We start from the raw sequence: 55,063 nt of genomic DNA, 5'->3' as shown, positions 1-55,063 counted from the left end.
TGAACGACACCATCGACATCTGCCGGGTCGAGGGTGACATCCGCATCGACGGCGAAGACATCTATGACCGCAAGGTCGATCCGGTGCAATTGCGCGCCAAGGTCGGCATGGTGTTTCAGAAACCCAACCCATTCCCCAAATCGATCTATGACAACGTCGCCTACGGCCCCCGCATCCACGGCCTCGCCCGCACCAAGGCGGAGCTTGACGAGATCGTCGAGAAATCCCTGCGCCGCGCCGCCCTCTGGACCGAGGTCAAGGACCGGCTCGACGCATCCGGCACCGGCCTGTCGGGTGGCCAGCAGCAGCGCCTCTGCATCGCCCGCGCCGTGGCCACCTCTCCCGAGGTGCTCTTGATGGACGAACCCTGCTCGGCGCTTGATCCCATCGCCACCGCTCAGGTCGAGGAACTGATCGACGAGTTGCGTCAGGAATTCTCGGTGGTGATCGTCACCCATTCGATGCAGCAGGCGGCCCGCGTCAGCCAGCGCACCGCCTTCTTCCACTTGGGCCATCTCGTCGAATTGGGCGACACCGGTCAGATTTTCACCAACCCACGGGATGCGCGCACCGAGAGCTACATCACCGGGCGCATTGGCTAAGGAACAGTCCATGTCCGATCAGCACATCGTTTCCTCCTTCGACCGTGATCTCGAAACCATTCAGGCCCACATCATGAAAATGGGCGGTATGGTCGAGCGCGCGATTTCCGATGCCGCCTGCTCGCTCGAAACCTCTGACGAGGAACTCGCCGAAGCGGTGCGCAACCGCGACAAGGCGATTGACGCCCTCGAAGAGCAGATCAACGAAGAGGCCGCCCGCGTGCTCGCCCTGCGCGCCCCCGCCGCGCGCGACCTGCGCCTGATCCTCACGGTGATCAAGATTTCCGCCAGCTTGGAGCGCATCGGCGACTATGCCAAGAACATGGCCAAACGCACCTCGGTCCTAAGCCAGATGACGACCGTCAGCGGCTCGCTCGCAGGACTCCGCCGCATGGCCCGCGAAGTCGAGACAATGCTCAAGGACGTGCTCGACGCCTATATCCACCGCGACCTGGAACTCGCCCAAGAGGTGATCCGCCGCGATCAGGATGTCGATCAGATGTATAACGCGATTTTCCGCGAATTCCTGACCTTCATGATGGAAGATCCCCGCAACATCACCCCCTGCATGCATCTGCATTTCATCGCCAAAAACACCGAACGCATGGGCGATCTTGTGACCGCCATCGCCGAACAGGTGATCTATCTCGTCTCTGGCGCGCTCCCTGACGATCCCCGCCCCAAGGGGGACGCCACCTCGGTTGACGCCAGCCTCGCGCCCGAGCCCGGCACCTAGGACAGGAGCCAGAAGATGTCCGCAGATCAGCCCATCGTGCTCTTGGTCGAAGACGAACCCGCGCAACGCGAGGTGCTCGCCTATAATCTTCAGGCCGACGGCTTTCACGTCCTCACCGCCACCAATGGCGAAGAGGCCCTCCTGCTCGTGGCCGAGACGCCCCCCGACGTCATCGTGCTCGACTGGATGATGCCAAATGTTTCAGGCATCGAGGTATGCCGCCAGCTCAAGACCCGCTCCGAAACCCGCAACATCCCGATCATCATGCTCTCGGCCCGCTCCGAAGAGGTGGACCGCGTGCGCGGGCTGGAAACCGGGGCCGATGACTATGTCATCAAACCCTATTCTCTGGTCGAACTCATGGCCCGCGTGCGCGCGCAGCTGCGCCGCACCCGTCCCGCCACGGTGGGCGAGAGGCTGGAATATCTCGACATCGTGCTCGATGCCGAAACCCACCGTGTCACGCGCAGGGAAAAGCCGCTGAAACTCGGCCCCACCGAATTTCGCCTGCTTTCCACCTTCATGGAAAAGCCGGGGCGCGTCTGGTCGCGCGAGCAACTCCTTGACCGGGTCTGGGGCCGCGACATCTATGTCGATACCCGCACCGTGGACGTGCATATCGGGCGGCTGCGCAAAGCCCTCTGCCAATATGGCGGCGATGATCCGCTGCGCACCGTGCGCGGCGCAGGCTATGCCCTGGGCTGACAGCGCGACACGGGCCCCCGCTTGCCGCGCCATGGCCAGACCCCTGCCGTTAACGATGCCGCGCTCCGGTTCACGTTTGGGCAGGGGGGATCAGCCACGGTTCCCCAGACGCCCCACAAGACGTAGGATGCGCGCCAAGGCTTACCAAAACGTTAAAACCGTACAGAAAACCCGCACAAACGTACAACTCTGCCGAATTAACCTTTTAGAAATACAGTCGCTCAGCGCGGCAAAAGATCCTCATCCTCAGCCTGACCCACCAGCCAGTCACGGAACTTGCGCAGCGCCGGATCACGTCCGTTCTGAATCGGCCAGACTAGGTAATATGCACCTGAAATCAAGGTTCTATCGCCCCAAACTGATGTAAGGCGGCCCGTCGCCAAATCCTGCTCGGCCAGATAATCTGGCAACAGCGCCACCCCCAACCCATGCAGCGCGGCCTGCGTAATGGTTGAAAATTGATCATAGATCGTGCCGTTGACCTTTGCGCCTGAAACCCCCTGCGCTTCGAACCACGCAGGCCACGCATTTGGCCGGGTTTCAATATGCAAGAGCGGCAGACGCAGCACGTCACGCGCCTCTGAAACCGGCCCATGTTTGGCCAGAAACTCAGGGGTTGCCACGGCCACGACGCGCTCGGTTCGCAGCCGCAGCGCTTCGGTTCCCAGCCAATCTGCTTTTCCAAAATGTATAGCAGCATCAAAGGGTTCAGAGACAAAGTTAAACGGCTTCAGCCGGGTGGACAGGTTGATCGTCACTTCAGGGTGCAGCCGTGCAAATTCGGCCAGACGGGGCACCAGCCAGCGCATGCCAAAGGTGGGCAGAATCGCCAGACTGAGGCTGCCACCCACAGGATTGACCGTCAGCTTGACCGAGGCCTGCGCAATCTGTTGCAACGCGCCCCGGATCTTATCCGCATAATCCGCCGCCTCAGGGGTCAGATGGATGCTCCGACCTTGGCGCACAATCAGTGCCACGCCCAGCTGATCTTCTAATGTTTTCAATTGTCTGCTGACCGCACTTTGGGTCTGCGACAGCTCGGTTGCCGCCGCCGTGGCACTGCCCAGACGGTCCAGCGCCTCCAGCGCGCGCAACGACGAGATTGACGGAAGAAAGCGGCGGGGCAGGGTCATTCTTGCGATTTACTCATATGTCCATGTGAAATTATCGTTATTCATAGGCGTTTTGCCAGTGTAACCTGCCCTCAACTCGTAAAAATACTCATAAGGAGCCCGTCATGAACGCTAAGACGCCGACACTGCGTGCCAAGGATGCACCGGATCTTAACTCTTTTGATTGGGCTGATCCCTTCCGCCTCAATGATCAACTCTCCGAAGAAGAGCGTATGATCGCGACAAGCGCTCGCACCTTTGCGCAGGACGTGCTCCAACCGCGTGTCATCGCGGCCTACCGTGAAGAGCGCGTGGACCCCGAAATCTTCAAGGAAATGGGGCAGATGGGCCTCTTGGGCACCACCATTCCCGAGGAATACGGCGGGCTTGGATCGAGCTATGTCAGCTATGGCCTCGTCGCTCGTGAAATCGAACGGGTTGATTCGGGTTACCGCTCGATGATGAGCGTGCAATCCTCGCTCGTGATGTATCCGATCTATGCTTATGGCTCCGAAGAGCAGCGCCGCAAGTACCTGCCCGGTCTCGCGAGCGGTGACTTGATTGGTTGTTTTGGCCTGACTGAGCCCGACGCCGGCAGCGACCCGGCGGGTATGAAAACCCGCGCACAGCGCACAGATAGTGGCTATCGCATCACCGGCAGCAAGATGTGGATTTCCAACAGCCCGATCGCAGATGTTTTCGTGGTCTGGGCCAAGTCCGAGGCCCATGACGGCAAGATCCGTGGCTTCATCCTCGAAAAAGGCATGAAGGGCCTGAGCGCCCCCAAGGTGGGCGGTAAACTCAGCCTGCGCGCCTCTGTCACCGGCGAGATTGTAATGGATAATGTCGAGGTGCCGGAATCCGCACTTTTGCCGAATGTTCAAGGGCTTAAAGGGCCATTTGGATGTTTGAACCGCGCCCGGTACGGCATCGCTTGGGGGGTTATGGGCGCCGCCGAATTCTGCTGGCACGCGTCCCGGCAATACGGTCTTGACCGCAAACAGTTCAACCGCCCCTTGGCACAAACCCAACTGTTTCAGTTGAAGCTGGCCAACATGCAGACCGAAATCACCCTTGGCCTGCAGGCTGCCCTGCGCGTTGGCCGCCTGATGGACGAAGCCAACGCCGCCCCCGAGATGATCTCGATGATCAAGCGCAACAACTGTGGCAAGGCGCTCGAGATTGCCCGCCATGCCCGCGACATGCACGGTGGAAACGGAATTTCGGAGGAGTTTCAAGTGATTAGGCACATGGTTAACCTTGAGACCGTCAACACCTATGAGGGCACCCATGACGTGCATGCGCTGATTTTGGGCCGCGCACAGACCGGGCTTCAGGCGTTTTTCTGAGCGATGTCCGGTTTGGGCAATCTTTGGCGGGACAGCGCCGCCGAATCCTTCGCTGCGCCCCCCCTGCGCGGCGAACGCAGCGTTGATTTGGCCATTATCGGCGCAGGCTTCACGGGATTGTCAGCGGCGCTGCATGCCGCAGGGCAGGGGGCTGATGTCACCGTTCTCGAGGCCGATACCGTGGGCGAGGGCGGCTCTGGCCGCAACGTCGGTCTGGTCAATGCAGGTCTCTGGTTGCCGCCGGACGATGTCTGTAAAATTATTGGAAATCAACAGGGTGAGCATCTCAATAGGGTGCTTGCAGAGGCCCCGACACAGGTCTTTGACCTGATCGAGCGTCACAAGATCGCCTGCGAACCCACCCGCGCGGGCACGTTGCATCTGGCGCATGCCCCCGCAGCGATCGCACAGTTGCAATCGCGCTTGGCTCAGCTCAGCGCCCGCGGCGCGCCTGTCCGCCTTCTGAATGCCGCGGAAACCGCGCAACGTCTTGGAACAGAACGCTTTCATGGCGCCCTTCACGATGCGCGCGCCGGAACGATCCAGCCGCTTGCCTATGCGCGTGGCCTCGCCCGCGCCGCCCGTGAGGCTGGCGCAATGCTCCACGAACAAACCCCAGTCACGGCCGCCGAGCGCCGCACCGGCCAGTGGATCATCACCACCCCTGGCGGCAAACTGCGGGCGCGCACCCTGCTTATTGCCACCAATGCCTATCACCGCCCGGTCACTCATGTAACACGTCCAGATATACCAATTGTGCAGTATTTTCAGATCGCTACAGCCCCAATCGGTGACAATCTTGGGGGTGATATTCTGGCCGGAGGAGAGGGATGCTGGGATACCGGGCTGGTCATGACTTCTGTGCGCCGCGATCAGGCTGGGCGTGTGATCTTGGGTGGAATGGGCGGTGATGTTGACCTGCACGCCAATTGGGCCCGTCGCAAACTCGCGCGGCTCTTTCCACGCCTTGCCAATGCAGAGATCGCGCATGCCTGGGCTGGACGGATCGCCATGACCCACGACCACCTGCCACGCATTCTACGCATGGGGCAGGGGGCGCTTGCGATTTTTGGCTATTCGGGGCGTGGCATCGGACCGGGTACCGTGTTTGGTCATGCAGCGGCTCACGCCCTTTTGAGCGGTGACGAAACCGATCTGCCGGTTCCGGTGGTCGATCAGCACACAGAGCACTTCGTAACGCTCAAATCAATGTATTATGAGGCCGGTGCGCGTATGGTGCATCTGGCAGCGGCCCGCCTCTGAGCAGATTTGCACACTGAATGTTGATCGGCTTGCAATTGCGTTGCGGTGCCATAGGAATATGTCAGCACCCGTGATGTAACAGGAGCATGACATGGCCCTTACCGAGACCGGCGGCAGTTTTACCCGAGGCAATCTTTTCAGACATATATCTGTGATGTCCTTCACCTCCAGCATCGGGTTGATGGCTATTTTTGCCGTTGATCTCATTGATATCCTGTTCATTTCCATGCTGGGTCGAGAAGAGCTGGCTGCTGCCGCAGGCTATGCCAGCACGGTCATGTTCTTTGCCAGTGCGGTCAATATAGGGCTTTCAATCGCTGCAGGTGCGCTTGTCGCTCAGGCAGAAGGGCGGGTGGATCGCACCGCCGCACGCGATTACGCAAGCTCTACGGCTGTCATCGCCCTTGCGGTGGGCCTTGTTCTGCCGCTTCTGGCCCTGCCATTCATCGGCGATATTCTCGGGCTGATCGGGGCGCAGGGTGCCATGCGTGAGATGGCGGCGACCTACCTGTGGATCATCCTGCCCACGACCTTTGTTTCGGGCCTCTCAATGGTGGCGGTGGCGGTGCTGAGAGCTTATGGTGATGCGCGCGGGGCGATGTATCCGGCGCTTCTGGGCGCGGCCGTCAACCTTGTGCTGGACCCAATCCTGATCTTTTCTTTGAGTATGGGGCTAGAGGGTGCCGCTGTGGCAACCGTACTGGCACGGGTAGCAACCATGGTGCTGGCTCTCAGCTTGGCGATATCGCGCTACAATGCCTTTTCCAAACCGCACTTGGGCTGTGTCCTCCGCGATTGTGGCGGGGCGATCAAGATCGCGGTTCCGGCGGTGCTGGCAACCATTGCAACCCCGGTCGGTGCCGCCATTGTGACGCGGGAAATGGCGAAATACGGCGCGGATGCCGTGGCGGGTATGGCAGTCATCAATCGGCTCGTGCCTGTGGTTTTTTCTGTTGTTCTCGCACTGTCGGGCGCAATTGGTCCGATTTTCGGTCAGAATTTCGGGGCAGGGCGTCTGGACCGGGTGCAAGAGACCTTCTTTGACGGCATAAAGTTTCTGGCTATGTATGTGATTGCCATGTCTGCGCTGCTCTTCGTGTTGCGCGCACCGATTGCCGACCTGTTCAGTGCAACCGGTGAAATGCGCGGCTTGTTATATCTTTACCTCGGGCCTCTGGCGCTGGCGTCTTTTTTCAACGGCACGATTTTTGTGGCCAATGCCTCGTTCAATAACCTTGGCCATCCGGGATATTCCACCTCGGTTAACTGGGCGCGCAATACCTTGGGGATATGGCCCTTTGCCGTGGCTTTCGGCGCGGTCTGGGGCGCACAGGGCGTGCTCGTAGGACAGGCGCTTGGTGGGGTGGTGTTTGCGGCACTTGCCACATGGCTCAGCCTGAGAGTGATCGGGGCGCCTTGTAAAGACCCGCTCTTGGGGCATTTCACCTGTCCTGATCACCGTATGCAGATTGTCATGAACCGCTGCAGCAGGTCCTGATGCGTGTATCACTGTTTCGCATAATCAGTATTATGTAATTAATGCTGATATCATCCTGCCGTCTCCTCATCCTGATTGAGGGGAAATATCTCTTTTTAAATAGTTGTTTATGTAGAACTCTTAATCTTGACATTCCAAGTGTGTTCTGACCTTTCGTTGTCCGCGCAACTTCCTTACAATATCACATGGTTCTTCTTTGCTTTTGATCCGTGCGCTGCGATCATCGAGGTCTCGACATAGCAAAGATTCGCCGTTTAAGAGAGGGCTTTAGGAGCTTTACAATGACAGCAATTCTTTTCTTGAACGGCCCGAACCTCAATCTTTTGGGCACCCGGCAGCCAGAGGTTTACGGGCGCACAACGCTCAAAGACATTGAAGCCATGTGCCGCGACGCCGCCGCACAGCGCAATGTTACGGTAGAGTTTGCACAGAGCAATCACGAAGGCGCTCTGCTCGACGCCATTCATGCGGCGCGTGGGACCTACGATGGGATCATCCTGAACGCCGGAGCCTATACTCATACCTCCGTCGCGCTTATGGATGCGATCAGTTCTGTCGCCATTCCAACGATCGAACTGCATCTGTCCAACGTTCACGCCCGCGAGGCGTTTCGGCACCAATCCTATATCGCGCGGGTGGCTCTGGGTGTCATTTGCGGGTTTGGCGCGCGTGGCTATGTTCTGGCCCTTGATGCGTTGCTCGGTCATTTGGAGACCACCGGATGATAGAAGCCTCCAGGGTCAATTCCCTGTTGAATGCCGGGTCCATGGAGGAACTCTGGGATATTCATACCCGGTTCATGGCAGAGTACGGCTTTGACAGGTTGATCTATGGTTATACACGCTATCTCACCGCAACCTCCTTGGGTGACCCCCATGATTTCCTGCTGCTGACCAATCATGATCAGAGCTATACGGATGTGTTCGTGGGCGAAGGACTTTATTTCCACGCTCCAATGGTCCGTTGGGCACTTGAGAATGACGGGGCCTGCTCTTGGTCCGTCCTTGGCGATATGATCGAAAACGGAGGGCTCACACCAGAGGAACGCAGGGTGTATGAATTCAATTGCTCGCAAGGTGTCAGGGCCGGTTATTCCATCAGCTTTAAATCTCACAGCCCGCGCGCCAAAGGGGCCATAGCCCTCACCGCAAAAGATGGCATGACGCAATCAGAGGTGGATGTGCTCTGGAAACGCTGCGGAGAGCAAATCCTTGCTCTGAACAATGTGGCGCATCTGCAGATCCTCTCCCTGCCCTACACCGCGTCCGGTCGTGCTCTGACCCCAAGACAGCGCGAGGTTCTCGGCTGGGTCGGCGATGGCAAAACGGTTCAGGACATCGCAACCATCATGGGACTGACGCACGCCACAGTGGAAAAGCACCTTCGTCTTGCACGTCAGGCGCTGTCTGTTGAAACCACGGCACAAGCAGTTCTCAAGGCTGCTTTTCAAAATCAGATTTTCATTCTTGAGAGATAAAATACTTTAAAATCAGAAAATTATCGGATGGTAAGGAAACCCTTACTTTCTTAAATTGACGTAACGTTGCATTATATCACTGTTCCGTGAGTGGTGGCTTTTTTGCCTGGGAGCATTACGGGTCGTGTCATCCGAGTTATTCTGCGGATGAGGCGTTCTGTTCCGGCTAATACCGGATGCCGGCCGCTGGTTCTTATTCATCTGGATTAGCGGTCGGCGCTACCTAATTGTCGTTTCATCCCCAATAGACGACATGACCAAGAACGGTGTCATCCAGTTTGGATGACACCGTTTTTAGTTTCACAGCGGGTAAAATGAAAAAGGGCGCCCAAAAAGGACGCCCCTTAAAGCTGTAGTATAGCGGTATCAGCCCTGAGCGACCTTTGCCACTTCGGCTGCGAAATCTTCTTCCCGCTTCTCGATACCTTCACCCACTTCCAGACGGACAAAACCGATGATCTCGGTTCCGGCGTCCTTGGCTGCGGCTTCGACTGTCAGGTCGGGGTTCATTACGAAAGATTGCCCCATCAGTGTAACCTCGGCCATGAACTTTGCCATGCGGCCAACGATCATCTTTTCGATCACCGCATCGGGCTTGCCGGATTCGCGCGCGATGTCGATCTGAACCTGACGTTCTTTTTCGACAATGGCCGGATCCAGAACGGCCTCGTTCAGCGCGGCGGGATTGGTCGCGGCGACATGCATCGCCACCTGACGGGCAAAGCTCTCGTCGCCCTTAAAGGCCACCAGAACACCAATTTTTCCCATGCCGTCGGCAGCGGCGTTGTGGACGTAAGAGACCACGCCATCACCTTCGATCCGTGCCATCCGGCGCAGGGCCAGGTTCTCACCGATCGTGGCGATCTTATCCGTCACAAGGTCGGCCACGGTCTTGCCATTCACGGTCGCGACCTTCAGATCATCGATCGTTTGAACCCCCGTTGCCGTTTCGGCAATCTGTGCAACCATCGCTTGAAAGTCTGCATTCTTGGCGACAAAGTCAGTCTCGGAATTGATCTCGACCGCAATGCCCACGCCGCCTGCAACCTTCACAGCAACAAGACCTTCAGCCGCGGTGCGGCCGGATTTCTTGGCGGCCTTGGCCAGACCTTTGGTGCGCAGCCAATCGACCGCCGCTTCCATGTCACCATCGGTTTCGGTCAACGCTTTCTTTGCGTCCATCATGCCTGCGCCCGTGCTTTCGCGCAGTTCTTTTACCATTGCAGCAGTGATCGCCATGCTGGCTCTCCTCAAAATCAGTCTAGGAATTGGGGGCGGGATACCCCTGCCCCCATATCAGTTTCTTGACGCAGGCTTCAGCCTTCGACGTCAGCGGTCTCGACGAGAACCTCTTCGACCGGCGCCTCTTCCAGTGCGCCAAGGTCAACCCCTGCCGCGCCCAATTGGGCCGACATGCCGTCCAGAGCCGCACGGCTGACCAGATCGCAGTAAAGTGCGATGGCGCGTGCCGCGTCGTCGTTACCCGGGATGATATAGTCGATGCCATCGGGCGAGCAATTGGTGTCAACCACGCCGACCACCGGAATACCCAGCTTGTTGGCTTCAGCCACTGCGAGGGCTTCTTTCTTGACGTCGATCACGAACAGCATGTCCGGCACACCGCCCATCTCGCGGATACCGCCCAGGCTTGCCTGAAGCTTGATCTGATCACGCTCGATCCCAAGACGCTCTTTCTTGGTCAGGCCCTCAGCACCGCCTTCCATCATCTCGTCGATCTGCTTGAGACGCTGGATCGATTTTGACACGGTCTGCCAGTTGGTCAGCGTGCCACCAAGCCAGCGGTGGTTCATGTAATACTGTGCGCATTTCTCAGCGGCTTCGGCCACCGGCTGTGCGGCTTGACGCTTGGTGCCGACAAACAGAACGCGGCCGTTCTTGGCTACGGTCTCGCGGATCGCATGCAACGCTGCATCGAGCAGCGGCACGGTCTGCGTCAGATCCATGATGTGAATGCCGTTGCGCGCGCCGTAGATGAATTCGCCCATGCGGGGATTCCAGCGCTGCGTCTGGTGACCAAAGTGAACGCCAGCTTCCAAAAGCTGACGCATCGTGAACTCGGGAAGAGCCATGTCTCGTTTCCTTTTCCGGTTTTCGCCTCGGCATGGGAAGAGAAGCGGGTGCTTCAACCGGTGGACTGATGGGGATGTCTCCCCCAGTCAGCCCGCCCATACCTGCGGGGTTCAGTGGCGCGCGTATACCCGCCCTCGCGCCTAGGCACAAGCCCCCGGACCGGGTTTTTACTGGCCTCCGCAGGCGTGGCCGCGATGGCCCATTGTGAGCGCTTGGTATTGTGCCTAGATAACGGCATGGTCCGCCCGATGGAATACCTATGAACACGCCCTTTGACGATCTCACCCCTGCCCCTCGCAAACCCCGTCGTTTTGCCGGGCTCAGGGCATCTTTTCTGACCGGGCTTGTGGTGATCGCCCCTGTGGGCCTCACGCTCTGGCTGATGTGGACGCTGATCGGTTGGGTTGACGGCTTCGTGCTGCCGCTCATTCCCGCGAAATACCAGCCCGAGCAATATATCGGTATCAACCTGCGCGGCGTCGGCGCGATCATCTTTCTGATCTTCACCGTATTCGTGGGCTGGGTCGCCAAGGGGCTGATTGGGCGGTCGCTGATCCACTTCGCGGAATCCTTTGTCAATCGCATGCCCGTGGTGCGTTCGATTTATTCCGGCGTGAAACAGATTGCCGAGACGGTTTTTGCCCAATCTGAACGCAGCTTTGAGAAGGCCTGCCTCGTGGAATATCCGCGCAAAGGGATCTGGGCCATCGGCTTCATCTCGACCGAGGCGCGTGGCGAAATCAGTGACAAGGTCCAAACCGAGGACGAGGTGCTCAGCATCTTTGTGCCCACGACGCCCAACCCCACGTCCGGGTTTCTGCTCTATTTCCCGCGCGCTGACGTGATTGAATTGGACATGTCCATCGAAGACGCGGCCAAACTGGTGATTTCCGCCGGTCTGGTCTATCCGGGCCAGAAAAAACTCGAGGAACTGCGCAATAAGACTGGGGGATGAGGCGGGCGATTTTGGCCTGTGACCGACATTACCCCCAATTCCGTTTGCGTGGAGTCGCGCAATCAAGGGGTTGCAGACACCGCCGCGCGGCGCCCGTTCGGGCGGGCACTGCTCAGCTCACTGCATGCTCCGACAACTTCAGAGCGCGGTCCAACCCCCATCGACACTGATCGTCGTGCCGGTGATCTGTGCCGCCGCGTCAGAGCACAGGAACAGCGCCGTGCCGCCCAATTGCTCGGTTGTGGCGAACTCCTTGGACGGTTGCCGCTCCAGCATGACCTTTTCGATCACCTCCTCGCGGCCCATGCCGTATTTCTCCATCGTGTCAGGAATCTGTGCCTCGACCAGCGGGGTCAGCACATAGCCGGGACAGATTGCATTGGCGGTGATCGGCTCTTTTGCGGTCTCCAGCGCCGTGACCTTGGTCAGCCCGACAATGCCATGCTTGGCCGCCACATATGCGGATTTATAGGGGCTGGCGGTCAGGCCATGGGCGCTGGCGATGTTGATCACCCGCCCCCATCCCGCCTTGCGCATCAAGGGCAGCGCGGCGGCGGTGGTATGAAACGCCGAATTGAGGTTGATCGCGATGATCGCGTCCCACTTGGCGGTCGGAAATTCGTCAATCGGCGCCACATGCTGAATCCCGGCATTGTTCACCAGAATATCGCAGCGCCCCGCCTTTTCAATCAGCGCCCGACATTGATCGCCTTTGGACATGTCGGCCTGAATATAGCGCACCTCGACTCCGGTTTGCTTGGCGATTCGCTCAGCCAGCGCGTGATCATCTTCCGAATCGGTAAAGGAGTTCAGCACCACATTGACCCCAGCCCGCGCCAGCTCTTCGGCAATACCAAGGCCGATGCCGGAATTCGAACCGGTGATGATGGCGGTTTTACCTTTGACGCTCATGCTCTTTCTCCCAATAAACATTGCGCTGCAGCATATGTGCTGCATCTGCGAATTGCACGGAAATACCAATCACGCTCTTGCGAGGAGACCCAAAAAAAACGCCCGCACAAGGCGGGCGTTGAGTTATTGAGGCAGGTTTCATACAGGCAAGAAACCTATCGAGCAGTGCCCCCTTTATAAGCAATCCTGCGCCGCACTCCAAGCTAAAAGTTTGAAAACCCATGAATCCCTCTCTAGGGTCCGGCCGAGACAAACAAGGATGATTGAGGATTGTCGCTGAAATGAGATCAGAATTTTTCCGCTGCCTGAGGGCCGGACTGAGTGCGATGATCCTAGCATGCATGACCTCTCAGGGGATTGCCAGCCCCGCGCATGGCATAGCTATGTATGGCACCCCGGCGCTCCCACCTGATTTTGTGTCGCTGCCCTATGCCAATCCGGATGCCCCCAAGGGCGGCAAGGTCGTGACCGGCAACGTGGGGGGCTTTGATTCGCTCAATCCCTTCATCCTGCGCGGCAGCCCGCCCTGGCAATTGGCGGACCTCACACATGAGAGCCTGATGGGCCGATCCTGGGACGAACCCTTCACGCTTTACGGTCTTCTGGCCGAATCGGTCGAGACCGACGAGGCCCGCACATGGGTCGAATTCACCCTCCGCCCCGAGGCCCGATTCTCGGATGGGACACCCGTTACCATCGAGGATGTGCTTTGGTCCTATGAGACTTTGGGCACGCGTGGACACCCAAGGTATCGGGGGTTCTGGGGCAAGGTTGCGCAGATCGCACAAACTGGCCCGCGGTCCCTGCGCCTGACCTTTAACGAAGACGACCGCGAACTGGCTCTCTTGGCCGGTTTGCGTCCGATCCTGCAAAAATCCCAGTGGGAGGGGCGCGACATCACAGAGGCCGGAGTAGAAGACATCCCCCTTGGCACCGGACCCTATGTGGTCCGAGAGTATGAAATCAACCGCCACGTCACGCTGACCCGGAACCCTGACTATTGGGGCCGCGACCTGCCGCTGAGACGCGGCACCAACAATTTCGACGAGATCCGCATCGAATTCTACGGTGATGACACCGTGCTGAAAGAGGCGTTCAAGGCAGGGCTTGTCAGCTACGTTCGCGAATTCAACGCCGAGGCATGGGCCAGCCAATATGATTTTCCCGCCGTGCAGCGCGGCGAGATCGTGCTGAGTGAAATCCCTCACGGCAAACCGTCGGGCATGACCGGCTTTGTCATGAACACGCGTCGCCCCCCGCTCGATGATTGGCGGGTGCGCGAGGCGCTGATCACCGCCTTTAACTTCGAGTATATCAACGACACGCTGACCGGCGGGCGCCAACCGCGCATCACCTCGTACTTCTCCGGGTCGGAACTGGGTATGGATCACGGCCCCGCCACGGGCCGGGTGCGCGCCCTTCTGGAACCCTACGCCGACACCCTCCTGCCCGGCACGCTCGACGGCTACAGCCTGCCGGTGGGCGATGGCACCGCGCGCAATCGCGGCAATCTGCGTCGCGCCGTCGATCTGCTGTCCGAGGCCGGCTGGCGCGTGCAAAATGGCCGCCTTGTGAATGCTCAGGGCACCCCACTCAATCTGACCGTGCTTTTGCAACAGGATGGGCTCATAGCACAGGCCAGTGCGATGATGGATATCTATGTCCGCGCCCTCGATCGTCTGGGCATCACCCTCACGGTCGAAATGACCGACAAGGCGCAATATGCCGAACGCGAGGCGAATTTCGACTTTGATCTCACCATGATGCGCCGGTCCCTGTCGCTCAGCCCCGGCAATGAGCAGACCTATTATTGGGGTGCTGAATATGCCGACCAACCCGGCAGCCGCAATCTCATGGGCATGAAATCCCCCGCTGCCGAAGCGATGATCCGCGCCATGCTGACGGCCCGCGATCGCGCCGAATTCGTCGCCGCCACCCGCGCCCTTGATCGGGTGCTGACCGCCGGGCGCTACGTGATCCCGATCCATCAATATAGCGTGGGTCGTATTGCGCATAAGTCACAGTTGAAATACCCTGTGGACCGGCTTCCGATCTATGGGGATGGTATTGGCTTTCTCCCCGAGGTATGGTGGCTGGAAGAATAATAAGAACAAATCGCAGCAGACACAGGCAAATGACAGGCAAACCCATGCGAAAACTGATTGCGCTCGCCCTCATTGTGACATTGACCGGTTGTGCCACTGTTGATGGTGTGGGCCGTGACATATCGGGTGCCGCACGCGGCGTTCAGAGCTGGTTCTGATCCGCTTAACGTTCCCTTCACGGTGAACCTTGTGTCACCTGCCGCCCTCCGGGTGCAGGGTTGGGTGGCGTGAGCACAAACCAAACATGCCTTTCCCCTTGACGCCCCCGCCCATCCTGTCAAAACCCGAGCCATGAGCACCGCAGTCCTTACCATCGATCTTGATGCCGTCGTCGCCAACTGGCGCGCGCTTGATGCCATGACCGCAGGCGAAACCGCCGCCGTGGTCAAGGCTGATGCCTATGGCCTGGGCGCTGCCAAGGTGGCCCGCAGCTTGGCGCGTGCCGGGGCACGTCACTTCTTCGTTGCTGTGGCCGAAGAGGGGGCCGCCCTGCGTGACACCCTCGGGCGCGAGCATGCGATCTATGTGTTCTCCGGCCATATGCCCGGCGATGCGGATATGATCGGTGATATGGACCTGATCCCGATGATCAATTCGCTTGATCAGATGATCCGCCATGTCGAAGCCCTGCCCGGACACCCCTTTGGCATTCAGCTCGACACCGGAATGAACCGCTTGGGGATGGAACCCGCCGAATGGGCGGCCGTGCGTCAGATTGCACTCGCCCAAGAGCCCGCCTTGATCATGTCGCACCTTGCCTGCGCCGACGAGCCGGATCACGCGATGAACCCACAGCAGCTTGCGGCCTTTCACGAGATGACCGACGGTCTCGACGTGCCGCGCAGCTTGGCCAATACCGGCGCGGTCCTGCTTGATGCGGCCTATCATTTTGAACTCTCCCGCCCCGGCATAGGTGTCTATGGCGGGCGACCGTTCGAGAATGCCCGCGCGGTCGTCACGCTCGACATTCCGGTCATCCAATGCCGCGATCTGGCGGCAGGCGAGACGGTGGGCTATGCCAACAGCTTTACTGCTGCCCGCGACACCCGCATTGCCACCGTGGCCGCAGGCTATGCCGATGGTATCCTGCGCGCCATGGGGCCGAAAACCAGCCTCTGGGCCGAGGACACCCCCTGCCCCATTGCGGGCCGCATCTCGATGGACCTGATCGGCGTTGATATCACCAATCTGAAACACGACCCCAAAAGCCTGCAACTCTTGGGCCCGCATCAGGGCATCGACACACTGGCCGATAACGCGGGCACCATCGGCTATGAAATCCTGACCTCACTGGGGGCGCGCTATACGCGGCGCTATATCGGCGGATGACCTTTATTCTCGGCTTTCTGGCCAGCATCGGCCGCACCGTTCTGGCGGGACTGGCCTCGATGGGGCGGATCACGCTCTTTGCCAGCGACACCCTCAGCCAATTGGCGCGCCCCCCCTTCTACTGGCGCGAATTTCTGCATGCGCTGGTGCAGATCGGTTGGCTCTCGCTGCCGGTGGTGGGCATGACGGCGCTCTTTACCGGCGGCGCTCTGGCGCTTCAGATCTACGCGGGCGGCGCGCGTTTCAACGCGGAAACTGTGGTGCCCTCGATTGTCGCCATTGGCCTCACCCGCGAACTTGGCCCCGTGTTGGGCGGCCTCATGGTGGCCGCGCGTGTGGCCTCTTCCATCGCCGCCGAGATCGGCACCATGAAGGTGACAGAGCAGATCGACGCACTCACCACCCTCTCCACCAACCCAATGAAATACCTCACCCTGCCGCGCGTGCTGGCTGCCACCCTTGCGGTGCCGGTGCTGGTGGGCGTCGGCGATGCAATCGGCATCATGGGCGGCTTTCTGGTGGGCGTGGGGCGGCTCGATTTCTCTGCCGCCACCTATCTGCACAACACCATTGATTTTCTGGAAACATGGGACGTGGTCTCGGGCCTCATCAAGGGCGCGGCCTTCGGCTTTATCGTGGCGCTGATGGGCTGCTACTATGGCATGAATTCAGGCCGTGGTGCACAGGGCGTGGGCCGCGCCACCAAATCAGCGGTGGTGGCGGCCTCTGTGCTGATCCTCGCGGCCAACTACCTTCTGACAGAGGTGTTTTTCTCGGCATGATTGAGCTAAGAGACGTTCGCAAGGCCTTTGGCAACAACCACGTCCTGCGAGGCGTTGATCTGACCATTCCATCAGGCACCTCTCTGGTGATTATCGGCGGTTCGGGCACCGGCAAATCCGTGGCGCTGAAATGTATCCTCGGCCTCATCCGCCCGGACAGCGGTACCATCACGCTGGACGGACAGGACGTGACCAAAGGCGACCGCGACGCCTTTCTCGCCCGCTTCGGCATGCTGTTTCAGGGCGGCGCGCTCTTTGACTCGCTGCCCGTCTGGCAAAACGTCGCCTTCCGTCTGCTGCGCGGCTCGCTCAAGCGCCCTCTGTCCGAGGCCCGCGAGATCGCCATCGAGAAACTGCGCCGTGTCGGCCTCAAACCCGATGTGGCCGATAAATTCCCCGCCGAGCTTTCGGGCGGTATGCAAAAGCGTGTAGGCCTCGCCCGCGCCATCGCCGCCGAACCCGAGATCATCTTTTTTGACGAGCCGACAACCGGCCTCGACCCGATCATGGCCGGCGTCATCAACGATCTGATCCGCGAGATCGTCACCGAAATGGGTGCCACCGCCATGACCATCACTCACGATATGACGAGCGTGCGCGCCATCGCTGACAATGTCGCCATGCTGCATGACGGGGTGATCAAATGGACCGGCCCGGTGGGCCAGATGGACAACTCGGGCGATCCCTATCTCGACCAGTTCATCCATGGCCGCGCCGAAGGACCGATCGAGGCGGTGCGGTGAAGGATGGAACTTGGCGCTGATCTTGGCGTTCCCCGTTTTCGCGGGCCTTGCACTCTGGCAAGCATTGGCATCGTGGCACCGGACCCGCGATCTTTGGTATGATTCCCGCCTTCATCCGGACGCCCAGACTGCCGCCCCGCAGAACCCATAGGTCACGAGTATCGCGCCCGCCCAGGCGTGCATCTGCTAGGTGGTCGAAGCCATGGTCTGTGGCATCTTCACGCCGTCAGGCCGGGGCCGCCATGGCGATCCGACGGTAACCCGCCACGCCATGGTAGAAGCCATTGCTCCGGCGCGTATCCCCGCACAGCGCGGTAAGGCGCGCGTCGGCCTCATCGGGTGAGAGCCTCCCATCCACAGTCTCCCGAAACACCTGCGCGACGCCGACCATGTTTACAGCCTGTGGCATCAGGCGCAGATGAGAGACACCGTCAGCCACCAGCCTTGTGGTTTCTGGCAGCAGGTCAATGTAGCTATCGGATTGTGTCTGGATACCGTTTACCCGCAGGATCGGCTGATTGTCGCGGGTGCGCAAGGCCATGCCGTCGGGATCGTCTTCGCAGACGAACTGACAGTTGTCCTTGGTGCGGCCATGGGCGCGGGCATGGTAACAACGGGCCGACACTGCCAGCGAGGCACGACCGAACACCTGCACCTCCACGCCAAGCCCCATAGCGCGGGCCGCCCGCGCCGCGACGGCAATTGCGGGGGCGGGCATCTCGGAGGGAAGGCAGACATGGGTTGCACCGTGCCCCGCCATCCATGTGATCGTCGCTTCGTTATAGGCGTTCATAAAAGAACCAATACGATGCGGTCGTGTCCCGCGTACAAACAGCCCTGCGGCATTGTTGATCTCGATTTCGGGCGCCTCCATCGCAGCCATATCCTCGGTCGCCTTGCGCTCGCGCTTCAGCATGACTTCGGCCAATGTCGACAGGATCACCGTCTTGCCGCCGCGCTCCAGCCGCTCGATCGTGGCGGGCAGATCGGCCTCATGGAAGGGCGCGCGCTTGGAACAGATCACCTCGCCGAGATAGACTTCATCCACCGGAGCTTCGTCAGAGATGCGAGCGTAAAAGTCGCGGCGGGCCTCAGCGGACCAGTGGTAGGCGATAGGGCCGAGGGTCAGTTTCGTCATCTTTGTCACCGCCATTTTTTTGTTTCAAAGGCACCTTGGGTCTGTTTTTGCCCCTCGGTCAGCGCGACGAGGTCCGCGAAATTGGCCGGCCGTCCAGCGCGAATGTCATCCACCGCCGCCCTAAAGGCGCGCACCACGCCGCGTACATAGCTTTTCGATCGTTGCCGCCCCTCGATCTTGAAGGCATGCACGCCTGCGTCGATCAACTCGGGCAAGAGCCGGGAGAGGTTCAAACTGACCGGCTCCTCGAAGGCATAGTAGCCTTCGGGACGGTGCGGCGCGGTGTAGCGGCCCTTGCAGATCGTGGGATAGCCCGCCTTTTCGTCGGGTCCGAAACGGTCGATGGTAAAGCCCGCAAGCTGCGAGGACATCGAGCCGTCGGCATCGCGGGCATATTCCACATCCGAGGCAGGTGAGCAGACGCCGTCCATGTTGGTCGATTGCCCCGTGAGGTAGTTGGTCAGGCTGCACCGCCCTTCGACCATCAGCCCGTGGTTGCCGAAGATGAAGGTCTCGATCTCACAGGGGATCTCCTTGCGGAGCTGACGGATCTCGGGGATCGTCAGGATGCGCGGCAGGACCACGCGCTTCACCCCGAAATGCGCGCAATAATAGCGGATTGCCTCAGGAGAAGAGGCCGCCGCCTGTACCGACAGATGCAGGCGGATACCCGGATGGGTGCGCGCGATATAGTCGGCCACACCCATGTCGGCGACGATGAAGGCATCGACCCCGATCTGCGCCCCGGTATCCGCAGCCTGCCGCCAGAGATCGACCTTGCCCGCCGGCGGATAGGTGTTGAGCGCCAGCAGTACCTTTGTGCCGTGCGCGTGGGCATAGGTCACCGCCTCGGCCAGTTCTTCGGGGGTGAAGTTCAGCCCCGGAAAATTGCGCGCGTTGGTCGCGTCTTGGAACCCGCAATAGACGGCGTCGGCACCCGCATCCACGGCGGTGCGCAGCGCGGCAGGGGTTCCCGCAGGACAAATCAGTTCGGCAAGGCTCATCGTGTTTCTTGTCCTTCTCTTGTGGCGGAGTAAGCCCGGCGCATCCGTGCAAGGACCGCCCGTCCGGGCGGGCCGAACATCGCCGCCGTCTCCTCAGCCAGCGAGCCGTCGATATCGTCGAGCGCGTTTCGCAGCCGCACTACCGCTTCGGTGTCACCCGACACCTCCAGATCGCGCGAGAAAAAGGCCGCATCGCCGTCCTCTTCTGCATCAATCAGTTCCAGCAGCAGCAGGAACCGTCCCCGGATGGTGGCGCCTGCGCGTGGCGCGGCAGCGCGCGGCACAGCCCGAAAGATCAGCGCCTGCGGATCGGGGCGCAGATGCAGTGCGAAGGGCAGTTCGACCGCGTCTATCAGGAAATCAGTCGTCTGATGCGGCCCGAGTCGCGCGAAAAGCGAGGGATGCCGCGTGGCGATCCGCCGGACGATCCGCGAGAGCACCGGCTGAAGTGCGAGACAAGCCAATCGCGCAATGGCACCCTGCCCCGAGCCAATCGGGGCGGTCGTTTCGCTGATGATACGCATGGGAATTCCTCTCGCTCTGCCGTCACGCCGACCTCTGTCAGGATCAGGCCGAGCGGAATGGTATGGGGTTGTGAGTAGATCGTCAGCAGTTCGGCCGCTGTAAACGCGATGCCTATGGTGAAGGGCGACGGCACGCGAATGTTCCGGTGTCCGCGATTCAAATGGGTCTCTGGCGTCCAGCGGCGGAACACGAATGGGGGGCGGCGGGTTTCGACCGCCGTTGGGGTGATGAGGACGCGCTCGCCGTGCAGATTGGACAGGATCGGCCCGTTCTCTGCGAGCATGGGCCCCCGCCTGATACCGCGCGCGGCAGGGATTATCGCAAGATGACCGCAGAGGAACTTGCTCGCCTGCGCCCTTGCAGTCTGGCCGAGCCCCATCCTAAGGCCGACCCGGCGCAAGCGTGCTGCGTTCCGCGCCTGCTCCGGGTCCATGCCCAGCGGATCGAAATACCAAGGGGCCATCTTCTCCGCCATGCAGGATGGCGCGAGATATGTGGCCCGCTCGCTCATGTGCGTGACCCAAGTCGCGGAAACAGCACTTCATTTTCGAGATGCATGTGCTCGTCAAGATCCTCAACCAGTTTGCCGAGCCCGTAATAAAGACGCCGCCAACTCTGGCAGGCGTAATCGGGCAACCGAAACCCATGGGTGATCGCCGCGATCCGGTTCAGCGCCGCTTCCTGCCCGTCATGGGCCGCGCGCAGGCCCGGAATGGCTCTGGCCGCCCGAGCGCCGTGTCCGGCCCGGATTTCCGGAAAGACGATCTCTTCTTCTTCGCGCATATGCGCTTCCAATTCGGCGATCATCGATTCCAGCGCATGGGTCAGCCCGTGCGGGGTGTTGGGATCGGTTGCGTGAGCGGTCTCGACCTTGCGGGCCAGCGCGATCAGATCGGGGAATTCGCGCCGGTGCGTTTCGTGGTAGCGGGTGCGGATATGTTCGATCAACACATCCATCGGGGTGTTACTCGTGGAATTTTGCATTCACATCTCCTCTGTAAGGGTTGCGTCGGCGACAGCCGCCCGGCACCAGGCAAGGACTGCGTCCTCCTCTGGCGGCAGGTGCACCGCCATGCCTTCAGTAAAACGATCAAAGGCGGCGCGATGGGTATCTGAAACGCCGATCAGGACCGGCACGCCGCGTCCGAGCGCCTCTGCCATCAGGGCACGAAAACCGCGCCCCTCCGCTTCGCTGAGACCAAACTTGTTGAGAATGAAGAGGTCGGCGTCGCCCGCCTGCAATCGGGACGTGACCAGCCCGACGGCCCCTTCAAAGGCGCCCTGATCCATCCGGCAGGCCGTCGAACCCTGGCCCAGATCCTGCGTGATCCGCACGAGCGGCCCTTTGGGAAGCAGCCACAGGTTGCTATCGCAATGTCCTGCCCCGTCTTTCAAAGACACGGGGCGTAGCGCGCCCACCAACCGGACGCCCTGCCGTGCCAGACGGTCGGCAACGGAGGTCAGTAACCGATCCGTCGCGCCGTGCCCTATTCCTGTCACCCCGGCAAGTCGCATGATCGCTTCACGTCGCCTCAATATGGCGAAACGGCGCGTCGTTCTCCAACGCGATATGCGTGTCCAGATCGGCCCAATGCATCACATGATATCGGGTCGGGATGTGATACAGGGCCCCTGCCTCATGCTGTGAGTCAGTGCTCCTGACAGTTTCGGGGAAATCCTTCATCGAGAGCCCTTTTCTCCGGCGCGTCGTCCGGAGCTTGCGCGGCCCGGAACTAATTGGTATTCAGAATGCGTATATCACCCTCGAAATACGCACTTCAATTACCAATTCGGGACCGCGACCTTGCGCCTCACCTCCTTCACTGACTTCGGTCTACGCGTCCTCATGCGGATGGCAGGAGCGCCTGAACGGCCCTTCACCACTGCAGAGTTGGCTGATGAGTTCCACATTTCGCGCAATCATCTTGCCAAGGTGATTTCTGCTCTTGCCAGCGCGGGGTATCTCGAAACCCGCAGAGGCGGCGGCGGCGGCGCGATCCTTGCGCGGTCGGCCGGGCATATCCGGCTGGGCGACGTGGTGGCTGACCTAGAGGCGGATCAAGCGTTGGTGGAATGCTTCGCCGCCGTTGGTAACACCTGTACGCTCACACCGCGCTGTCGCCTGAAGGCGCGGCTTGCTCATGCCGAAGCAGCCTTCATAGCCGACCTCAATCAGGCGACATTGGCCGATTGCGTCTACCGCCCGGAAAATCCTTGACGCCTAACACATACGATCACCCCCGCATCACTGCGCGCGCATGCCGCGCCGTAACAGACCTCCGGGCGATGGACATCTCCACACCCTGAGGCGATAGAGCGCAAACACAACCGGAGGGCCAAGCCATGCGCCTGATGATCCAACTCTTCCGTGACTATCCAATGGCCAGTTTACTCATGGTGCTGGCCCTGTTCCTGTCTGGGTTGGCCGAGGGGCTGGGCCTCTCGGCGATGCTGCCGATGCTCAAAATCGCATTGTCATCGGGCGAGGGTGCGGCAAATGCCGAACCGCCGGGCGAGCTGGAACAGATGGTGCTCGACGTGCTGGCCTGGCTGGGCGTGCCAGCGACGCTTGGCGCGCTCTTGCTGCTGATCGTGGCCATGGCCACGGTCAAGGCCATCCTGCTACTCGTGGCACAACGGCAGGTAGGCTATACAGCGGCGCGGGTGGCGACCGATCTTCGGCTCAAAGTGCTGCGCAACATGATGCGCAGCCGCTGGAGCTTTTTTATCAACCAGCCAACGGGCAAGCTCACCAATGCGCTTGCCACCGAGGCTCAGCGCGCCTCGGAGGCCTATCTCAATGGCACGACGGCGCTCACCTTCTTCATCCAGGCGATTGTCTATGGCTCGGTGGCGCTCGCGGTGTCGTGGAAGGCGACGCTGGTCAGCCTCATGGCTGGCGCGGCAGTGATCTGGATGTCGCATTTCCTCGTCCGGATGATGCGTCGGGCGGGCAAGCGACAGACCGATCTCATGGTGTCGCTCATGTCGCATCTCACCGACACGCTGCAATCGGTGAAACCGCTCAAGGCGATGGCCCGCGAGGAACTGACCGACGAGTTGCTGCGCACCGAGACCAACCGACTCAACAAGGCACTGCGCAAGCAGGTTCTGGCCGGGGCCGCGCTCGATTCCGGGCAGGACCTGATGTTCGTTATGCTCACCGCCTTGGGGGTCTATCTGGCCATCGGCATCCTGTCGATGGAGTTCGCCACCGTGCTGATCCTCGCGGTGGCGCTCGGGCGGACCTTCGCCTTTCTTGGCAAAGTGCAGAAACAGTATCAGAAACTCGCACAGGCCGAGAGTGCTTATTGGTCGCTCAAGGACACCAGCGCGCGGGCCAGATCCGAGCAGGAACATCTGGGTGGTCATATCACGCCGACGCTGGAGCACCGCATCACGCTAAGCGATGTGCGCTTTGCCTATGAGGGGCATTCGGTTCTGAGCGGTCTCGATCTCGATATTCCCGCACACCAGATCACCACGCTGGTCGGGCCGTCGGGTTCGGGCAAGACCACAGTCATCGACCTTGTGATCGGCCTTCTGCGACCTGAGAGCGGCGAGATACGCATCGACGGTGTGCCCTTCGACACGATCGATCTGCGCACTTGGCGACGGATGGTGGGCTATGTGCCGCAGGAGACGGTTCTGCTGCATGACACGGTTCTGCACAATGTCACGCTGGGTGATCCGGCGATTTCCAGAGAACGCGCCATCGCGGCGCTGGAAAAGGCCGGGGCCTGGGACTTTGTGCGCGCCCTGCCCGAAGGGTTGGAGACAGGGGTGGGCGAACGGGGCGGGCGGCTCTCGGGCGGCCAGCGTCAGCGCATCGCCATCGCGCGCGCGCTGATTAACGCGCCATGCCTGCTCATTCTCGACGAGGCGACAAGCGCGCTCGACCCCGAGAGCGAGGCCGAGATCATCGCCACGCTGGAGACGCTCAGGGCTGAACTGACCATCCTCGCCATCACCCATAACGAGGGCCTGGCAAGGGCCGCCGATGTGGTGCACCGGCTCGAGGTGGGTAGCATCTCGGCTCGTGCGGCATAGGCGTCGAACGTGCAGGCCCGCCGGGTGCCGCATCGGAGAGTTTTGAGGGGGCTTTAGGGATATGGCAGCACTGTTTGGAATAGCAGATCGTACCCCGTGAGCATCGGCACCCACACTAGGACCAGCACGATCGGATCAGATGACGTCCCAACAGCCTGACAGAGTCCGCCACACAGGAACACCGATTGGGTTGATGAGCGGATATGGACGGACCCTTTGAGGCGTGTCCGGGGTCAGGTTTGACTGCATAGGTCGGTTTTTGCTTGAAGAACGGACCTGTGCCAAATTCTGCTGGTGCAGAGCCATTCGCCGGGGCGCGCGCCGATCCATTCCTCAAAGCGCTCATGGATCTGATGGGTAAGGTCAAGGGCCTGCGCGTCGAACTCAGCCTCGGGGATACGCGTCGTCAGGGGGGCGTGAAAACGCACGGTAAAGCGCGCGCCGGGATGGCGTTCAACCTGCACCGGCACGAGCGGCGCGCCAAAGCGAAGCGCCAACCCCGCAGGCAAGGTTGAGCTGTCCTTGACCGCGCCGAAAAACGGGATCGGCTTTCCGCCCTCAACGCGGCGGTCGATAATCATTGCCGGGGCCTCGCCTCTCTTGAGCGCCTGAAGAAACGTCCGCAGCCCGGCATTGCGCGACACGGTTTCGCAGCCAAGCTGCGCGCGATATCGCTGCATCAGCCGGTCAAGCCAGGGATTAGCCAGCGGCGCATAGAGCGCGTAAGAGGAGATCCCCATCTGCGTCATTGCGGCGCAGGCCACTTCCCAATTGGCCATATGCGCGGCGACAAACACCACAGGCGTGCCGGGGCGGCAATAGGCCGGGTCGGGCTCGACTGTCTCAATGCGCAGAAGGCCGCGGGCGGGGTCAGTGAACTTGGCCAGATGAGGATATTCGGCAAAGACCGCGCCGGCATTGCCCCAAACATCTTCGGCCAGCCGTTCAATTACCTCGGGCGAAGCGTCGGGCAGTGCCAGCGACAGGTTGGCCCGCACATGGTTGGTGCGGTTCCTGAAGACGCGGCCCAGAAAGCGCCCAAACCGCGCGCCGATAGCCGAGGCCCAAGGCAGTGGAAGCACTCTGAAAAAGGTAATCATCGTGCCGATGAAGGCCAGATCGATGAACCAAAGCACATTCGCGGCGGCCCGACTGTCCTGCGCCTTGTGACGAAGATGGCTTCCGAGGATGTATTTGGACAAGACGGCCCCCTGCGAGACGAACGTTTCGTCCCCGGTTAATCGGGGTTTATCCCCTGATCTGCAAGCGCGTTGTGGCAAATCTGCAAGCGGGCTGTGGCAAAGATCCGCCGCATGGACCCACGGAAGTGTAACAATTTTACCGATCTCGATCGCTCCGGAGCCGCGAGACCGCGAACAGCACCTGTCTGTTTGCGTGAATCGGGACCTGACGCGGGTTTCATCGCCGGGGGCGCAGGAAACGTATCGGGCCTTCGACGCTCACGATAAGCGGATTTTCGCGGCCCTCTGTCACAATAAGCTCGCCGTCGAGATTCAGTTCGCCGTCAACATGCATCTCGATGCGGTTGGCGCGAAAGCTCTCATAACCGTTCTCGGGCGTGGCGTGGCGGTTGAGCTGACCCCGCAGCACTGAAAGAATCGCGCGTCCGAAACGCGCCGCGCCGCCCTGAATTGTGGTGAGGCCAATGAACCCGTTCTCCGGCGCCCAGAACGGGCGCATTCCCAGAAACAGCCGGTCAAGCGTGCTCGCCACGAGGAGGAGCATGGGCGCTTCGCCACGAGAGACGGGAACGGCTGCGGACCCATGCAGCGCAAGGGTGACTTGGGTAGGCTGATAGAAATGCGGGTCCTGCCGGATCAGCCCCCAGAGCGTGCGAATGAGAATGAGCCCAAGGCTCAACTCTCCTCTCAGACCTCTCGAGTGGACCTTGTCATGGGCAAAACGCGTCGCCTGCATGATCGCGCCAGTGCCCAGAAACATGCCATGGCGCACGGCACCATCGGAGGTCCCTGTCACCCGCATGATATGGCGGCTGCGGATCTCCGCTTCGCCCAGCGGCGCCCCCATATCGAGCCAGCGACAGAGCCGATTGAGCGCGCGGGCGGGCGAGGAGGCAAGCCCGATATCGCCTGCCGTCATGTTGGCCGTGCCCCCCGGCAGCAGCATGATGAGCGGCAGCGTCTCAGCGCGCCAGTGCTCGAGCATCAGGCCGAGCGTGGCCGCAATAGTGCCGTCACCGCCATTGATCACCACCACGTCCGGCGCCGCGTCGCGCAACGCGGGCATCAGCGCGCACGCCTCCTCGGGCGAGCGGGTGACGTGATGGGTGACCTCGTCATATGCGGCGAGGCGGGCCGAGAGACGCATAAGCCCCTTGCGGTTGTTGCCGCTCGTCGGGTTGGTGAGGACGCAGACGCGGGTCATCACCGGGCCCTCCGGATGCGTGGCCCAGAGGATGTCTTGTCATAGGTCGGCCCCGATGCGCTATGGCACCCCGCCCCCAAAGAGCGGCTTGAGCCGGGGCTCAGGGTTATGTGCACCAGGCGCCTCCCGTTCCGCCATCCAGATGGCATCGCAGAGACTGTCGTCCATCAGCATGATGTTCCGGGCCAGCATGTCGCCCGGATCTGCCCGCAAGTCCTCGTAGAAGGGATGCCGCGTGTGCGCGAGAGACCGGCACGCACCCTCCCGGTAATTGAGAACGGCGACCCGCGAACGTATGCCGGTATAGCGCCGGTCTGCGGGCGGCAAGAGGCCCCTGTTGACCGGGCCGGCGCTTGGTGTTGCCGCTCTTGGAATGGACGTTGACAAGGACCGGGGAGGGTTGCGCGATGTCCACCTCGCGCGCACCGGGCAGCACCTTGCGGATGGTGACTCGGCCAAGGTTGCGCAGAAAGAGGATGAAACTCATGGCGGTCCGATGATGAGGCAGGGATACAAGAAGGGCGCTCAGGCTCAGCCCTTTGCCGCATCCGGGTTCAGAAGTCCATCCCGGCGCGCGGGCTTCGGCATGCGGCGACGAACGCGGATAAGCTGCGCGGCTCGACACTGAAATGCGACGCTGGCCAGTAGCGCGTTATACCTACGGCAAAATTTAGCGCCAGCCCAGCATGTGGCCGTGCCGCGATGGTGACCCAAATCCCAAGATGCCGGACTGCGCATAATGCCGCAGCCTCTTTGAAACCGAGGGCAGGGGCGCAGAAAACGCCCCTGCCCTGTTTCCTTGCGGATCAAACCTCGCGCTTCCATCGACACGAGATTGCGCTGAACGATCACTCGGCGGGCCCCTGTCAAAGCCTCGGTTCTCGGAGCATAAACCACGGGCCACGTTAAAAGGACCGAAAACCTTGATAATGCCGTCTGGAGAACACGACCAATGCCCGGCGACCTGTTTGTGATCTGCGCTATTGTTGGCTTTTGCCAATCCCTGAACTACGAGTATTCACTTGGTAATACGTTGAACACATCCCGAAGCGTCATCGAAATTCGAATATCCGGTGAAGGAAAAGTAGATCGTTGAGATGCTAAAATACGCCAACCTCTCCCTCCTCTTCTTCTTTCCCCTCGCATGGTTCGCCCCGCTCCTGCGCGCAGGGATCGACCTGCCGCTCTTTGGCCTCTCGGAAATCAGCGTCATTTCGGGCCTGCAAGCGCTCTGGCAGAGCGACGTCATCCTTGCGCTTTTGGTCACGGTCTTTGCCCTCTTCGCCCCCTATCTCAAGACCATCGGCCTCGCCCTCTTGCATTTCGGCCTCTTGTCCCCCCGCGCCCTGCCTGCACTGCATCTGGCGGGCAAACTTGCCATGGCCGATATTTTTCTCATCGCGCTCTATATCATCGTGGTCAAAGGCGTTGGCTTGGCGAGGGTCGAGGTCGCTTGGGGCCTTTATGTCTTTACCGCCTGCATTCTGGCGTCACTGCTGATCGGATTGATCACCGGCAAGCCGCGCCGACACCCTTCGGTCCTGACTGATGCCTGACGCATCCTTGCGTGATCGGCACACCCCATCGGGTGGGCGAATACCTGTCGCAAAGGTTTCGCATTTGACCACACGCGCGGCTTGAGGCATCAGGCAGATATGGCAAAACAAAGCACCTTTTCCTGCACGGCCTGCGGCGCGGTTCACAACCGGTGGTCGGGACGTTGCGATGCCTGCGGCGAGTGGAACAGTATTGTCGAAGAGGCCCCGCTCTCGACCGGCCCCAAGGGCAAGACGCTGGGCGGCAAACGCGGCACGCCGCTGATCCTCACCGACCTCTCGACCGAAGAGGCCCCACCGCCCCGAACCCTCTCGGGTATCGGCGAGTTGGACCGCGTGCTGGGCGGTGGCCTCGTGCCCTCCAGCGCCATTCTGGTGGGCGGTGATCCCGGCATCGGTAAATCAACGCTGCTGTTGCAGGCCGCAGCCAAATTCGCGGCCGCAGGTCTCAAGACCTTTTACATCTCTGGCGAAGAGGCCAGCGCACAGGTCCGCATGCGCGCGCAGCGCCTTGGCTTGGGCAATGCGCCCGTCAAACTCGCTGCCGCCACGGCGCTGCGTGACATCCTGACCACGATGGAGGCCGAAAAACCGGATCTGGTGATCATCGACTCGATTCAGACCGTCTGGTCCGACACGGTCGAGGCTGCCCCCGGCAGCGTAAGTCAAGTGCGCGCCGCAGCCCATGAGTTGACCAGCTTCGCCAAACGCTTTGGCACCTCCGTCATCCTCGTCGGCCATGTCACCAAGGATGGCCAGATCGCAGGCCCCCGCGTGGTCGAACATATGGTTGATTGCGTGCTCTATTTCGAGGGCGAGCGCGGGCACCAATTTCGCATCCTGCGCTCGGTCAAAAACCGCTTTGGCCCCGCTGATGAGATAGGCGTGTTCGAGATGACCGGCGCCGGGCTGGCCGAGGTGGCCAACCCCTCTGCCCTCTTTCTCTCGGGGCGCGGCGCGCCCACCCCCGGATCGGTGGTTTTTTCCGGCATCGAGGGTACGCGGCCTCTGCTTGTCGAAATGCAGGCGCTCGTTGCCCCCACCCCCCATGCCCAGCCCCGCCGCGCCGTCGTCGGGTGGGATGGCGCGCGGCTGGCGATGATTCTCGCGGTGCTCGAAGCGCGCTGCGGCATCCCCTTTACTGGTCTCGATGTCTATCTCAACGTCGCGGGCGGCCTCAAAATCAGCGAACCCGCAGCCGATTTGGCCGTCGCCGCCGCCCTCCTGAGCGCCCGCGAAGACACCGCCCTGCCCAGTGATACTGTCGTTTTCGGGGAAATCAGCCTATCGGGGGCCCTCCGCCCGGTCGGTCAAACCGAAAACAGGTTGAAAGAAGCGCAAAAACTTGGTTTCACAGCCGCGATCACCCCGTCAGGTGGCAAGACAGCGGGCGATAGTGGCCTCAAGCTCACCCGCATGGGGGATTTGACCACCTTCGTTGGAGACATTTTCGGCGCAGGCTAGCCGCCAAGTAAGACAGGAAGAGGCATATGGAAGGTTTCACCATCATCGACGGCGTCGTGGCGCTCTTTATTGTTCTGTCGGCACTGCTGGCCTATTCGCGCGGCTTCGTGCGCGAGTCGCTGGCCATTGCAGGCTGGTTGGTCGCCGGTGTGCTGGCCTTTATCTTCGCCCCGCAGGTCGAACCACTGGTCAAGGAAATCCCCGTGGTCGGTGAATTCATCGCCGACAGTTGCGAACTTTCGATGATCGGCGCCTTTGCCGTGGTCTTTGCCGTGGGCCTCATCGTGGCCTCTCTGATCACCCCGCTCTTTTCCTCACTGGTGCAACGCTCGGTCTTGGGCGGGCTCGATCAGGGGCTGGGTTTCGTCTTTGGCGTGGCGCGGGGCGTGCTACTGATTGCCATTGCCTATTTCGTCTATCAGACAGTTATCTCTTCGCAATCCATCCAGATCATCGACGACAGCCGCTCGGCGCGGGTTTTCGCGCAATTGACCGGCAAGATTGAAGAGAGAAACCCCGACGAGGCTCTGGGCTGGATCACACGGCAATACGAAGAGTTGATTGGTAAATGCGAGGCGACGCAGTAACCAATGGTGCCGCAAAGCCCTGTTCTCGCTCTTATCCTGATGGCCGTGGCTGGCGTCGCCGTCGCCATTCAGGCCCCGCTCAACGCAGCACTCGGGCGAACCATTGATAGCTCCGTCGCGGCGGCGGCAGTGTCTTTTGGTGTGGGTTTCGTGGCGTTGGTGCTGTTGGTGACCCTCTCTGGCGAAAGTGCCGCCTTTGGCCGCGCCGCAATTGCCCCGCGATGGCTCTTGCTTGGGGGGATGCTCGGGGCGTTCTTCGTCTGGGCCTCACTCTGGAGCGTGCCGGTGCTCGGCGTGCTTACCACCACGGCGGCGCTTATCCTTGGGCAGATCGTCGGTGCCATGGTGCTCGATTACATCGGCGCTTTCGGCATCGCGGCCCGCGATCTCTCATGGACCAGAGCGACCGCCGCCCTGTTGGTTGGTGTCGGTGTCATTCTCTCCCGGTTCTGATCGACCACACGCCATCGCATCCAGACATTATCTGTGATAGTTTCGTGACATGCCCCGCTTGAGAGCGTAAGAGACCCCCAAGCGATTTCCATGGATTCGGAGCTGCCCGCTTTGCCCAAACATATGCCCCCCGCCCATCCCTTCGACGACGACAAGCTGAAGGAGGAATGCGGAATTTTCGGCGCAATCGGTCTGACCGATGCGGCAAATTTCGTGGCCCTCGGCCTGCATGCCCTGCAACACCGTGGCCAAGAGGCGGGCGGCATTGTCAGCCATTGCCCCGAACTCGGCTTCAATTCGGAACGCCGTTTTGGCTATGTGCGCGATAATTTCACCAGCCAGTCGCTGATGGAACGCCTGCCCGGCCCGCTGGCCATCGGTCATGTGCGCTATTCCACCGCCGGGTCCAAAGGGGCCGCGATCCGCGATGTGCAACCGTTCTTTGGTGAATTTTCCATGGGCGGTGCGGCAATTGCCCATAACGGCAACATCACCAACGCCATTGCGCTGCGCAAGGAACTGATCGAGCGCGGTTCGATCTTTCAGTCCAGCTCGGACACCGAATGCATCATTCACCTCATGGCCCGATCGCTTCAGCGCAATATCCCCGAGCGGATGGAGGATGCGCTGCGCCGGGTCGAGGGCGCGTTCTCAATCGTCGCCATGACCCGCACCAAGTTGATTGGCGTGCGTGATCCCTTGGGCGTGCGGCCCTTGGTCTTGGGTCAATTGGGGGATGGCTGGATTCTCAGCTCGGAAACCTGCGCGCTCGACATCATCGGCGCGCGCCATGTTCGTGAAATCGAACCCGGCGAGATGGTCGTCATCTCTGCCAAGGGCGGCGTCGAGAGCCATTTTCCCTTCCGCCGCCAGTCCCCGCGATTTTGCATCTTCGAACATGTGTATTTCTCGCGCCCCGATTCGATCATCGGGGGCCGCTCGGTCTATGAGACCCGGCATCAGATTGGTGTGGAACTGGCCCGCGAGGCCCCTGTTGATGCTGATCTCGTCTGCCCCGTGCCCGACAGCGGTACACCGGCGGCCATCGGGTTCAGCCACGAATCGGGTATCCCCTTTGCTATGGGGATCATCCGCAACCAATACATGGGCCGCACCTTCATCGAGCCCACCGAACAGATCCGCAACATGGGCGTGCGCCTGAAACTCAACGTCAACCGCGCCCTGATCGAGGGCAAGCGTGTGATCCTCGTGGATGACAGCGTGGTGCGCGGCACCACCTCGCGCAAGATCAAGGAGATGATCCTTGATGCGGGTGCAGCCGAGGTGCATTTCCGCATCGCCTCCCCGCCCACGGCTTGGCCCTGTTTTTACGGCGTGGACACACCGCAGCGTGAAAAGCTGCTCGCGGCCACCATGTCAGAGGACGAGATGCGCGATCATTTGCAGGTCGACAGTCTCAAATTCATCTCGCTTGACGGTCTCTATCGCGCCGTGGGTGAGGCAGGGGGGCGCAACACCAAATGCCCGCAATATTGCGACGCCTGTTTCTCGGGTGAATACCCCGTTGCCCCCTCGGACATGATCGAAAAGGGTTTCGAGCTGAAAGCCGCCGAATAATACTCTCTTTGCTCAGCTTCCGGTTCGGCGGCTGAGCAGAACCTCGCGCATCAATGCTGCGGTGCGGCAGCTCTCCGCCGACGCCCTGCGCCCCCTCTTCCACCCGAGCCAACACCTGTCTAGATGCCCCTTCGGAGCATTGCACAAAGAGGTAAAGGTGACAGAGCATACAGAAACCCCCGCAGCGACTTTGGACGCCGCCACCGACCGCGATGCCCTGCCGGATGCATGGGTGACCCTGCTCGGCACACTGCACGGACCCGACCACTCCCGCGCGCTCTTGCGCATTGGGGGGACTGTCCACACGGTCGAGATCGGCACAACTCTTGGCGGGGCCATGGTCGCTGCTATCGGTGAAGGCACCGTGATCCTCACCCGCGCCGGACGCAGAGAGCGGCTCCGCCTGCCCGCCTCCTGATCCCGTCACCCAAAGAAAAACGCCGCTCCCGTTTCGGGGGCGGCGTTCCTTTTTCTCACGCTGTTGGCGCAGGCTTAGCCTTTGCGCGTGCGGATCAGCGCGGTGACCCCTGTCACGATCATCGCTGCAATCACGGCCTTGACCGCATCGCCCAGCAGGAACGGTGCCATCCAGCCCGACCAGAGCGCATCCCAGCTCTTGCCCAGCATCGCCGCAGGCCATGCCAGACCCGGCAGGTAAAGCAGCGCCGATATGCCCATGCCGCAGATCGCCGTCGAGACGGCACCGCGCGCCAGACCGCGTTCAACCGCAAGTCCGGCCAGATAGGCCATCGCAACGAACCCAAACAGGAAACCGGCGGTCGGCCCCATCAGCGCCACACCGTTCAGCCCGCCTGCAAATACCGGCAGCCCCATCGCGCCCTCAGCCAGATAGGCCAGCAGCGTCAGCGCGCCCAGACGCGAGCCAAAGGTCAAACCGACCATCAGGATCGCCAGAGTCTGAAGTGTGAGCGGCACCGGGTAGAACGGCACGCTGATCTGTGCGGCGACCGCAATCAGAAAAGAGCCACCCAGAACCAACCCCGCTTTGCGGAGCAGAGTATCGTGACCGATAACGGCCTTGGTCAAAACTGTATCGCGCATTGGTCGCGTCCCTCTGTTATGTATCTCTCATGACTTTTTCGCTGCAACTGCGAGAAAGTCAAGAGATTGCCCTTGAATTGCGCCGCAACTGGTGGGATTTCCCATATATGGACACAACGCCCCCCCTCCCGATTGCCCTTGTCACCGGCGCCTCGCGCGGTCTGGGGGCCGCCATGGCCGAGACACTGGCCAAAACCCACCACGTCGTGGCTGTCGCCCGCACCACCGGCGCGCTTGAGGAACTCGACGACCGCATTCAGACCGCAGGCGGTCAGGCGACACTCGCCCCGATGGACATCACCAATGTTCAGGCCATGGCCCAGCTTTGCCGCTCGATCCATGACCGCTGGGGCGGAGTTGCCATGTGGGTTCATGCGGCGGTGCATGCCGCCCCCTTGACCCCGGCGGCGTATCTCTCTGAGGGCGACTGGTCCAAGTCCGTGGCCTGCAACGTGACCGCCACAGGTATTCTGATCCCTTTCATTGCGCCGCTTTTGGGCGATGCAGGACAGGCAGTCTTCTTTGACGATCCCCGCGCGGGTGAGAAATTCTATGGTGCTTATGGCGCGACCAAGGCCGCCCAGATCGCCCTCGCGCGCAGTTGGCAACAAGAAACCACCAAGACCGGACCCCGCGTGCATATCCTCACGCCCAATCCGATGGCCACCGCCACCCGCGCCCGCTTTCACCCCGGCGAGGATCGCGACATCCTCGCGCACCCCAAAGACGAGGCCGCGCGCCTCTGGGCGGCCTTGGGATAAAGCGGGGCGCGCGCTTGCCGCGCCGCCGCGCGGACGCTAGACAGGAACCACACAAGCGACAGGGGCTGGCCATGCGTATTCTGATCACCAATGACGACGGCATCAACGCCCCCGGCCTCGTGGTGCTGCACGAGATTGCCACCGCCCTCGCGGGGGAGACAGGCGAGGTCTGGACCGTGGCCCCCGCCTTTGAACAGTCCGGCGTCGGGCACTGCATTTCCTACACCCGCCCGATGATGATCGCCCAGATGGGACCGCGCCGCTTTGCCGCCGAGGGCAGCCCCGCCGATTGCATCCTCGCAGGCCTGCATGACGTGATGAAGGACGCCCGCCCCGACTTGGTGCTTTCAGGCGTCAACCGCGGCAATAACGCGGCTGAGAACGCGGTCTATTCCGGCACCGTGGGGGCTGCGATGGAGGCTGCACTTCAGGGGGTTCCGGCGGTGGCGCTCAGCCAATATTACGGCCCCGCCAACCGCGATCTCGACGACACGTTTGAGGCGGCGCGGGTCCACGGCCTGCCCACCCTGCAACGCCTGCTCGACAAGGGTGTGTGGTCTCGCGACGATTACGGCATCTTCTACAACATCAACTTTCCGCCTGTGCCGGCGGCCGAAGTCAAAGGCCTGCGTGCCGCACGGCAGGGTTTTCGCCGCGATATGGGTTTTGGCGTGGAACCGCATGTCTCGCCCTCGGGCCGTCGCTTTCTCTGGGTTACGGGCGCACCTCAGCACGAACCCACCAGCCCCGGATCAGATGCCGATGTAAACCTTCAGGGCTATATCTCGGTTACACCGATGCGTGCGGACCTGACCGCCCATGACGCGTTGGAGGCGCTCAAGGCGATCGAATGAGCGACGAAGACGATCATAATATTGCCGAACGCAAGATGCAGTTTCTCTTTGCCCTGCGTTCCAAGGGCGTGACAGATACGCGTGTCCTGACCGCGATGGAACAGGTCGACCGTGGCCCTTTCATTCGCGGCTATTTCGCAGAGCGCGCCTATGAAGACATGCCGCTGCCTATCGCCTGCGGCCAGACCATCAGCCAGCCCTCTGTTGTGGGGTTGATGACGCAGGCTCTCAGGGTTTCCAATCGGGACAAGGTGCTCGAAGTGGGCACTGGCTCGGGGTATCAGGCGGCGATCCTCAGCCAATTGGCCCGCCGGGTCTATACCGTGGACCGACATAAACGGCTGGTCAGCGAGGCAACCGAGATCTTTCGCGCTCTCGATCTGACCAATATCACCGCCCTCACCGCCGATGGCAGCTTTGGCTTGCCCGATCAGGCCCCATTTGACCGCATTATCGTCACGGCAGCCGCCGAAGACCCGCCCGGGCCCCTATTGGCCCAGCTTAAAATCGGGGGTATCATGGTTGTGCCGGTGGGTCAGTCCGATGCAGTGCAACGCCTGATCCGCGTGACCCGGCATGAGACCGGCTTTGACTATGACGAACTGCGTCCGGTGCGCTTTGTCCCTCTGGTCGAGGGGCTGGGGCGCGACGGGTAACCACGGTAACTGTAAACCAAGGCCCCGGCCAACAAGGGGTCACTCAAAGAGGATGATCGAGATGCGCAACTTCCCCCGTTCTGCACCGCTGCTGGCGACCATGGCCTTGGCTTTGGCGGCCTGCGACAAACCGCTCGATCTCGATCTGCGCGGCGCTTTCGGCAACGCGCCCAGCACCGCCGAGGCGGCGCGCAACGCCACGACCTCTCGTCCCCAGCCGGATGCACGAGGCATCATCTCATATCCCGGCTATCAGGTCGCGGTGGCCGAGCGTGGCGATACCCTCGCCAGCCTTGCGCGCCGTATCGGTGCCGACCCCGGCGAGGTGGCGCGCTTTAACGGCATGCAGACCGGTGATCCCCTTCGCAAGGGGGAAATCATCGCCCTGCCCAGCCGTGTCGCAGAACCTCTGGGCGGCCCGATTCAAACCCCCTCAGGCGTGGATATCGATAGCCTCGCCGGGGACGCAATTCGCCGTGCGGACGCCCAAGCGGTCACAACCTCAGACTTGCCGCCAGCAACAGGTGCCGCTCCTACGCAAGTTGGCGCAGAACCCGTCCGGCACAAGGTCGAGCGGGGCGAAACCGCCTTTTCCATCGCACGCCTCTATAACGTCTCGATCCGTAGCCTTGCCGACTGGAACGGGCTTGGGTCTGACTTCTCTGTGCGCGAGGGGCAATTTCTGCTGATCCCCGTTGCCCTGCCAGGCGAGCAGACAGACCCCTTTAACGAGGCCGATATCGCCACTGTGACACCGCCAGGCGCGGTCTCTCCCACACCCACGCCGCCGAGCGCATCCAAACCCCTGCCCATTGAGGAAACCAAACCCGTTGCCGCCCCCGTAGAAAAGGTCGCGGCCCCAGATCTGGGCAAAACCGAAACCAAGAGCAGCACCGCACGCATGTCCTTTCCGGTCAAAGGGGACATCATCCGCGAATATGCCAAGGGACGGAATGAAGGCATAGACATCTCTGCCACACCGGGGGCTCCGGTCGTGGCCGCAGATGCAGGCACCGTCGCGGCCATCACCGAGGATACCAACGGCGTACCGATCATCGTGGTGAGGCACGCAGGCTCTCTGTTGACGGTCTATTCCAACGTAGATGCCCTGACCATCAAGAAGGGTGACAGCGTCAGCCGTGGTCAGAAGCTGGCTGAAATCCGCCGCACCGGCACGCCCGCCCTGCATTTCGAAGTGCGTGACGGGTTCGAGAGTGTCGATCCGATGAGCTTCCTCGGCACGTCGTCCTGATAAAGGTCTCTATTTCGGTGGCGGGGCCGCGCAATGCGCCCCCGTTGCCGCCATGCCAGACCCAAGCGCCAGCATTGGCACTGCACCATAGGGGTTAAGAGGGTCTGCCGCGACCGCGTCAAACGCGATGAAACCGGCCATCACGATCAGCACCGCAATCGTCACCTGCGCCCGGATCATTTGCGTGCCTCCAGGCCCAGAACGGGCCGCAGCCGGATACCTACCCATGATCCGGCAAAGGCCGCTACGAACCATACCCAGCCATGCGCCGACCCGGTGCCGATGCCGCTGAAAAACGCGCCGATATTGCAGCCAAACGCCACCCGAGAGCTATATCCGAGCACCAGCCCGGCGAGGATCACCGCACCCCAGGCCCGTGCCGGCAAAACCCCCACCGGCGAAGCCAGACCAGAGCGCCACCACGCCATCAGCGCCGCGCCCCCGATCAAGCCGAAATCGGTGAGTGAGGTGACATCCGTCAGCACGCTTGCGGCGACCTGCGCCTGATTGCCCGGTGCCGACCAGAACACTGATCCCGACAGGTCACCGCCCGCGGCCACCACTACCTTGGCAACCCACAGACCCAGACCGTAAACCACGCCCCACGGTTGCCCGGCCACCACCAGATGAAGAATGGCCAGACCCGCCAGAACCAAAATCGCCCCCCAGTAGCGTGCCGGCAGGCGGTGAGAGCCGCGCTTGCCCAGCAGCAGCGCCAGACCAGCCACCGCCGCCAGCCCGACCAACGTGATCGCCAGCCCCTGCCCGCCGCTGAGTGCCATAACCGGCAAGCTGCCAAGATTGGTCCACCACGTCAGATGATAGGCACCAGCAAAACTGCCAATCGCAAAGAATGGCAGCGCCACGGCGCCAATCGCGTTGCCGCTCCCGGCGTTGACCAGCGTGCCGGATCCACAGCCCATGACGATCTGCATCGCGGCCCCGAAAACAAACGCACCACCGATCATCGCAAAGCCGATGGGCGCATGTGCGCCCTTCAACTCGGCCCCATGCGAGGCCAAAAGCGGAAAGGCGACACTTGCGACAATCGCGATGCAAATGAGCTGCGCCAGCAAACCTGACGCATCCCGCTCCAGGATCATCCGCCGCCACGGTCCGGTAAAGCCAAAGCGGAACCCTTCAAGCGCAAGGCCAAATCCCAACCCGATCAGCAACAGCACGCCAAACCGGGGTCCCGCAATCAAGGCGAGCGCCAGAACCGCCGCCCCCACGCCCGACACCACCGCTACGCGCGACAGCATGCCGGGGCCTGTTGGTATTGCCGGGGATGCAGATATGGTTTGGCGCACGCGCATGCTCCTGTCAGTATTTTCCGGTGATCTTGTTCAGCAGGTTCTGGAACAGCCCCGGTACATTGGCCATTTCATTGCCTGCGTTCGACCAACCCACCATTGATTCCGGGTACATCCGAACGCCTTCGATGCCCGCCACTTCGCTCAATGCGAACCAGTTGGTCGCGGCCCAATGCCCGGTATTGCAGAAAGACACCAGACGGTCGCCCGGCTTGAACCCATTCTGCGCCGCCAGTTCCCGGATGAGATCGGGCTTGATCAGCGCCGGCTCACTCTGACCAAACCAACGGTCATGCGTAAAGTAGCGCGATTGCGGCAATGTGCCGGGGCGTGAGGCTGCGGCGTGCTTGGTCTCGCCCTTCCAAAAGGCTTCTGGCCGCGCGTCAATCAACTCGGCGCTGTCCTTGCCATCCACAATGGCCTGCACATCTTCGCGGGTCGCCATCCATGTCGGATCATACGTCACCGTGATAGTGCTCGGCGTGACCGCCTCGGCAGCTCCTTTCGCCACCGGCTTGCCCGCTTGTTCCCATGCGTTCATGCCGCCGTTAAGGATTGCCAAATCCTTGATCCCGCTCGATTTCAACGTCCAATAGACCCGTGCGGCAGCCCCAAAGTCGGTCTGATCGCTGCCCTGATGCACCACCACGACCGGACGGTCTTCGCTCACACCCAGTCGGCGCAGAACCTCAGTCATCTTGTCTTCGGCCACCAGCTCGCCCGGATTTTCCGCAGGGCCGCGAAACAGCCCATAGGGGGCCGGTACCGCCCCCGGAATATGGCCGGTCTCATAGGCCGCGCCGGTGCGGATATCGAGAATAATCACCTCTTGCGCGCTTTGCGCCTGCGTTACCGCATCAGGATCGGTCAACGGTCCCAGACCCGCGATGGCCGCCAATGGTGCCATCGCCAGCGCCGCTGCCAGACCCAATTTCTTGAACATGCCAAACATCATGTATCCCCTTGTTTTCCTGACGCGGAACCTAGGCTCGCACCAGAGTAACGGCAAGTTGCAGAGCAGGCTTTCACTTTATCTTGAGCAAATAAGAAGCATCGTACGGACAGCCGATCACCCGGGCAACAACATACCCTCGCCGCGGAGAAAACAGATTATAATTCTGCATTTCGCGCATCGTGCAGAACATTCTATCCGAATGCCTGCGTTTCCTCATCCTCATCGCCGCGCGTGCCGCCTTTGGTCCCGGTCACGATCCCCAGTGATTTCAACTTGCGGTGTAGCGCGCTGCGCTCCATTCCGACGAACTCCGCGGTGCGGCTGATGTTGCCGCCAAAGCGATTGATCTGGGTCAGCAGGTACTCACGCTCAAACGCCTCACGCGCCTCGCGCAGTGCCATCGTGGCAATCGCCCCAGACAGGACCACCCGCCCTGCATCGACAGACCCACCGCTCTCGCTGGGCAATTCACGCGCTGCAATCTGCCCGCTGCCCTCGCCCAGAATCAATATCCGCTCGATCACATTGCGCAACTGCCGCACATTTCCGGGCCATCGCATCGTCTGGAGCAGCGCCGACGCCTCATCGCTCAGCGATCGCAAGGCCAGCCCTTGCGTCTTGTGGAACATCGCGATGAAATGTTCGGCCAATGCCGGAATGTCCTCGCGTCGTTCTTCAAGACTTGGCACGGCAATCGGCACCACATTCAGCCGGTGATAGAGCTCGCGCCGAAACCGCTCTGCGGCGATCTCGGCCTCCAAATCCCGGCTGGTCGAGGATATCACCCGCAGGTCAACCTGCACCTTGCTGCTGCCACCCACCCGCAGGAAGGTCTGATCCACCAGAACCCGCAGGATCTTGGACTGGGTGCCCATCGGCATATCGGCGACCTCGTCGAAATAGATCACTCCGCCGCTGGCCTCTTCCAAGAGACCGGGCACCACGCCGCTGTCCTCGGATTCACGGCCAAACAACACCTCTTCCATCCGCTCCGGTGCGATCGACGCACAGCCGACGGTGACAAAGGGCGCCGAGGCCCGCGCCGAATTGGCATGGATGTAACGCGCCGCCAGTTCCTTGCCGGATCCGGCAGGGCCTGACAGCATCACCCGCCCATTTGACTTGGTGACCTTGTCCAATTGCCCCATCAGCGCCCGGAATGCCGATGCATCCCCCAGCATTTCAGAGGGTGCCGTCTCTCGCCGTTTGAGCGCCTGATTTTCACGGCGCAGACGGCTGGTTTCCATGCCACGCCGGATCACCACCATGAGCTGATCAATATTAAAGGGCTTTTCGATGAAATCATACGCGCCCTGCTTGATCGCCGCGACCGCGATTTCAATATTGCCATGCCCCGAGATAATCACCACCGGAACGTCCGGATAGTCACGCTTGACAGCCTTGAGAATGTCGATCCCGTCCATATGGCTGTCCTTCAGCCAGATATCGAGGATCAACAATCCGGGTTGTTCGGCCGAAATCGCCGCCATCGCCTCGTCGGCGTTTCCCGCAAGACGGGTGCTATAGCCTTCATCCTCAAGAATATCCGAAATCAGTTCTCGGATATCGCGTTCATCATCGACAATCAGAATATCACTCATAAGTCCCTCAAACAGCCAGTTTGTCCACTAGACGTTCATCCGAAACAAGCGGCAAGCGTACCACGGCCATTGCCCCGGCCCGCGCTCCCGCTTCAAACGGTTCTGCATCTTCAAGCATCAGCGTTCCGCCATGCTCTTCGATGATCTTCTTCACAATCGGCAGGCCCAGCCCCGTGCCCTTGTCCCGCGTCGTGACATAGGGCTCAAAGAGTTGCGCACGATCCTGCGGCAATCCGACCCCATTGTCGGAAATCCGGATCACGGCGCTGTCAGCCTCGACCGCACTTTCGATGCGGATGGTTGGTCGATGTCCCTCGGGCGCACCTTTTTCTTGCAGGGTTTCAATCGCCTCGCCCGCGTTCTTGACCAGATTGGTCAACGCCTGCCCGATCATCGCAGCGTCAATATCGACCTGCAAGGGCGTGTCGTCCAGACGGATATCGAACTGTACGCCGGGTTGCCCGCTTTCTTGCAAAAGTACGACCTCGCGCAGCACCTGACTCAGGCTTTCCTGCTTTGTGACCGGCTCGGGCATCCGTGCGAACTTGGAAAACTCGTCCACAATCCGGCGCAGGTCATTGGTCTGTCGCACCACAACATCGGTCAGTTGCTCAAGGCTCAGCGCCTCATCCGGCGGAAGCTGCTTGGCGAATTTGCGTTTGATCCGCTCGGCACTCAACTGAATGGGCGTCAGCGGATTCTTGATTTCATGCGCAATCCGCCGCGCCACATCCCCCCAAGCGGCCATGCGTTGCGCGGACACCAGATCGGTTACATCGTCAAACGCAACCACATAGCCCTCACGCCTGCCCTCTTCATTGATCCGCGTCGACATGCGCACCAACAGGTTCTCCTGCCGCGTGCCGCGCCCCACCTTGATCTCTTCCTGCACGAACCCGCCCGGCACCGTGCGCAATCGGTCAAAGAGCGCGCCAAACTCTGGCACAGCCACATGCAGCGCCAGCGATTGTTGCTCCTCAGACCAATCCAGCAACCGTTCAGCGGCGCGGTTCACGAATGTAACCCGTCCCTCAGGGTCCAGCCCAACGACCCCGGACGAGACCGAGCCCAGCACGGAATCGAACAACCGCCTGCGCCGCTCGATCTGTTGCGTATTGGTCAAAAGCGCCTCGCGTTGCCCCTTCAATTGCCGGGTCATCTGGTTGAAATAGGTGCTCAATTGGGCGATCTCATCATCGCCCTCTTCCTCACGGACCTGAGTGTCGAGATCCCCTTCCCCGACCCGTTGCGCCGCAGAGGTCAACCGCCCCACGGGCTGCGACAATCGCTCGGCGAACCACATCCCCAACCAGATCGCGGCCAGGATCAGAATTACGGCAAAGCCCAGATACAACAGCCCGAATTCAAACAGTACCCGCCCGCGTTCACTTTCGCGTTGATTGTAGAATGCAGCGGTCTCTTTGGTCTGATCCAGCAGGTTCAGAATCGCCCCATCCACCGTCCGGCTCACATAGAGCAATCGGTTCGGCAACGCCTCAAGCGGCATCAACGCGCGAAACTCGTTGTTCTCCCAATCGCGGATCACCAGAACGCCATCCGTGTGAGCTTGCTCGATCTGCTCAGGCGTCGGCTTCTCGAAATCAAAAAGATAGGACCGCTCTCCCCGTGCCCGGATTTCACCCGTCACATCTATGACAAACGCTTCGCGCAATCCGCGCTGTATCTCGCGTTGGCCCGATGACAGAACCTGACGAATATCGCCGTCCGTCATGAACACGGCGGCACGCTTTGTCGCGTTGATCACCCGTGCGAGCACCCGGATATCAGTCTCCAGATCGCGGCGGTGTTCCTCTTCATAGGCTTGGGCCGCCGCAACAGAGCTATCGACCACCCGCCCCACACGGTCAGAAAACCACGCCTCCAGCCCCATATTGACCGACAGCGTTGCAAAGACCGCCACCGTTACCGTTGGCAGCAGCGCCATCAGCGCAAACACACCCGTCAGTCTTAGATGCAGCCGCGACCCTGCCGACCGACTGCGCCGCGCCGCCACCATGCGCGCCACGCGCTGCATGACCAGACCGGCCACCATCAACACATAAACCATGTCGCATAGCAGAACCAGGCGCAGGCCATTGGACGTGGCACCCTGATCCAGCGGCCCCATCATCAAATAGGTCAAAAGCGCCAGAACCGGTCCCAATACCACAAGCCCCAGCGCGGCCCCATTCTGTAGCCGTTGCAACCGGCGCAGGCGGCTCAAGCCCTCCCACGACATACGCTTGCCTCTGAAACCGCGTGTCTGCGTTGCCACGCACGCCCCCATCACCTCGTGGGGTCGCACCTGCTTCCCCGCAACATATGGACTGCTTTGGCGCGCGCGCCTCAATTAGCAACAGTCCTGTTGCAGTTTTACATCAACTTACGGCGGCGTGTCACGTTAATATCCAGCTCGGTGATTTTCTTGCGCAGCGTATTGCGGTTGATGCCCAAAAGGTCTGCGCATTTCGCCTGATTGCCCGCCGTCGCATCCAGCGCAATCTCGATCAATGGCAGCTCGATTTCACGAAGAACCCGCGTATAGAGCCCCGGCGGCGGCAAGACATCGCCATGCAGATCGAAATACCGTCGCAGATGCCCTGCAACCGAAGCGGTCAAACTCTCGCCCCGCCCCTCTCGTATCACCGGCTCAGAGCGTGGCTGATTGCCCAGCACGGCTTCCACCTCGGCGCGGCTGATTTCCTCGGTCATCGCCGTCAGCCCGATTCGCCGCACGGCATTCTCCAACTGACGCACATTGCCCGGCCAACTATAGGCGCGCATCAGCTCTGCCGCCTGCTCCGACAGATGCCGCGCAGGTTGACCGTCCCGCTCGTCGCGCGCCAGAAAATGCTCAGCCAGCAAGGGAATATCCTCAAGCCGCGACCGAAGGGACGGTACGTCGATCACGGCCCCGCTCAGCCGGTAATAGAGATCTTCGCGCAAGGATCCTTCGTCCAGCGCTTGTCCCGGCGGCACCCGGCTGGTCGCCATGAACCGCGGCACATGATCGCCCGGCGCATCCATCATCCGCACCACCCGGCCCTGTGCTTCGGACGGCAGATCGGTCACCTCGTCCAACACGATCGTGCCCCCTTTGACCCGCGCCATGATCCGCGACGGGCCGTCCAGTTCCCGCAAATCCGCAGGCGTCACCGTCACAAACGGCAATGTGCGCCGATCCGAGAAGTCGTGAATCGCCTTGGCGATCAGGGATTTTCCGGTGCCGGATTCGCCGCAGATCATCACTGGAAGATCCGTGTTCATGATCCGCGCCACCACCCGGTAGAGCGCCTGCATCGCCGGTGTTCGCCCGATCAGCGGCAATTCCTCGGGCCGCTCCACCTCGACCTCCCGGATGGGTCTGCGCGCCCGCGATTCCAACGCCCGCGCCGTGCGTTTCATCAGATCCGGCAGGTCAAATGGCTTGGGCAGGTAATCATAGGCTTCCGCCTCCGCCGCCTTGATCGCCGTCATGATCGTGTTTTGCGCCGAAATCACGATCACCGGCAGGCCGGGACGATCCTGCGCGATCTTGGGCAGCATCTCGAGGCCATTGCCATCCGGCATCATCACATCCGAAATGACCACATCGCCCTTGCCCTCGCCTACCCATCGCATCAGCGTGGTCAGGCTCGAGGTGGCATGCACCCGACACCCCGCCCGCGTCAACGCCTGCGTCAGAACTGTGCGGATCGTGCGGTCGTCATCGGCGACCAGTACCGTGCCATCCATCCTCAAGCCTCCTTGATTGCGTCCGCTGCCCGTTGCAACGAAATCCGAAATACCGTGCGACCGGGCACGGAACTGACTGAAATCCAGCCATCATGGTCCGAAATGATCTTGGCCGCGAGCGCAAGGCCAAGCCCGGTTCCGTTCTCCCGTCCCGACACGAACGGATCAAAAATCTGATCGGCAATCTCGGGCGGCAATCCGGGACCATCGTCGATGATCTCGATCTGCAAGGGCAGCGCCTTGCCTTCTCCCTCACCGCGCCGCACCCGCAGCGACTGCTCGTAATACGTATGCAACCGGATGGTGCCCGGCTTGCCGCGCGCCGCCTCAGCCGCGTTTTTCAAGAGGTTCAGCACCACCTGCAACAACTGATCCCCATCCCCAAGCGCCATCGGCAGCGACGGGTCATAATCCTCGATCAGCGCCATATGCGCGGCAAAGCCGAGCATGGCCGAGCGCCGCGCGCGGTCCAGCACATCATGCAGATTGACCGGGCGCATATCCGGCGCGCTGATATTGCCGAATTGCTCGACTCGTTCCAACAGGCTCACGATCCGGCGGCTTTCGCTCACGATCAGATCGGTCAGTTCAAGATCCTCTGGGCCCAGCGTCATCGACAAGAGCTGCGCCGCTCCGGTGATCCCGGCGAGCGGATTCTTGATTTCATGCGCCAGCATTTCAGCCATGCCAATGGCGGATTTCGCGGCGGCCTTGACGCTGCTGTTTTGCACCATGCGCCCGGCCAATTCGCGAGGGCTGATCAGAACGATCATGTATCCCGGACTGCCCGCCAGCGGTGCCACCTGCAAATTGCATTGCATCGGCGCACGCTCGCCGGTGCCAACATCCACATCATTCACAAAGAGCGGCGCACCGTTCAGCCGGGCCCGTTCAAACGCCTCTTCGAGCGGGGCATTCACCGCCAGCTTGTCCCACACGGGCTGTCCGACCAGCGCCCGCGACGAAGACATCATGAACCCTTCCGCCGCCGGGTTGATCCCTGCGATCCGGTCCTCGGGATCAAGCAACAGCGCCGGCACCGGCAGAGAGGTCCAAATCGCGTCATCCGCATTCATGCTGCGGCCCTCGCATCCTGATCTTCTTTGCGTGCCGGATCGCCTCCCGCCATCGCATCCGGCAAAAGCCCCAACACGTCCTTGGGGGTTTCCGCCGTCAACACCGCGCGACGAACACCCTCCGCGCTGTGGGCCGCCTCCATATACCAGCCAAGATGCTTGCGCGCGACGCGCAGCCCCAGATCCCGGCCGTAAAAGCCCAACATCGCCTCATAATGCGCAGCCACCAGATCAACCAGCGCGGTGCCGCGCGGCGCCTCCGGGGGGGTGCCATGCCCCATCGCCGCCGCAACCTCAGCCAAAAGCCACGGACGCCCGCGCGCACCACGGCCGATCATCACACCTGCCGCCCCCGACTGCGCCACCGCTCGTCGGGCCGAGTCGACGCTGGTAACATCGCCATTGGCGATGACCGGAATATTCACGGCCTCCACAATTTCAGAAATCGCCGCCCAATCCGCCGCTCCACGATAGAATTGACAGCGCGTGCGCCCATGCACGGTGATCATGGCCACCCCTGCCGACTCTGCCCGTCGCCCAAGCTCTGGCGCATTCAATCGGGTATCATCCCAGCCCAGCCGTGTCTTGAGCGTTACCGGAACGTCGACCGCAGCCACCACCGCCTCGATCAGCCGCAGCGCATGATCCAGATCGCGCATCAGCGCCGAGCCCGAGGCCCCCGCGCCCCCGGCGCTCACCACCCGTTTGGCAGGGCATCCCATGTTGATGTCGATGATCCGCGCGCCATTGTCGGCCACCACCCGTGCAGCCTCTGCCATCCAATGCGCGTCACAGCCCGCCAATTGAACGGCCGTGTTCTCAGCCCCAAGACCCAGTTCCGCCTTGCCGCGCGCCGATGGCTTGGCCTGCACCATTTCCTGGCTCGCGACCATTTCGCTGACCACCAGACCAGCACCAAATCCCGCCACCACCTCGCGAAACGGCAGATCAGTGATTCCCGCCAGCGGGGCCAATAAAATCGGCGTCGCAATCTGCTTCTCCGCGATGTTCAGCATCACCTTGCCTAATCCTTGTGCAATTCCGTCGTTCTACCTGTGAACCCGACGTCAAACAATGATCACGGGCCTATTTAACAGCCGCGTCGCGCATATATGCCTAACTTTTAGGCATATGCTCAGCCATTGCGCTCGCACAAAACCCGGCCTAAGCAAGACCTATGACAACCGCAGCTATCATCGTGGCCGCAGGCCGGGGTACCCGCGCTGGCGGCGATCAACCCAAGCAATGGCAGGCCCTTTTGGGCCGCCGGGTGATTGACTGGACGCTTGAGGCATTCCTCGCGGTGACAGAAATTGATCGGATCGTTGTCGTCCTCCACCCGGACGACCTCAACCGGCTTGCCCCCCATCCACGGATTACTGTCACCGTCGGCGGGGCCACCCGCGCCCAATCGGTCCGAAACGGGCTTGAGATTCTGCAAGCGGATCCGCCTACGCATGTGCTTATCCACGATGTCGCGCGATGCTGTACACAAACCGCGTACATTGCGTCCATTTTGTACACAATCCAAAGCACAGGCTCACCCGCAATTGCTCCGGCCTTGGCCGTGACCGACGCCCTCTGGACCGGGGTTGACGGACGCGTGACAGGAACCCGCGACCGCGCCGGGCTATACCGTGCTCAAACTCCCCAAGCCTTTGAATATACATCTATTCTCGCGGCGCATCGCGCATATCAGGGCGATGCCGCCGACGACGTGGAAGTGGCCCGCGCCGCAGGGATTGACGTAACGATCATCGATGGCCATGAGGATAATATCAAGATCACCCATCCGCACGACTTTACCCGTGCAGAAAAAATACTTGGAAATCAAATGGATATACGTGTTGGACTAGGGTTTGACGTGCACCGCTTTGGTCCCGGTGACCATTGCATGCTCTGCGGCGTCGCCGTTCCCCATGATCGCGGGCTTCAAGGCCATTCCGACGCGGATGTCGGGCTTCATGCTCTTACAGACGCAATATATGGTGGCTTGGCCCAAGGCGACATTGGCCGACATTTTCCCCCCAGTGATCCCCAATGGAAAGGCGCCGAAAGCCACATTTTCCTGCGTCATGCTGTGGCGCTTGCAAGGGAGTTCGGTTTTAAAATTAATAACATAGACGTCACTCTTGTTTGTGAGCGTCCCAAAATCACACCGCATGCAACCGCCATGCAAGCGGCTCTGTCAGAAATCACTGGCCTGTCTCTGGACCGGATTTCAGTCAAGGCAACCACGTCAGAACGCCTTGGCTTCACCGGACGAGAAGAGGGCATCGCCGCTCAAGCGGCTGTAACACTGGTCAAGCCATGCGCCTAAGTCATTTGATCGCAACGTTTTTCTATGTCGGACACCTGCGCCCTGCACCGGGCACATGGGGGTCACTGGCCGCTCTGCCCGTTGCACTGGGTCTACATCTTGTGGGCGGTCCGGTGCTCCTTGGTATTGGCATTGCCTTGGCTTTCGCCTTAGGTTGGTGGGCCACACATCTGGAAACAAAGGGAAAAACAAATCACGACCCTTCTGAAATCGTGATCGACGAGGTGGCCGGACAGTGGATTGCCTTTCTGCCGGTCTCGATCGGTGCCTCTCATGCCGGTGTCGACCTCTTAAGCCTTTGGCCTGGCTTTGTTTTTTCTTTTCTCGCTTTCCGTTTCTTTGACATCACCAAACTTGGCCCGATTGGCTGGGCAGACCGCCGCAACGATGCCTTGGGCGTCATGTTCGACGATATTCTTGCCGGGCTTGCTGCCGCGATCTGCGTCCTGCTGGCCGCCGGATTTTATCATGGGGTTCTAGGGCTTTGATTGCACAGGATATTATCACTCAGGCCCGCGCTCACGGTGTGATGATTACCACGGCCGAAAGTTGCACCGCAGGCATGGTAGCTGCAGCCCTGACAGAAATCCCCGGTTCGTCCGATGTGGTTGAAAGAGGGTTCGTAACCTACTCTAACCTATCAAAAAAAGAGATGCTAGGCGTGTCCGATTCGACATTAACCACTTACGGGGCCGTCTCCGAAGAGGTCGCCCGTGAAATGGCCGACGGCGCCCTGTCCCATAGTGCGGCACAACTGGCGGTCTCAATCACTGGCATTGCAGGGCCGGGCGGATCAGAGCACAAACCCGAAGGACGTGTCTGTTTCGGTCTTGCGATGACCGGGCGGGTGACCGTAACCGAAACTCAGGAATTTGGCGCAATCGGTCGTGGAAACGTCCGGGAACAGGCGCGAAATCACGCACTAAAACTCATATTAAATAATCTAAAACAATAGCTTATAGATTTTATCTCATGTGTTTTGATAGAGCGCGTCCGCGCGCTGTTCGAAAGCGCGCACGATCCGCTTCATCGCTTCGAAAAAGAACAAATCAGCAGCGGACTGTAACAATTTGTTTTTAAATGTAAAATCTACATCAAAGCTCACTTCGCAGCCCCCCTCAACATCGCGAAAAACCCAGTTTGAGCGCATATGCTGAAACGGACCATCAAGGTATTCTGTCTCGATCTGCCGTGCCTCAGGCCAGAGCACCACACGACTGCTGAATCTCTCTCGGAACACTTTGAAACTAATAACTAAATCAGCTTCCATAATCTCAGAGCCATCGTCCTGCGGACGCGTGGATCGCACTCTTGCGGCGGCCGTCCACGGCAGGAACTGTGGATAACTGGCGACATCTGCAACAAGAGCATACATCTTGTCCGCCGAATAGCGCAAAACTCGTGTTTCTGAATGTGATGGCATTTCGCCCCCGGTTTCCGCGTGACAGTGGCGCGCTTTTTCCTAGACTGAGACCAGAACTTCAAGAGGGTCACATGCCGCAGCGCGCTTATGTTATCGATAAACTGATCACGGCCAAGAGTATTGCCGCCCGAATCGAGACCCTTTCGCATGAGATAGAGGCCGAATTCGCAGGGACGCAGAAACTGGTGGTTGTGGGCCTCTTGCGTGGCTCTTTCATTTTTATTGCCGACCTCGTTCGGGAGCTGGACTTGCCGGTCGAGGTCGACTTCGTCGAGACGTCTTCTTACGGCAACGCCATGGAGAGCAGTAGAGAAGTTCGTATTCTCAAGGACTTGCGCGGCGATATTGAAGGGCGGGATGTGCTCGTGGTCGAAGATATTGTGGACACAGGTCACACCTTATTTCATGTGCTGCATCTGCTGGAGAGCCGCAGGCCGCGCAAACTCCGTACCATCGCACTCTTGGATAAACCGTCGCGGCGCGAGGCGGAAATACGGGCCGACTGGATTGGGTTTGAAATTCCCGATGAGTTTGTCGTGGGATATGGCATTGATTATGCGCAAAGAAACCGAAACCTTCCCTATATCGGCAAAGTCCGCTTCTGCGATCAGTCATAAGAGGTAAAGTGGCGGACCCAAGAGGATTCGAACCTCTGGCCTCTGCCTTCGGAGGGCAGCGCTCTATCCAGCTGAGCTATGGGTCCACTTGCGCGGTGGTATAGCGGGGCCTGGTCTGCCCCGCAATCGCAAAATCAGCCAAAGAGCTCATGTGCAAGTTCGAGTGCATCAATCAGCACATCAACCTCAGATCGCGTGTTATACATCGCAAAAGAGGCACGACAGGTGGCCGTGACGTCGAGGTGCTCCATCAGCGGTCCGGTGCAATGCTGACCTGCACGTACGGCCACACCTTTCTTGTCAAGGATGGTCGATATGTCATGCGCATGCGCCGCGCCTTGCATGGTAAAGGAAAAAATCGCAGCCTTATCCGGCATCGTGCCTTGGACATTAATCCAGTTTAGCCCGGCAAGGCGTTCTTGTGCATAGCGGCTCAGATCATCCTCATGGGCGCTGATCGCGTCCATTCCGACATGCATCATATATTCCAGCGCCACGCCCAGACCGATCGTCTGCACGATACCCGGCGTGCCGGCCTCGAATTTCATCGGCGGATCGTTATAGGTCACGCTGTCGCGCGTTACCTCGCGGATCATGTCACCCCCTCCCATAAAGGGGCGCATCTCGGCCATCCGCTCCTTGCGAACAAAGATCGCACCCGAACCCGAGGGACCATAAAGCTTGTGCCCGGTGATAGCGTAAAAATCACAGCCCATCTCATCAAGATTGACTGGCATGTGAACCGCCGCCTGAGAACCATCCACAAGCACTGGCACACCCCGCGCCCGTGCCGCATCACAAATTGCTTTCACATCAACTTTGGATCCCAAGACATTGGACAGATGGGTAATGGCGATGAGTTTAGTCTTTGGCGTAATCGCATCTATGACCTTTTGCGGGTCCAACCATCCACGCGAATCGATATCCACCCATTTGAGCGCCACACCCTGCCGTTCCCGCAGAAAATGCCACGGCACGATATTGGCATGATGTTCCATAATGCTGAGGATAATCTCGTCGCCCGCCTGCATCCGGGGCATGGCCCAAGAATAAGCAATCATATTGATCCCCTCGGTGGTGCCCGAGTTGAAGATAATCTGATCCTCATCCGCCACCCCAAGAAACCGCGCAACGACGCCACGCACGGCCTCATATTTCTCGGTGGCAAGGTTGCTCAGATAGTGCAGCCCACGATGCACATTGGCGTATTCCATCGAATAGGCCTTTGTTATCGCGTCAATGACCACCTGTGGTTTCTGCGCTGACGCCCCATTATCAAGGTAAACCAATGGCTTACCGTTCACTTCTCGTGCAAGAATCGGGAAGTCGGCACGAATTTTTTCAACATCGAGCATCTCATGCCCCTCCCATAGCGGCCACGCCGATCAGGCTCAGCAGAATGCTTAGTCCAACCGCCATAGCCACGATTGACAGAACAATCACGCCCGCGGATTTAAACATGTTATCAAAGCGATGCGCAGAATCAACAAAGCCGATCAGAATGTAAATGCCCCAAATCGAGGATAGGAATATCAACAGGACAGCCACCATTGGAAAAGCCAGAGCCGAAATCGCGACAGCCACTTGCAGGATAAGCCTCAGCACCTGCAACCAGCAGATCAAGACCAACACATCCGACATTTGTGCCTGCCCCCCGAGCATGCGCCCCACCCAGAACAAAGCGAAAACCGTGATCGCAAGCGCCCCAAAAAGGAAAACAGTAAACAGCAGCGGTGAATGAAACGCTGGCGGCATGAGCATCATCGCCGCAGGATCGGTCGGCGGCGAGAGACGCAGAGACACTGAATAAACGATCGAATTGAGCACGGACATAAGTGCCAGCGCCATCCAGAGACTCTGCTGCGGGAAGCCAAACCCAATCAACACCCGCGCGGCGTCACGCGGGCGAAACAGCGTTTCCATCAAAAGCGCCTTGAATCGCGCCTGTGTCATGCCTTGCTCCATCCCGCCTCAATCAGACCTGAAACCCAAAACCACAAAAATATCAGCACCCAAAGCAGATCGACGGCCTGCAATCCGGGTCCCGGCCCGATAAATCCTGCCACAAGCCCACGCAAGAGAATGAGCGGACTCGCCGCAAGAAACGCCCAAAAAAGCGCGATCCGCGCACCAAACGCGCTCCCACGTCCGCCAAGCACCCGCAAGACCCAGTGACTGATGAGCGCCAGAGCATAGAGGATCAGCGGTGCAAAGAATATCCACGCCAGCAATGCACCGCCCAACATCGGGTTCAACTCTTGCCCCGTAAAATGCGCTTCGCGCGCCAATCTGGGCCATTGTGCGACATACACCAAAACGCAGGCCGCGATCAGGATAACGAGCGCACGATCCTCTCGCGGCCCCAAGCCGATCAGCCGACGCGCCACCCGACGCGGATTACGATAGGTGGCAACAAGGTCGGAGGTGACTGGCATCAGCGGCTCCTGCGCTCCAGCCAACCCGAAAGCTGACTGTTGATTTCTTCACGCAGGACCTCGTTCTCGATCTCATCTACGGCCTCCGCAAGAAAAGACAGTGTCAGAAGGTCCGTTGCCAACGGTTTTGGAACGCCGCGCGCCCGTAGGTAGTAAAGCGCGTCCTCATCTATCGCCCCCGAGGTCGAGCCGTGCGAACACGCCACATCATCGGCATAGATCTCCAACTCCGGCTTTGCCAGAAACTGACTGTCTTCATCCAGCAAGAGCGCCTGACTGATCTGATACCCATCAGTTTTCTGAGCACCCTGCTTGACCAGAATCTTGCCTTGAAACACACCGGTTGCCCCGTTGCGCAAGACTTTCTTGAAAACCTGACGGCTCTCACAGTTCACCGCGTCATGGGTGACAAATACCGTGTCGTCCTGATGGAAATCGCCATCTCCCATGGCGGCCCCAGCGACATGAGCCACACCGTTATCACCAGCCAATTCGATAACGCATTCATTCCGCGTCATCACCCCGTTGGCCGTCATGGTAAAGGACTTGAACCTGCTCTGCGCGCCCAATCGGGCAAAAATATGCGTTACAGCGCGGCGTTCGTGGTCACGGCCCTGAGTGCGAATGTGATGAAAGCTCGCTTTGTCCGCGATATCAACTTCCATGACCTTGTTGAACCGCGCGGCAGCTGGGCCATTCTCCAGAACTGTAAGTTCAGCGCCCGCTTCCAGCTTGATGACATGGTGGAGGATCGCGTCAGAACTCTCTGATTTATGGATATAAATCAAATTTATTGCTTTGCTGGGGCGCCCTGTCACATGGATCAGCACACCATCGCTTGCATAGGCGGTATTCAACGCGGCCAGAGGGCGGGCCACCGGCGTCTGTCCCCGCTCTTCGAGAACGCCATAAAGATCGCGCGCCCAATGGATATCCGTTTTGGCAGCGGCACTCAGTCTCTCTATCTTCACGCCCTCTAGCGTCGGATCATCGCTCGCCTCGGCATCATACACACCATCCACGAACACCACGTTCAAACGATCAATCGCCGCAAAGCTCATTGGGTCGTCGCCGTCCGAGAACCGCGCAGCGTGCGGGGCTTCCACTTGGACAAGGCTGTCCGGTCGGGTAAACTTCCAATATTCATCACGTCGATCGGGCAAGCCCATTGCCTTCAATCGCCCCAACGCCGCTTCGCGGGCCCCGGTTGCCCAAAGCCCCCCTTCCGGCAGGATCAGCGCGTCCAAACGGGCTTCGAGTGCGGTCAGTTTTGCTTGCGCTACAGCCATCACGCCACCTCGGACAGAATATCGGCATACCCGTTCTGCTCCACTTCAAGAGCAAGTTCCGGACCGCCAGTCTTGATGATCCGGCCATCGTACATAATATGCACGACATCCGGTTTGATGTGATCAAGCAGGCGCTGATAATGGGTAATCACAAGGAAACCACGCCCTTCGTCACGCAGCGCGTTCACACCGTCTGCAACCAGTTTCATTGCGTCCACATCAAGGCCCGAGTCTGTCTCGTCCAAGATGCACATCTTGGGCTCCAGCATGGCCATTTGCAGGATTTCATTACGCTTTTTTTCGCCTCCGGAGAATCCCACATTGACCGGGCGCTTGAGCATATCGGCGTCGATCTGCAGGGTCTTGGCCTTTTCTCGCACCACTTTCAGGAATTCCGCGGCACTCATCTCATCTTCGCCGCGCGCCTTGCGCTGTGCATTCACGGCGGTGCGCAAAAACGTCATATTACCAACGCCGGGGATCTCAACCGGATATTGGAACGCCAGGAAGAGGCCCGCCGCTGCACGTTCTTCGGGCTCCATTCCGAGCAGGTCGATACCTGCCAGTGTGGCGCTCCCGGCGGTCACTTTGTACCCATCACGTCCCGAAAGAACATAAGACAGCGTCGATTTTCCAGACCCATTGGGCCCCATGATCGCATGCACCTTGCCAGCCTCGACAGTCAGGTTCACACCCTTGAGGATGGTCTTGTCCTCTTCTTCAAGGTCGACGTGCAGGTTTTTGATTTCCAACATTTTTATCATCCTTCTTTGTATCGTGGCGGCGTCAGGGCCGCGTCATCATCTCTATGATCGTCAACAGGTCTTCGGGCCTGAGCGTCAATGGCTTCACCTCGAATTCCGCCATGCGACCAATCACCAGCCGAGGCGCGCCAATGAACTCCTCAACCCGGTGATAGTGTTTCCGAGGGGTGTAGTCGTCGAAGAGAAGCGTGATAGGCCGCGCCGTGCGCAACGCTGCGGCCAAAACACAACCCGTGCGAAATCGGCCGTCTACCAGCACCACATCGGGCTGGACAAACTCGGGTAGGCCCCAAACCTGAAGCGGATAGCGCGCATAGCGTTGCCAGCCGCGCGCGTTACGAGGGAACCCCCATTCTTTCGTCGGGCCGACATCAGACCAGATGACATCCACCTCAGTCCCTTGTGCGGGTGGATTTTCTGCAAACCACCCCCGCATCATTCGCGCCCAATCCTCGTCACTCTCGACCGAAAAGAGCCGCTTGCCGGGCAATTCGGCGGCAACAACCGTTGACCCACCAGAGCCATATTCA

Annotated in this window: 58 protein-coding genes and 1 tRNA gene (2 of these 59 only partly in view); 30 read left to right on the top strand and 29 right to left on the bottom strand. The window is 60.3% G+C overall.

Features of this window, described 5'->3' with window-relative positions; translation table 11 throughout:
- The 3 genes in view from pstB to phoB are tightly spaced (at most 15 nt apart) and all read left to right on the top strand, a layout consistent with a single transcriptional unit that may run on beyond the window.
- Nucleotides 1–602 carry the 3' portion of a phosphate ABC transporter ATP-binding protein PstB gene (gene pstB, locus ACN0SW_RS09425; protein ID WP_417727664.1) on the top strand. The gene continues 199 nt to the left of window position 1, outside the view, so 602 of the gene's 801 nt are visible here — the last part of the coding sequence; the start codon falls outside the window, past its left edge; its stop codon occupies nt 600–602.
- Nucleotides 603–612: 10 nt separating this feature from the next.
- The gene (gene phoU / locus ACN0SW_RS09420) at nt 613–1,338 is read left to right on the top strand and encodes a phosphate signaling complex protein PhoU (RefSeq protein WP_417727663.1); all 726 of its coding nucleotides are present in this window, start codon (nt 613–615) and stop codon (nt 1,336–1,338) included.
- Nucleotides 1,339–1,353: 15 nt separating this feature from the next.
- Nucleotides 1,354–2,043 (top strand): phosphate regulon transcriptional regulator PhoB, encoded by a 690-nt coding sequence (phoB, locus tag ACN0SW_RS09415; RefSeq protein WP_417727662.1) that lies wholly within the window; start codon nt 1,354–1,356, stop codon nt 2,041–2,043.
- A 221-nt stretch (nt 2,044–2,264) separates the two neighbouring features.
- Here phoB and ACN0SW_RS09410 read toward each other — a convergent pair whose 3' ends face one another.
- The gene (locus tag ACN0SW_RS09410) at nt 2,265–3,176 is read right to left on the bottom strand and encodes a LysR substrate-binding domain-containing protein (RefSeq protein WP_417727661.1); all 912 of its coding nucleotides are present in this window, start codon (nt 3,174–3,176) and stop codon (nt 2,265–2,267) included.
- 104 nt (nt 3,177–3,280) lie between these two features.
- Between ACN0SW_RS09410 and ACN0SW_RS09405 the strand changes: the two genes are divergently transcribed.
- The 5 genes from ACN0SW_RS09405 (at nt 3,281) to ACN0SW_RS09385 (ending at nt 8,742) form a co-directional block, all read left to right on the top strand.
- Nucleotides 3,281–4,504, top strand: a complete 1,224-nt coding sequence (locus ACN0SW_RS09405; protein WP_417727660.1) for an acyl-CoA dehydrogenase — start codon at nt 3,281–3,283, stop codon at nt 4,502–4,504.
- A 3-nt stretch (nt 4,505–4,507) separates the two neighbouring features.
- Nucleotides 4,508–5,767 (top strand): NAD(P)/FAD-dependent oxidoreductase, encoded by a 1,260-nt coding sequence (locus tag ACN0SW_RS09400; RefSeq protein WP_417727659.1) that lies wholly within the window; start codon nt 4,508–4,510, stop codon nt 5,765–5,767.
- 91 nt (nt 5,768–5,858) lie between these two features.
- Nucleotides 5,859–7,265 (top strand): MATE family efflux transporter, encoded by a 1,407-nt coding sequence (locus tag ACN0SW_RS09395; protein WP_417727658.1) that lies wholly within the window; start codon nt 5,859–5,861, stop codon nt 7,263–7,265.
- A gap of 281 nt (nt 7,266–7,546) precedes the next feature.
- On the top strand, nt 7,547–7,990 hold the full coding sequence (aroQ, locus tag ACN0SW_RS09390) for a type II 3-dehydroquinate dehydratase (protein ID WP_417727657.1): 444 nt from the start codon (nt 7,547–7,549) through the stop codon (nt 7,988–7,990).
- On the top strand, nt 7,987–8,742 hold the full coding sequence (locus tag ACN0SW_RS09385; protein ID WP_417727656.1) for a LuxR family transcriptional regulator: 756 nt from the start codon (nt 7,987–7,989) through the stop codon (nt 8,740–8,742). Before aroQ ends, ACN0SW_RS09385 begins: the two co-directional genes overlap by 4 nt.
- A gap of 366 nt (nt 8,743–9,108) precedes the next feature.
- On the opposite strand, the gene tsf is transcribed toward ACN0SW_RS09385, so the two are convergent.
- On the bottom strand, nt 9,109–9,981 hold the full coding sequence (gene tsf / locus ACN0SW_RS09380) for a translation elongation factor Ts (protein WP_417727655.1): 873 nt from the start codon (nt 9,979–9,981) through the stop codon (nt 9,109–9,111).
- A gap of 77 nt (nt 9,982–10,058) precedes the next feature.
- Entirely contained in the window at nt 10,059–10,832 is a 774-nt protein-coding gene (gene rpsB / locus ACN0SW_RS09375) for a 30S ribosomal protein S2 (protein ID WP_417727654.1), read from the bottom strand.
- 260 nt (nt 10,833–11,092) lie between these two features.
- On the opposite strand from rpsB, the gene ACN0SW_RS09370 reads away from it, so the two are divergent.
- Complete coding sequence (locus ACN0SW_RS09370) at nt 11,093–11,788, top strand: DUF502 domain-containing protein (protein ID WP_417727653.1); 696 nt, start codon at nt 11,093–11,095, stop codon at nt 11,786–11,788.
- 138 nt (nt 11,789–11,926) lie between these two features.
- Here ACN0SW_RS09370 and ACN0SW_RS09365 read toward each other — a convergent pair whose 3' ends face one another.
- Nucleotides 11,927–12,700 (bottom strand): 3-hydroxybutyrate dehydrogenase, encoded by a 774-nt coding sequence (locus ACN0SW_RS09365; RefSeq protein WP_417727652.1) that lies wholly within the window; start codon nt 12,698–12,700, stop codon nt 11,927–11,929.
- Between the two features lie 281 nt (nt 12,701–12,981).
- Here ACN0SW_RS09365 and ACN0SW_RS09360 point away from each other — a divergent pair, with 281 nt between their 5' ends.
- The 5 genes from ACN0SW_RS09360 to ACN0SW_RS09340 all read left to right on the top strand — a co-directional run bounded on the left by ACN0SW_RS09360 (nt 12,982) and on the right by ACN0SW_RS09340 (nt 17,659).
- Nucleotides 12,982–14,805, top strand: a complete 1,824-nt coding sequence (locus ACN0SW_RS09360; RefSeq protein WP_417727651.1) for an extracellular solute-binding protein — start codon at nt 12,982–12,984, stop codon at nt 14,803–14,805.
- A gap of 44 nt (nt 14,806–14,849) precedes the next feature.
- Nucleotides 14,850–14,963 carry an entericidin EcnA/B family protein gene (locus tag ACN0SW_RS09355; protein ID WP_417727650.1) on the top strand — a complete coding sequence of 38 codons (114 nt, stop codon included), beginning with the start codon at nt 14,850–14,852 and terminating at the stop codon, nt 14,961–14,963.
- Nucleotides 14,964–15,096: 133 nt separating this feature from the next.
- Entirely contained in the window at nt 15,097–16,134 is a 1,038-nt protein-coding gene (gene alr / locus ACN0SW_RS09350) for an alanine racemase (RefSeq protein WP_417727649.1), read from the top strand.
- Complete coding sequence (locus ACN0SW_RS09345; protein ID WP_417727648.1) at nt 16,131–16,916, top strand: MlaE family ABC transporter permease; 786 nt, start codon at nt 16,131–16,133, stop codon at nt 16,914–16,916. Before alr ends, ACN0SW_RS09345 begins: the two co-directional genes overlap by 4 nt.
- Complete coding sequence (locus ACN0SW_RS09340; RefSeq protein ID WP_417727647.1) at nt 16,913–17,659, top strand: ABC transporter ATP-binding protein; 747 nt, start codon at nt 16,913–16,915, stop codon at nt 17,657–17,659. The genes ACN0SW_RS09345 and ACN0SW_RS09340 overlap by 4 nt, the downstream gene beginning before the upstream one ends.
- Nucleotides 17,660–17,885: 226 nt before the next feature.
- Here ACN0SW_RS09340 and ubiV read toward each other — a convergent pair whose 3' ends face one another.
- The 5 genes from ubiV to ACN0SW_RS09315 all read right to left on the bottom strand — a co-directional run bounded on the left by ubiV (nt 17,886) and on the right by ACN0SW_RS09315 (nt 21,841).
- A complete protein-coding gene (gene ubiV / locus ACN0SW_RS09335) occupies nt 17,886–18,797 on the bottom strand; it encodes a ubiquinone anaerobic biosynthesis protein UbiV (RefSeq protein WP_417727646.1) in 912 nt (303 codons plus the stop codon).
- A 5-nt stretch (nt 18,798–18,802) separates the two neighbouring features.
- Nucleotides 18,803–19,801 carry a ubiquinone anaerobic biosynthesis protein UbiU gene (ubiU, locus tag ACN0SW_RS09330; protein ID WP_417727645.1) on the bottom strand — a complete coding sequence of 333 codons (999 nt, stop codon included), beginning with the start codon at nt 19,799–19,801 and terminating at the stop codon, nt 18,803–18,805.
- A complete protein-coding gene (gene ubiT / locus ACN0SW_RS09325; RefSeq protein ID WP_417727644.1) occupies nt 19,798–20,325 on the bottom strand; it encodes a ubiquinone anaerobic biosynthesis accessory factor UbiT in 528 nt (175 codons plus the stop codon). The genes ubiU and ubiT overlap by 4 nt, the downstream gene beginning before the upstream one ends.
- Before the next feature lie 508 nt (nt 20,326–20,833).
- Nucleotides 20,834–21,310, bottom strand: coding sequence for a hemerythrin domain-containing protein (locus ACN0SW_RS09320; RefSeq protein WP_417727643.1), 477 nt, complete (start codon nt 21,308–21,310; stop codon nt 20,834–20,836).
- Nucleotides 21,311–21,841 (bottom strand): DUF2478 domain-containing protein, encoded by a 531-nt coding sequence (locus ACN0SW_RS09315; RefSeq protein WP_417727642.1) that lies wholly within the window; start codon nt 21,839–21,841, stop codon nt 21,311–21,313. It lies immediately after the preceding gene.
- Nucleotides 21,842–22,130: 289 nt separating this feature from the next.
- Here ACN0SW_RS09315 and ACN0SW_RS09310 point away from each other — a divergent pair, with 289 nt between their 5' ends.
- Nucleotides 22,131–22,544 carry an Rrf2 family transcriptional regulator gene (locus ACN0SW_RS09310; RefSeq protein WP_417727641.1) on the top strand — a complete coding sequence of 138 codons (414 nt, stop codon included), beginning with the start codon at nt 22,131–22,133 and terminating at the stop codon, nt 22,542–22,544.
- Between the two features lie 125 nt (nt 22,545–22,669).
- Nucleotides 22,670–24,376, top strand: coding sequence for an ABC transporter ATP-binding protein (locus tag ACN0SW_RS09305; RefSeq protein WP_417727640.1), 1,707 nt, complete (start codon nt 22,670–22,672; stop codon nt 24,374–24,376).
- 233 nt (nt 24,377–24,609) lie between these two features.
- On the opposite strand, the gene ACN0SW_RS09300 is transcribed toward ACN0SW_RS09305, so the two are convergent.
- The 3 genes from ACN0SW_RS09300 to ACN0SW_RS09290 form a co-directional block, all read right to left on the bottom strand.
- Complete coding sequence (locus ACN0SW_RS09300; protein ID WP_417727639.1) at nt 24,610–25,578, bottom strand: lysophospholipid acyltransferase family protein; 969 nt, start codon at nt 25,576–25,578, stop codon at nt 24,610–24,612.
- A gap of 217 nt (nt 25,579–25,795) precedes the next feature.
- A complete protein-coding gene (locus ACN0SW_RS09295) occupies nt 25,796–26,782 on the bottom strand; it encodes a diacylglycerol/lipid kinase family protein (RefSeq protein WP_417727638.1) in 987 nt (328 codons plus the stop codon).
- A 60-nt stretch (nt 26,783–26,842) separates the two neighbouring features.
- On the bottom strand, nt 26,843–27,109 hold the full coding sequence (locus ACN0SW_RS09290; protein ID WP_417727637.1) for a hypothetical protein: 267 nt from the start codon (nt 27,107–27,109) through the stop codon (nt 26,843–26,845).
- 770 nt (nt 27,110–27,879) lie between these two features.
- Here ACN0SW_RS09290 and ACN0SW_RS09285 point away from each other — a divergent pair.
- The 6 genes from ACN0SW_RS09285 to ACN0SW_RS09260 all read left to right on the top strand — a co-directional run bounded on the left by ACN0SW_RS09285 (nt 27,880) and on the right by ACN0SW_RS09260 (nt 32,838).
- A complete protein-coding gene (locus tag ACN0SW_RS09285; RefSeq protein WP_417727636.1) occupies nt 27,880–28,338 on the top strand; it encodes a paraquat-inducible protein A in 459 nt (152 codons plus the stop codon).
- A 99-nt stretch (nt 28,339–28,437) separates the two neighbouring features.
- Nucleotides 28,438–29,802, top strand: a complete 1,365-nt coding sequence (gene radA / locus ACN0SW_RS09280; RefSeq protein WP_417727635.1) for a DNA repair protein RadA — start codon at nt 28,438–28,440, stop codon at nt 29,800–29,802.
- A 26-nt stretch (nt 29,803–29,828) separates the two neighbouring features.
- On the top strand, nt 29,829–30,389 hold the full coding sequence (locus tag ACN0SW_RS09275; RefSeq protein WP_417727634.1) for a CvpA family protein: 561 nt from the start codon (nt 29,829–29,831) through the stop codon (nt 30,387–30,389).
- Between the two features lie 3 nt (nt 30,390–30,392).
- Entirely contained in the window at nt 30,393–30,842 is a 450-nt protein-coding gene (locus ACN0SW_RS09270) for a DMT family transporter (RefSeq protein ID WP_417727633.1), read from the top strand.
- 123 nt (nt 30,843–30,965) lie between these two features.
- Nucleotides 30,966–32,420, top strand: coding sequence for an amidophosphoribosyltransferase (gene purF, locus ACN0SW_RS09265; protein ID WP_417727689.1), 1,455 nt, complete (start codon nt 30,966–30,968; stop codon nt 32,418–32,420).
- A gap of 157 nt (nt 32,421–32,577) precedes the next feature.
- The gene (locus ACN0SW_RS09260) at nt 32,578–32,838 is read left to right on the top strand and encodes a type II secretion system protein N (RefSeq protein ID WP_417727632.1); all 261 of its coding nucleotides are present in this window, start codon (nt 32,578–32,580) and stop codon (nt 32,836–32,838) included.
- Nucleotides 32,839–32,912: 74 nt separating this feature from the next.
- Here the strand turns inward: ACN0SW_RS09260 and ACN0SW_RS09255 are convergent, their stop codons facing one another.
- Nucleotides 32,913–33,482, bottom strand: coding sequence for a biotin transporter BioY (locus ACN0SW_RS09255; protein ID WP_417727631.1), 570 nt, complete (start codon nt 33,480–33,482; stop codon nt 32,913–32,915).
- Between the two features lie 107 nt (nt 33,483–33,589).
- On the opposite strand from ACN0SW_RS09255, the gene ACN0SW_RS09250 reads away from it, so the two are divergent.
- The 4 genes from ACN0SW_RS09250 to ACN0SW_RS09235 all read left to right on the top strand — a co-directional run bounded on the left by ACN0SW_RS09250 (nt 33,590) and on the right by ACN0SW_RS09235 (nt 37,005).
- Nucleotides 33,590–34,243: an SDR family NAD(P)-dependent oxidoreductase gene (locus ACN0SW_RS09250; RefSeq protein ID WP_417727688.1), complete on the top strand. Its 654-nt coding sequence runs from the start codon at nt 33,590–33,592 to the stop codon at nt 34,241–34,243.
- Nucleotides 34,244–34,314: 71 nt separating this feature from the next.
- The gene (surE, locus tag ACN0SW_RS09245; protein WP_417727630.1) at nt 34,315–35,097 is read left to right on the top strand and encodes a 5'/3'-nucleotidase SurE; all 783 of its coding nucleotides are present in this window, start codon (nt 34,315–34,317) and stop codon (nt 35,095–35,097) included.
- Nucleotides 35,094–35,753: a protein-L-isoaspartate(D-aspartate) O-methyltransferase gene (locus tag ACN0SW_RS09240; protein ID WP_417727629.1), complete on the top strand. Its 660-nt coding sequence runs from the start codon at nt 35,094–35,096 to the stop codon at nt 35,751–35,753. The genes surE and ACN0SW_RS09240 overlap by 4 nt, the downstream gene beginning before the upstream one ends.
- A gap of 52 nt (nt 35,754–35,805) precedes the next feature.
- Nucleotides 35,806–37,005 (top strand): peptidoglycan DD-metalloendopeptidase family protein, encoded by a 1,200-nt coding sequence (locus ACN0SW_RS09235; RefSeq protein WP_417727628.1) that lies wholly within the window; start codon nt 35,806–35,808, stop codon nt 37,003–37,005.
- A gap of 9 nt (nt 37,006–37,014) precedes the next feature.
- Here the strand turns inward: ACN0SW_RS09235 and ACN0SW_RS09230 are convergent, their stop codons facing one another.
- From ACN0SW_RS09230 to dusB, 8 genes are all read right to left on the bottom strand, one after another.
- Nucleotides 37,015–37,185 (bottom strand): hypothetical protein, encoded by a 171-nt coding sequence (locus ACN0SW_RS09230; RefSeq protein ID WP_417727627.1) that lies wholly within the window; start codon nt 37,183–37,185, stop codon nt 37,015–37,017.
- Complete coding sequence (locus ACN0SW_RS09225; protein ID WP_417727626.1) at nt 37,182–38,315, bottom strand: YeeE/YedE family protein; 1,134 nt, start codon at nt 38,313–38,315, stop codon at nt 37,182–37,184. Before ACN0SW_RS09225 ends, ACN0SW_RS09230 begins: the two co-directional genes overlap by 4 nt.
- Before the next feature lie 13 nt (nt 38,316–38,328).
- The gene (locus tag ACN0SW_RS09220; protein ID WP_417727625.1) at nt 38,329–39,270 is read right to left on the bottom strand and encodes a sulfurtransferase; all 942 of its coding nucleotides are present in this window, start codon (nt 39,268–39,270) and stop codon (nt 38,329–38,331) included.
- 194 nt (nt 39,271–39,464) lie between these two features.
- Nucleotides 39,465–40,874: a sigma-54-dependent transcriptional regulator gene (locus ACN0SW_RS09215; protein ID WP_417727624.1), complete on the bottom strand. Its 1,410-nt coding sequence runs from the start codon at nt 40,872–40,874 to the stop codon at nt 39,465–39,467.
- A gap of 7 nt (nt 40,875–40,881) precedes the next feature.
- The gene (locus tag ACN0SW_RS09210; protein WP_417727623.1) at nt 40,882–43,113 is read right to left on the bottom strand and encodes an ATP-binding protein; all 2,232 of its coding nucleotides are present in this window, start codon (nt 43,111–43,113) and stop codon (nt 40,882–40,884) included.
- A gap of 134 nt (nt 43,114–43,247) precedes the next feature.
- Nucleotides 43,248–44,609, bottom strand: a complete 1,362-nt coding sequence (locus ACN0SW_RS09205) for a response regulator (protein WP_417727622.1) — start codon at nt 44,607–44,609, stop codon at nt 43,248–43,250.
- Nucleotides 44,610–44,611: 2 nt separating this feature from the next.
- A complete protein-coding gene (locus ACN0SW_RS09200) occupies nt 44,612–45,685 on the bottom strand; it encodes a two-component system sensor histidine kinase NtrB (protein WP_417727621.1) in 1,074 nt (357 codons plus the stop codon).
- Entirely contained in the window at nt 45,682–46,701 is a 1,020-nt protein-coding gene (dusB, locus tag ACN0SW_RS09195) for a tRNA dihydrouridine synthase DusB (protein WP_417727687.1), read from the bottom strand. The genes ACN0SW_RS09200 and dusB overlap by 4 nt, the downstream gene beginning before the upstream one ends.
- 161 nt (nt 46,702–46,862) lie before the next feature.
- Between dusB and ACN0SW_RS09190 the strand changes: the two genes are divergently transcribed.
- The 3 genes from ACN0SW_RS09190 to ACN0SW_RS09180 are packed head-to-tail and all read left to right on the top strand — an operon-like array spanning nt 46,863 to nt 48,960.
- On the top strand, nt 46,863–48,005 hold the full coding sequence (locus tag ACN0SW_RS09190) for a bifunctional 2-C-methyl-D-erythritol 4-phosphate cytidylyltransferase/2-C-methyl-D-erythritol 2,4-cyclodiphosphate synthase (RefSeq protein WP_417727620.1): 1,143 nt from the start codon (nt 46,863–46,865) through the stop codon (nt 48,003–48,005).
- The gene (locus ACN0SW_RS09185) at nt 47,996–48,493 is read left to right on the top strand and encodes a phosphatidylglycerophosphatase A (protein WP_417727619.1); all 498 of its coding nucleotides are present in this window, start codon (nt 47,996–47,998) and stop codon (nt 48,491–48,493) included. Before ACN0SW_RS09190 ends, ACN0SW_RS09185 begins: the two co-directional genes overlap by 10 nt.
- Complete coding sequence (locus tag ACN0SW_RS09180) at nt 48,490–48,960, top strand: CinA family protein (protein WP_417727618.1); 471 nt, start codon at nt 48,490–48,492, stop codon at nt 48,958–48,960. Before ACN0SW_RS09185 ends, ACN0SW_RS09180 begins: the two co-directional genes overlap by 4 nt.
- A gap of 15 nt (nt 48,961–48,975) precedes the next feature.
- On the opposite strand, the gene ACN0SW_RS09175 is transcribed toward ACN0SW_RS09180, so the two are convergent.
- Entirely contained in the window at nt 48,976–49,428 is a 453-nt protein-coding gene (locus ACN0SW_RS09175) for a type II toxin-antitoxin system RatA family toxin (protein ID WP_417727617.1), read from the bottom strand.
- 71 nt (nt 49,429–49,499) lie between these two features.
- Here ACN0SW_RS09175 and hpt point away from each other — a divergent pair, with 71 nt between their 5' ends.
- Nucleotides 49,500–50,045 carry a hypoxanthine phosphoribosyltransferase gene (gene hpt / locus ACN0SW_RS09170; protein WP_417727616.1) on the top strand — a complete coding sequence of 182 codons (546 nt, stop codon included), beginning with the start codon at nt 49,500–49,502 and terminating at the stop codon, nt 50,043–50,045.
- Nucleotides 50,046–50,054: 9 nt separating this feature from the next.
- Here hpt and ACN0SW_RS09165 read toward each other — a convergent pair.
- From ACN0SW_RS09165 to ACN0SW_RS09135, 7 genes are all read right to left on the bottom strand, one after another.
- Nucleotides 50,055–50,131: transfer RNA gene (locus tag ACN0SW_RS09165), tRNA-Arg, on the bottom strand.
- A gap of 48 nt (nt 50,132–50,179) precedes the next feature.
- Nucleotides 50,180–51,400 carry a cysteine desulfurase gene (locus ACN0SW_RS09160; protein WP_417727615.1) on the bottom strand — a complete coding sequence of 407 codons (1,221 nt, stop codon included), beginning with the start codon at nt 51,398–51,400 and terminating at the stop codon, nt 50,180–50,182.
- A gap of 1 nt (nt 51,401) precedes the next feature.
- Nucleotides 51,402–51,998, bottom strand: coding sequence for a Yip1 family protein (locus ACN0SW_RS09155; RefSeq protein WP_417727614.1), 597 nt, complete (start codon nt 51,996–51,998; stop codon nt 51,402–51,404).
- Complete coding sequence (locus ACN0SW_RS09150; RefSeq protein WP_417727613.1) at nt 51,995–52,480, bottom strand: YIP1 family protein; 486 nt, start codon at nt 52,478–52,480, stop codon at nt 51,995–51,997. Before ACN0SW_RS09150 ends, ACN0SW_RS09155 begins: the two co-directional genes overlap by 4 nt.
- On the bottom strand, nt 52,480–53,769 hold the full coding sequence (gene sufD / locus ACN0SW_RS09145; RefSeq protein ID WP_417727612.1) for a Fe-S cluster assembly protein SufD: 1,290 nt from the start codon (nt 53,767–53,769) through the stop codon (nt 52,480–52,482). The genes ACN0SW_RS09150 and sufD overlap by 1 nt, the downstream gene beginning before the upstream one ends.
- A complete protein-coding gene (sufC, locus tag ACN0SW_RS09140; RefSeq protein WP_417727611.1) occupies nt 53,769–54,524 on the bottom strand; it encodes a Fe-S cluster assembly ATPase SufC in 756 nt (251 codons plus the stop codon). The genes sufD and sufC overlap by 1 nt, the downstream gene beginning before the upstream one ends.
- 31 nt (nt 54,525–54,555) lie before the next feature.
- Nucleotides 54,556–55,063: the 3' portion of a hypothetical protein gene (locus ACN0SW_RS09135; RefSeq protein ID WP_417727610.1), read on the bottom strand. The gene runs 98 nt beyond the window's last position; only the last 508 of its 606 coding nucleotides appear in the window; its start codon lies beyond the right edge, outside the window — the gene reads right to left on this strand; the stop codon is at nt 54,556–54,558.

It is taken from the genome of Roseovarius sp. (genome assembly GCF_048262375.1).
Lineage (GTDB): Bacteria > Pseudomonadota > Alphaproteobacteria > Rhodobacterales > Rhodobacteraceae > Roseovarius.
The sequence above is the reverse complement of the archived record's forward strand: the minus strand, read 5'-3'. Positions and strand labels throughout refer to the sequence as shown.

What these genes read in the sequence shown, in the direction of transcription:
- ubiT (WP_417727644.1), bottom strand. Translation starts at nt 20,325, where the DNA reads ATGCGTATCATCAGCGAAACGACCGCCCCGATTGGCTCGGGGCAGGGT.
- surE (WP_417727630.1), top strand. Translation starts at nt 34,315, where the DNA reads ATGCGTATTCTGATCACCAATGACGACGGCATCAACGCCCCCGGCCTC.
- ACN0SW_RS09285 (WP_417727636.1), top strand. Translation starts at nt 27,880, where the DNA reads ATGCTAAAATACGCCAACCTCTCCCTCCTCTTCTTCTTTCCCCTCGCA.
- ACN0SW_RS09340 (WP_417727647.1), top strand. Translation starts at nt 16,913, where the DNA reads ATGATTGAGCTAAGAGACGTTCGCAAGGCCTTTGGCAACAACCACGTC.
- ACN0SW_RS09395 (WP_417727658.1), top strand. Translation starts at nt 5,859, where the DNA reads ATGGCCCTTACCGAGACCGGCGGCAGTTTTACCCGAGGCAATCTTTTC.
- ACN0SW_RS09155 (WP_417727614.1), bottom strand. Translation starts at nt 51,998, where the DNA reads ATGACACAGGCGCGATTCAAGGCGCTTTTGATGGAAACGCTGTTTCGC.
- ACN0SW_RS09220 (WP_417727625.1), bottom strand. Translation starts at nt 39,270, where the DNA reads ATGTTTGGCATGTTCAAGAAATTGGGTCTGGCAGCGGCGCTGGCGATG.
- ACN0SW_RS09210 (WP_417727623.1), bottom strand. Translation starts at nt 43,113, where the DNA reads ATGTCGTGGGAGGGCTTGAGCCGCCTGCGCCGGTTGCAACGGCTACAG.
- ACN0SW_RS09185 (WP_417727619.1), top strand. Translation starts at nt 47,996, where the DNA reads ATGCGCCTAAGTCATTTGATCGCAACGTTTTTCTATGTCGGACACCTG.
- ACN0SW_RS09190 (WP_417727620.1), top strand. Translation starts at nt 46,863, where the DNA reads ATGACAACCGCAGCTATCATCGTGGCCGCAGGCCGGGGTACCCGCGCT.
- alr (WP_417727649.1), top strand. Translation starts at nt 15,097, where the DNA reads ATGAGCACCGCAGTCCTTACCATCGATCTTGATGCCGTCGTCGCCAAC.
- tsf (WP_417727655.1), bottom strand. Translation starts at nt 9,981, where the DNA reads ATGGCGATCACTGCTGCAATGGTAAAAGAACTGCGCGAAAGCACGGGC.
- ubiV (WP_417727646.1), bottom strand. Translation starts at nt 18,797, where the DNA reads ATGACGAAACTGACCCTCGGCCCTATCGCCTACCACTGGTCCGCTGAG.
- ACN0SW_RS09360 (WP_417727651.1), top strand. Translation starts at nt 12,982, where the DNA reads ATGAGATCAGAATTTTTCCGCTGCCTGAGGGCCGGACTGAGTGCGATG.
- phoB (WP_417727662.1), top strand. Translation starts at nt 1,354, where the DNA reads ATGTCCGCAGATCAGCCCATCGTGCTCTTGGTCGAAGACGAACCCGCG.
- ACN0SW_RS09205 (WP_417727622.1), bottom strand. Translation starts at nt 44,609, where the DNA reads ATGGATGGCACGGTACTGGTCGCCGATGACGACCGCACGATCCGCACA.
- ACN0SW_RS09385 (WP_417727656.1), top strand. Translation starts at nt 7,987, where the DNA reads ATGATAGAAGCCTCCAGGGTCAATTCCCTGTTGAATGCCGGGTCCATG.
- ACN0SW_RS09230 (WP_417727627.1), bottom strand. Translation starts at nt 37,185, where the DNA reads ATGATCCGGGCGCAGGTGACGATTGCGGTGCTGATCGTGATGGCCGGT.
- ACN0SW_RS09410 (WP_417727661.1), bottom strand. Translation starts at nt 3,176, where the DNA reads ATGACCCTGCCCCGCCGCTTTCTTCCGTCAATCTCGTCGTTGCGCGCG.
- ACN0SW_RS09240 (WP_417727629.1), top strand. Translation starts at nt 35,094, where the DNA reads ATGAGCGACGAAGACGATCATAATATTGCCGAACGCAAGATGCAGTTT.
- ACN0SW_RS09295 (WP_417727638.1), bottom strand. Translation starts at nt 26,782, where the DNA reads ATGACCCGCGTCTGCGTCCTCACCAACCCGACGAGCGGCAACAACCGC.
- ACN0SW_RS09305 (WP_417727640.1), top strand. Translation starts at nt 22,670, where the DNA reads ATGCGCCTGATGATCCAACTCTTCCGTGACTATCCAATGGCCAGTTTA.
- ACN0SW_RS09405 (WP_417727660.1), top strand. Translation starts at nt 3,281, where the DNA reads ATGAACGCTAAGACGCCGACACTGCGTGCCAAGGATGCACCGGATCTT.
- sufD (WP_417727612.1), bottom strand. Translation starts at nt 53,769, where the DNA reads ATGGCTGTAGCGCAAGCAAAACTGACCGCACTCGAAGCCCGTTTGGAC.
- ACN0SW_RS09320 (WP_417727643.1), bottom strand. Translation starts at nt 21,310, where the DNA reads ATGCAAAATTCCACGAGTAACACCCCGATGGATGTGTTGATCGAACAT.
- ACN0SW_RS09200 (WP_417727621.1), bottom strand. Translation starts at nt 45,685, where the DNA reads ATGAATGCGGATGACGCGATTTGGACCTCTCTGCCGGTGCCGGCGCTG.
- hpt (WP_417727616.1), top strand. Translation starts at nt 49,500, where the DNA reads ATGCCGCAGCGCGCTTATGTTATCGATAAACTGATCACGGCCAAGAGT.
- ACN0SW_RS09270 (WP_417727633.1), top strand. Translation starts at nt 30,393, where the DNA reads ATGGTGCCGCAAAGCCCTGTTCTCGCTCTTATCCTGATGGCCGTGGCT.
- ACN0SW_RS09275 (WP_417727634.1), top strand. Translation starts at nt 29,829, where the DNA reads ATGGAAGGTTTCACCATCATCGACGGCGTCGTGGCGCTCTTTATTGTT.
- ACN0SW_RS09370 (WP_417727653.1), top strand. Translation starts at nt 11,093, where the DNA reads ATGAACACGCCCTTTGACGATCTCACCCCTGCCCCTCGCAAACCCCGT.
- ACN0SW_RS09150 (WP_417727613.1), bottom strand. Translation starts at nt 52,480, where the DNA reads ATGCCAGTCACCTCCGACCTTGTTGCCACCTATCGTAATCCGCGTCGG.
- ACN0SW_RS09345 (WP_417727648.1), top strand. Translation starts at nt 16,131, where the DNA reads ATGACCTTTATTCTCGGCTTTCTGGCCAGCATCGGCCGCACCGTTCTG.
- ACN0SW_RS09315 (WP_417727642.1), bottom strand. Translation starts at nt 21,841, where the DNA reads ATGCGACTTGCCGGGGTGACAGGAATAGGGCACGGCGCGACGGATCGG.
- ACN0SW_RS09235 (WP_417727628.1), top strand. Translation starts at nt 35,806, where the DNA reads ATGATCGAGATGCGCAACTTCCCCCGTTCTGCACCGCTGCTGGCGACC.
- ACN0SW_RS09355 (WP_417727650.1), top strand. Translation starts at nt 14,850, where the DNA reads ATGCGAAAACTGATTGCGCTCGCCCTCATTGTGACATTGACCGGTTGT.
- rpsB (WP_417727654.1), bottom strand. Translation starts at nt 10,832, where the DNA reads ATGGCTCTTCCCGAGTTCACGATGCGTCAGCTTTTGGAAGCTGGCGTT.
- ubiU (WP_417727645.1), bottom strand. Translation starts at nt 19,801, where the DNA reads ATGAGCCTTGCCGAACTGATTTGTCCTGCGGGAACCCCTGCCGCGCTG.
- sufC (WP_417727611.1), bottom strand. Translation starts at nt 54,524, where the DNA reads ATGTTGGAAATCAAAAACCTGCACGTCGACCTTGAAGAAGAGGACAAG.
- ACN0SW_RS09160 (WP_417727615.1), bottom strand. Translation starts at nt 51,400, where the DNA reads ATGCTCGATGTTGAAAAAATTCGTGCCGACTTCCCGATTCTTGCACGA.
- ACN0SW_RS09250 (WP_417727688.1), top strand. Translation starts at nt 33,590, where the DNA reads ATGGACACAACGCCCCCCCTCCCGATTGCCCTTGTCACCGGCGCCTCG.
- ACN0SW_RS09400 (WP_417727659.1), top strand. Translation starts at nt 4,508, where the DNA reads ATGTCCGGTTTGGGCAATCTTTGGCGGGACAGCGCCGCCGAATCCTTC.
- radA (WP_417727635.1), top strand. Translation starts at nt 28,438, where the DNA reads ATGGCAAAACAAAGCACCTTTTCCTGCACGGCCTGCGGCGCGGTTCAC.
- phoU (WP_417727663.1), top strand. Translation starts at nt 613, where the DNA reads ATGTCCGATCAGCACATCGTTTCCTCCTTCGACCGTGATCTCGAAACC.
- ACN0SW_RS09215 (WP_417727624.1), bottom strand. Translation starts at nt 40,874, where the DNA reads ATGAGTGATATTCTGATTGTCGATGATGAACGCGATATCCGAGAACTG.
- purF (WP_417727689.1), top strand. Translation starts at nt 30,966, where the DNA reads ATGCCCCCCGCCCATCCCTTCGACGACGACAAGCTGAAGGAGGAATGC.
- ACN0SW_RS09365 (WP_417727652.1), bottom strand. Translation starts at nt 12,700, where the DNA reads ATGAGCGTCAAAGGTAAAACCGCCATCATCACCGGTTCGAATTCCGGC.
- aroQ (WP_417727657.1), top strand. Translation starts at nt 7,547, where the DNA reads ATGACAGCAATTCTTTTCTTGAACGGCCCGAACCTCAATCTTTTGGGC.
- ACN0SW_RS09255 (WP_417727631.1), bottom strand. Translation starts at nt 33,482, where the DNA reads ATGCGCGATACAGTTTTGACCAAGGCCGTTATCGGTCACGATACTCTG.
- dusB (WP_417727687.1), bottom strand. Translation starts at nt 46,701, where the DNA reads ATGCTGAACATCGCGGAGAAGCAGATTGCGACGCCGATTTTATTGGCC.
- ACN0SW_RS09175 (WP_417727617.1), bottom strand. Translation starts at nt 49,428, where the DNA reads ATGCCATCACATTCAGAAACACGAGTTTTGCGCTATTCGGCGGACAAG.